This is a genomic window from Halopseudomonas sp. (genome assembly GCF_036961105.1).
In the GTDB taxonomy this organism is placed as follows: domain Bacteria; phylum Pseudomonadota; class Gammaproteobacteria; order Pseudomonadales; family Pseudomonadaceae; genus Halopseudomonas.
In genome coordinates this window covers 115,343-161,691 of the sequence record NZ_JBALWW010000007.1, presented here as the reverse complement: position 1 = coordinate 161,691, position 46,349 = coordinate 115,343, and the positions used below count along the sequence as shown (strand labels likewise).

The 46,349-nt window shown below is 58.0% G+C and carries 60 protein-coding genes and 1 tRNA gene (1 of these 61 cut by a window edge); 49 read left to right on the top strand and 12 right to left on the bottom strand.

Going from position 1 to position 46,349, the window contains the following annotated elements:
* Nucleotides 1-57: 57 nt before the first annotated feature.
* The 5 genes from V7756_RS09745 to V7756_RS09725 all read right to left on the bottom strand — a co-directional run bounded on the left by V7756_RS09745 (nt 58) and on the right by V7756_RS09725 (nt 2,993).
* On the bottom strand, nt 58-189 hold the full coding sequence (locus V7756_RS09745; RefSeq protein WP_335609965.1) for a hypothetical protein: 132 nt from the start codon (nt 187-189) through the stop codon (nt 58-60).
* A 19-nt stretch (nt 190-208) separates the two neighbouring features.
* Nucleotides 209-595 (bottom strand): helix-turn-helix transcriptional regulator, encoded by a 387-nt coding sequence (locus V7756_RS09740; RefSeq protein ID WP_335609964.1) that lies wholly within the window; start codon nt 593-595, stop codon nt 209-211.
* 53 nt (nt 596-648) lie between these two features.
* Entirely contained in the window at nt 649-837 is a 189-nt protein-coding gene (locus V7756_RS09735) for a hypothetical protein (protein ID WP_335609963.1), read from the bottom strand.
* Nucleotides 838-1,275: 438 nt separating this feature from the next.
* Nucleotides 1,276-2,100, bottom strand: a complete 825-nt coding sequence (locus V7756_RS09730) for a BRO family protein (protein ID WP_335609962.1) — start codon at nt 2,098-2,100, stop codon at nt 1,276-1,278.
* Between the two features lie 104 nt (nt 2,101-2,204).
* Nucleotides 2,205-2,993 carry a S24 family peptidase gene (locus tag V7756_RS09725; RefSeq protein WP_335609961.1) on the bottom strand — a complete coding sequence of 263 codons (789 nt, stop codon included), beginning with the start codon at nt 2,991-2,993 and terminating at the stop codon, nt 2,205-2,207.
* Between the two features lie 105 nt (nt 2,994-3,098).
* Here V7756_RS09725 and V7756_RS09720 point away from each other — a divergent pair, with 105 nt between their 5' ends.
* The 30 genes from V7756_RS09720 (at nt 3,099) to V7756_RS09575 (ending at nt 22,015) form a co-directional block, all read left to right on the top strand.
* Nucleotides 3,099-3,296, top strand: coding sequence for a Cro/CI family transcriptional regulator (locus V7756_RS09720; RefSeq protein ID WP_335609960.1), 198 nt, complete (start codon nt 3,099-3,101; stop codon nt 3,294-3,296).
* A gap of 208 nt (nt 3,297-3,504) precedes the next feature.
* Nucleotides 3,505-4,314 (top strand): phage replication protein, encoded by an 810-nt coding sequence (locus V7756_RS09715; RefSeq protein WP_335609959.1) that lies wholly within the window; start codon nt 3,505-3,507, stop codon nt 4,312-4,314.
* 1 nt (nt 4,315) lies between these two features.
* A complete protein-coding gene (locus V7756_RS09710) occupies nt 4,316-5,086 on the top strand; it encodes an ATP-binding protein (RefSeq protein WP_335609958.1) in 771 nt (256 codons plus the stop codon).
* Complete coding sequence (locus tag V7756_RS09705; protein WP_335609957.1) at nt 5,083-5,241, top strand: hypothetical protein; 159 nt, start codon at nt 5,083-5,085, stop codon at nt 5,239-5,241. The genes V7756_RS09710 and V7756_RS09705 overlap by 4 nt, the downstream gene beginning before the upstream one ends.
* Before the next feature lie 14 nt (nt 5,242-5,255).
* Nucleotides 5,256-5,681, top strand: a complete 426-nt coding sequence (locus V7756_RS09700; protein ID WP_335609956.1) for a hypothetical protein — start codon at nt 5,256-5,258, stop codon at nt 5,679-5,681.
* Nucleotides 5,678-5,995: a hypothetical protein gene (locus tag V7756_RS09695; RefSeq protein WP_335609955.1), complete on the top strand. Its 318-nt coding sequence runs from the start codon at nt 5,678-5,680 to the stop codon at nt 5,993-5,995. Before V7756_RS09700 ends, V7756_RS09695 begins: the two co-directional genes overlap by 4 nt.
* Nucleotides 5,996-6,481: 486 nt before the next feature.
* Complete coding sequence (locus tag V7756_RS09690) at nt 6,482-6,952, top strand: hypothetical protein (RefSeq protein ID WP_335609954.1); 471 nt, start codon at nt 6,482-6,484, stop codon at nt 6,950-6,952.
* On the top strand, nt 6,949-7,545 hold the full coding sequence (locus V7756_RS09685; RefSeq protein ID WP_335609953.1) for a recombination protein NinG: 597 nt from the start codon (nt 6,949-6,951) through the stop codon (nt 7,543-7,545). Before V7756_RS09690 ends, V7756_RS09685 begins: the two co-directional genes overlap by 4 nt.
* Nucleotides 7,542-7,688, top strand: coding sequence for a hypothetical protein (locus tag V7756_RS09680; protein WP_335609952.1), 147 nt, complete (start codon nt 7,542-7,544; stop codon nt 7,686-7,688). Before V7756_RS09685 ends, V7756_RS09680 begins: the two co-directional genes overlap by 4 nt.
* A 1-nt stretch (nt 7,689) precedes the next feature.
* Nucleotides 7,690-8,217 carry a hypothetical protein gene (locus V7756_RS09675; RefSeq protein ID WP_335609951.1) on the top strand — a complete coding sequence of 176 codons (528 nt, stop codon included), beginning with the start codon at nt 7,690-7,692 and terminating at the stop codon, nt 8,215-8,217.
* Entirely contained in the window at nt 8,214-8,735 is a 522-nt protein-coding gene (locus V7756_RS09670; protein WP_335609950.1) for an HNH endonuclease, read from the top strand. Before V7756_RS09675 ends, V7756_RS09670 begins: the two co-directional genes overlap by 4 nt.
* 228 nt (nt 8,736-8,963) lie before the next feature.
* Nucleotides 8,964-9,326, top strand: coding sequence for a putative holin (locus tag V7756_RS09665; RefSeq protein WP_335609949.1), 363 nt, complete (start codon nt 8,964-8,966; stop codon nt 9,324-9,326).
* Entirely contained in the window at nt 9,323-9,613 is a 291-nt protein-coding gene (locus V7756_RS09660; protein ID WP_335609948.1) for a phage holin family protein, read from the top strand. The genes V7756_RS09665 and V7756_RS09660 overlap by 4 nt, the downstream gene beginning before the upstream one ends.
* A gap of 581 nt (nt 9,614-10,194) precedes the next feature.
* On the top strand, nt 10,195-10,416 hold the full coding sequence (locus V7756_RS09655; protein WP_335609947.1) for a hypothetical protein: 222 nt from the start codon (nt 10,195-10,197) through the stop codon (nt 10,414-10,416).
* A gap of 42 nt (nt 10,417-10,458) precedes the next feature.
* Nucleotides 10,459-10,998, top strand: a complete 540-nt coding sequence (locus V7756_RS09650; protein ID WP_335609946.1) for an HGGxSTG domain-containing protein — start codon at nt 10,459-10,461, stop codon at nt 10,996-10,998.
* Between the two features lie 89 nt (nt 10,999-11,087).
* Nucleotides 11,088-12,317 (top strand): terminase large subunit domain-containing protein, encoded by a 1,230-nt coding sequence (locus V7756_RS09645; protein ID WP_335609945.1) that lies wholly within the window; start codon nt 11,088-11,090, stop codon nt 12,315-12,317.
* Nucleotides 12,318-12,320: 3 nt separating this feature from the next.
* Nucleotides 12,321-13,724: a DUF4055 domain-containing protein gene (locus tag V7756_RS09640; protein ID WP_335609944.1), complete on the top strand. Its 1,404-nt coding sequence runs from the start codon at nt 12,321-12,323 to the stop codon at nt 13,722-13,724.
* On the top strand, nt 13,724-14,842 hold the full coding sequence (locus tag V7756_RS09635) for a hypothetical protein (protein ID WP_335609943.1): 1,119 nt from the start codon (nt 13,724-13,726) through the stop codon (nt 14,840-14,842). The genes V7756_RS09640 and V7756_RS09635 overlap by 1 nt, the downstream gene beginning before the upstream one ends.
* A 9-nt stretch (nt 14,843-14,851) precedes the next feature.
* Nucleotides 14,852-15,103, top strand: coding sequence for a hypothetical protein (locus tag V7756_RS09630; RefSeq protein ID WP_335609942.1), 252 nt, complete (start codon nt 14,852-14,854; stop codon nt 15,101-15,103).
* A 54-nt stretch (nt 15,104-15,157) separates the two neighbouring features.
* The gene (locus V7756_RS09625; RefSeq protein WP_335609941.1) at nt 15,158-15,631 is read left to right on the top strand and encodes a hypothetical protein; all 474 of its coding nucleotides are present in this window, start codon (nt 15,158-15,160) and stop codon (nt 15,629-15,631) included.
* 155 nt (nt 15,632-15,786) lie between these two features.
* The gene (locus V7756_RS09620; protein WP_335609940.1) at nt 15,787-16,530 is read left to right on the top strand and encodes a DUF6651 domain-containing protein; all 744 of its coding nucleotides are present in this window, start codon (nt 15,787-15,789) and stop codon (nt 16,528-16,530) included.
* A gap of 9 nt (nt 16,531-16,539) precedes the next feature.
* Nucleotides 16,540-17,523, top strand: a complete 984-nt coding sequence (locus tag V7756_RS09615; protein ID WP_335609939.1) for a major capsid protein — start codon at nt 16,540-16,542, stop codon at nt 17,521-17,523.
* 44 nt (nt 17,524-17,567) lie between these two features.
* Nucleotides 17,568-17,819: a HeH/LEM domain-containing protein gene (locus tag V7756_RS09610; RefSeq protein WP_335609938.1), complete on the top strand. Its 252-nt coding sequence runs from the start codon at nt 17,568-17,570 to the stop codon at nt 17,817-17,819.
* 3 nt (nt 17,820-17,822) lie between these two features.
* The gene (locus V7756_RS09605) at nt 17,823-18,317 is read left to right on the top strand and encodes a DnaT-like ssDNA-binding protein (protein ID WP_335609937.1); all 495 of its coding nucleotides are present in this window, start codon (nt 17,823-17,825) and stop codon (nt 18,315-18,317) included.
* Nucleotides 18,317-18,694: a hypothetical protein gene (locus V7756_RS09600; RefSeq protein WP_335609936.1), complete on the top strand. Its 378-nt coding sequence runs from the start codon at nt 18,317-18,319 to the stop codon at nt 18,692-18,694. Before V7756_RS09605 ends, V7756_RS09600 begins: the two co-directional genes overlap by 1 nt.
* Nucleotides 18,694-19,089, top strand: coding sequence for an HK97 gp10 family phage protein (locus V7756_RS09595; protein ID WP_335609935.1), 396 nt, complete (start codon nt 18,694-18,696; stop codon nt 19,087-19,089). Before V7756_RS09600 ends, V7756_RS09595 begins: the two co-directional genes overlap by 1 nt.
* 3 nt (nt 19,090-19,092) lie before the next feature.
* Nucleotides 19,093-19,515, top strand: coding sequence for a phage tail terminator-like protein (locus V7756_RS09590; RefSeq protein WP_335609934.1), 423 nt, complete (start codon nt 19,093-19,095; stop codon nt 19,513-19,515).
* 1 nt (nt 19,516) lies between these two features.
* The gene (locus V7756_RS09585; RefSeq protein ID WP_335609933.1) at nt 19,517-20,665 is read left to right on the top strand and encodes a phage tail tube protein; all 1,149 of its coding nucleotides are present in this window, start codon (nt 19,517-19,519) and stop codon (nt 20,663-20,665) included.
* Nucleotides 20,666-21,047: 382 nt separating this feature from the next.
* Nucleotides 21,048-21,587 (top strand): hypothetical protein, encoded by a 540-nt coding sequence (locus V7756_RS09580; protein ID WP_335609932.1) that lies wholly within the window; start codon nt 21,048-21,050, stop codon nt 21,585-21,587.
* Nucleotides 21,587-22,015 carry a type II toxin-antitoxin system YafO family toxin gene (locus V7756_RS09575; RefSeq protein ID WP_335609931.1) on the top strand — a complete coding sequence of 143 codons (429 nt, stop codon included), beginning with the start codon at nt 21,587-21,589 and terminating at the stop codon, nt 22,013-22,015. The genes V7756_RS09580 and V7756_RS09575 overlap by 1 nt, the downstream gene beginning before the upstream one ends.
* Before the next feature lie 96 nt (nt 22,016-22,111).
* Here the strand turns inward: V7756_RS09575 and V7756_RS09570 are convergent, their stop codons facing one another.
* Both V7756_RS09570 and V7756_RS09565 read right to left on the bottom strand, forming a co-directional pair.
* Nucleotides 22,112-22,696, bottom strand: coding sequence for a hypothetical protein (locus V7756_RS09570; RefSeq protein WP_335609930.1), 585 nt, complete (start codon nt 22,694-22,696; stop codon nt 22,112-22,114).
* Between the two features lie 27 nt (nt 22,697-22,723).
* Nucleotides 22,724-22,984, bottom strand: a complete 261-nt coding sequence (locus V7756_RS09565) for an Arc family DNA-binding protein (RefSeq protein WP_335609929.1) — start codon at nt 22,982-22,984, stop codon at nt 22,724-22,726.
* A gap of 99 nt (nt 22,985-23,083) precedes the next feature.
* Between V7756_RS09565 and V7756_RS09560 the strand changes: the two genes are divergently transcribed.
* The 15 genes from V7756_RS09560 (at nt 23,084) to V7756_RS09490 (ending at nt 37,584) form a co-directional block, all read left to right on the top strand.
* Entirely contained in the window at nt 23,084-23,236 is a 153-nt protein-coding gene (locus V7756_RS09560) for an Arc family DNA-binding protein (RefSeq protein ID WP_335609928.1), read from the top strand.
* 64 nt (nt 23,237-23,300) lie between these two features.
* The gene (locus tag V7756_RS09555; protein ID WP_335609927.1) at nt 23,301-24,260 is read left to right on the top strand and encodes an antA/AntB antirepressor family protein; all 960 of its coding nucleotides are present in this window, start codon (nt 23,301-23,303) and stop codon (nt 24,258-24,260) included.
* Nucleotides 24,261-24,350: 90 nt separating this feature from the next.
* Nucleotides 24,351-24,710, top strand: a complete 360-nt coding sequence (locus V7756_RS09550) for a hypothetical protein (protein WP_335609926.1) — start codon at nt 24,351-24,353, stop codon at nt 24,708-24,710.
* Nucleotides 24,711-24,766: 56 nt separating this feature from the next.
* Nucleotides 24,767-25,171, top strand: coding sequence for a hypothetical protein (locus V7756_RS09545; RefSeq protein ID WP_335609925.1), 405 nt, complete (start codon nt 24,767-24,769; stop codon nt 25,169-25,171).
* 5 nt (nt 25,172-25,176) lie between these two features.
* Nucleotides 25,177-25,455 carry a phage tail assembly chaperone gene (locus tag V7756_RS09540; RefSeq protein ID WP_335609924.1) on the top strand — a complete coding sequence of 93 codons (279 nt, stop codon included), beginning with the start codon at nt 25,177-25,179 and terminating at the stop codon, nt 25,453-25,455.
* Complete coding sequence (locus V7756_RS09535; protein ID WP_335609923.1) at nt 25,448-28,630, top strand: hypothetical protein; 3,183 nt, start codon at nt 25,448-25,450, stop codon at nt 28,628-28,630. The genes V7756_RS09540 and V7756_RS09535 overlap by 8 nt, the downstream gene beginning before the upstream one ends.
* Nucleotides 28,630-29,502 (top strand): DUF2460 domain-containing protein, encoded by an 873-nt coding sequence (locus V7756_RS09530; protein ID WP_335609922.1) that lies wholly within the window; start codon nt 28,630-28,632, stop codon nt 29,500-29,502. The genes V7756_RS09535 and V7756_RS09530 overlap by 1 nt, the downstream gene beginning before the upstream one ends.
* 13 nt (nt 29,503-29,515) lie before the next feature.
* Nucleotides 29,516-30,403, top strand: a complete 888-nt coding sequence (locus V7756_RS09525; RefSeq protein ID WP_335609921.1) for a DUF2163 domain-containing protein — start codon at nt 29,516-29,518, stop codon at nt 30,401-30,403.
* Nucleotides 30,400-30,825, top strand: coding sequence for an NlpC/P60 family protein (locus tag V7756_RS09520; protein ID WP_335609920.1), 426 nt, complete (start codon nt 30,400-30,402; stop codon nt 30,823-30,825). The genes V7756_RS09525 and V7756_RS09520 overlap by 4 nt, the downstream gene beginning before the upstream one ends.
* The gene (locus V7756_RS09515) at nt 30,822-33,908 is read left to right on the top strand and encodes a phage tail protein (protein WP_335609919.1); all 3,087 of its coding nucleotides are present in this window, start codon (nt 30,822-30,824) and stop codon (nt 33,906-33,908) included. The genes V7756_RS09520 and V7756_RS09515 overlap by 4 nt, the downstream gene beginning before the upstream one ends.
* Entirely contained in the window at nt 33,905-35,251 is a 1,347-nt protein-coding gene (locus tag V7756_RS09510) for a DUF2793 domain-containing protein (RefSeq protein WP_335609918.1), read from the top strand. The genes V7756_RS09515 and V7756_RS09510 overlap by 4 nt, the downstream gene beginning before the upstream one ends.
* An 11-nt stretch (nt 35,252-35,262) precedes the next feature.
* Nucleotides 35,263-35,547 (top strand): hypothetical protein, encoded by a 285-nt coding sequence (locus tag V7756_RS09505; protein ID WP_335609917.1) that lies wholly within the window; start codon nt 35,263-35,265, stop codon nt 35,545-35,547.
* Nucleotides 35,548-35,710: 163 nt separating this feature from the next.
* Nucleotides 35,711-36,313 carry a hypothetical protein gene (locus tag V7756_RS09500; protein ID WP_335609916.1) on the top strand — a complete coding sequence of 201 codons (603 nt, stop codon included), beginning with the start codon at nt 35,711-35,713 and terminating at the stop codon, nt 36,311-36,313.
* A 265-nt stretch (nt 36,314-36,578) separates the two neighbouring features.
* The gene (locus tag V7756_RS09495; protein ID WP_335609915.1) at nt 36,579-37,061 is read left to right on the top strand and encodes a hypothetical protein; all 483 of its coding nucleotides are present in this window, start codon (nt 36,579-36,581) and stop codon (nt 37,059-37,061) included.
* Complete coding sequence (locus tag V7756_RS09490) at nt 37,051-37,584, top strand: lysis system i-spanin subunit Rz (protein ID WP_335609914.1); 534 nt, start codon at nt 37,051-37,053, stop codon at nt 37,582-37,584. Before V7756_RS09495 ends, V7756_RS09490 begins: the two co-directional genes overlap by 11 nt.
* Here V7756_RS09490 and V7756_RS09485 read toward each other — a convergent pair.
* The 4 genes from V7756_RS09485 to V7756_RS09470 form a co-directional block, all read right to left on the bottom strand.
* Complete coding sequence (locus tag V7756_RS09485; protein WP_335609913.1) at nt 37,566-37,919, bottom strand: DUF2493 domain-containing protein; 354 nt, start codon at nt 37,917-37,919, stop codon at nt 37,566-37,568. The genes V7756_RS09490 and V7756_RS09485 overlap by 19 nt on opposite strands.
* A gap of 2 nt (nt 37,920-37,921) precedes the next feature.
* A complete protein-coding gene (locus V7756_RS09480) occupies nt 37,922-39,166 on the bottom strand; it encodes a tyrosine-type recombinase/integrase (protein ID WP_335609912.1) in 1,245 nt (414 codons plus the stop codon).
* 169 nt (nt 39,167-39,335) lie between these two features.
* A tRNA-Gly gene (locus V7756_RS09475) sits at nt 39,336-39,409 on the bottom strand.
* A 79-nt stretch (nt 39,410-39,488) separates the two neighbouring features.
* Nucleotides 39,489-40,487: an LLM class flavin-dependent oxidoreductase gene (locus V7756_RS09470; RefSeq protein WP_335609911.1), complete on the bottom strand. Its 999-nt coding sequence runs from the start codon at nt 40,485-40,487 to the stop codon at nt 39,489-39,491.
* Nucleotides 40,488-40,664: 177 nt separating this feature from the next.
* Between V7756_RS09470 and V7756_RS09465 the strand changes: the two genes are divergently transcribed.
* Genes V7756_RS09465 through V7756_RS09450 form a run of 4 tightly spaced genes read left to right on the top strand, consistent with a single transcriptional unit; the run spans nt 40,665 to nt 44,949 of the window.
* On the top strand, nt 40,665-41,339 hold the full coding sequence (locus V7756_RS09465; protein WP_335609910.1) for a methylamine utilization protein: 675 nt from the start codon (nt 40,665-40,667) through the stop codon (nt 41,337-41,339).
* Between the two features lie 19 nt (nt 41,340-41,358).
* Complete coding sequence (locus V7756_RS09460) at nt 41,359-43,647, top strand: putative bifunctional diguanylate cyclase/phosphodiesterase (protein ID WP_335609909.1); 2,289 nt, start codon at nt 41,359-41,361, stop codon at nt 43,645-43,647.
* Nucleotides 43,644-44,501: a DUF3034 family protein gene (locus V7756_RS09455; RefSeq protein ID WP_442908985.1), complete on the top strand. Its 858-nt coding sequence runs from the start codon at nt 43,644-43,646 to the stop codon at nt 44,499-44,501. The genes V7756_RS09460 and V7756_RS09455 overlap by 4 nt, the downstream gene beginning before the upstream one ends.
* Before the next feature lie 25 nt (nt 44,502-44,526).
* The gene (locus tag V7756_RS09450) at nt 44,527-44,949 is read left to right on the top strand and encodes a group I truncated hemoglobin (RefSeq protein ID WP_442908987.1); all 423 of its coding nucleotides are present in this window, start codon (nt 44,527-44,529) and stop codon (nt 44,947-44,949) included.
* Here the strand turns inward: V7756_RS09450 and V7756_RS09445 are convergent.
* Nucleotides 44,936-46,349, bottom strand: the 3' portion of a protein-coding gene (locus tag V7756_RS09445; RefSeq protein ID WP_335609907.1) for an EAL domain-containing protein. 956 nt of this gene lie beyond the right edge of the window; the window shows 1,414 of its 2,370 coding nt (coding positions 957-2,370); its start codon lies off the right edge, out of view; its stop codon occupies nt 44,936-44,938. The two genes, V7756_RS09450 and V7756_RS09445, sit on opposite strands and share 14 nt — an antisense overlap.

Below are 46,349 nucleotides of genomic sequence, written 5' to 3'. Positions count from 1 at the left end.
CCCCAGGGTCAGAATCTGGTTGTCGTCCATACCTCACCTCCTGTTATTGTGGAGGGCTTATGGTGACCCAAGGCCAAGGATGAATTCCACACCAAGCGTCGAAGAACCAATATTCATCGCCTCTTCCTCGCTCTGCGCCTCGACTACGGCAACGCATCTAGCGCGCAGCATTACTTGGTAATGAGCCATTTCCCTTCTCCTTCCGTTATCAACAAATCCGAAACACACTCACATCAGCATCACGGCGCGCACCACCCTTAACTCGGACAATGCGCGTTCTGTTGATGGGCTTGTGGTCGGGGGTGGCTTGTACTGCCATCATGCATATGGCGAGCATGAGCAGCAGCGGGGTTATGATTGATTTCGTCATGCACTCTTTGACGAGCTGGGCTCGGCGAGTGACTTCTAGCTTTCCCATGGCGCGGTAGATAGCTTTGCCGACGCTATCCGGCTGCAAGCCAACCTCCTTGGCGATCTGCTTGTCAGTCATCCCGCAGGCCACCATCAGAGAAAACTGCACCTCCCTGAAGCTAAGCCGCCCTGCGCCTATGAAGCCTTTCAAGCCTCCGTACTCAATCGTTTCCATTTGGTCCATTTGGTAGTCCTCAGTTGTTTCCGATACGCCCTGCGGGCAAGGCGTATGAGAAATCAGGCTGCTTTTGGCTTGTAGTGCATCAGCTCGTTGGCGCGAATCTCGATGATCCGCAGCAGCTTCTCTGCCAGCGCCGGCGATGCGCCGTTGTTCATTAAGCGCTTGGCGATAGTCTTGATTTGCACGCCTTCAACGACTTCCATCACCCATTCATTGATCACTTCATTCAGCGTCGATTCGTCCATTTCGTTCTCCTGTTCGATTTTCCGGATGCGCCTCGCTAGAAGCGCATCGAGGAAATCTTTACCCCTACAAAACCGCCAGGGTGGGGCGGGGCGCAGTGCTTGCCGGGTCATTCGCACGGTTCAGTCGTCCAACTTCGTCCGCTGCTGGGTTGTCCCAACATGGGCAGGCTTTCGGGCCTGTCGGATCGCCGGTCGCCGGTAGAGGCACTGCGGTCTGTTTGGTAATACGCTGAGTTGTAAAAGATCGCGGGTCGAGCCCTGGGCCGTTTGTTGCTGGCTTGAGGTAAGTATTGCCAAGGGAAATACTTATGTCAATGCCATTGGAAATAAAAAATGGAAATACTTTTGGGAAGGCAATAAAAAACCCGCACAAGGCGGGCTGGAGGAGGGCACAAAAAAGCCCGCGTCAGCGGGCTGGGCAGCGTTTCTAATTAACTGTTATTTGTCGAGCTTCTTGAAATCTCGGCTGGACGACTTGATGTCGCCTTGCACCTGCTTGATATCCCGCTCTAGAGCCAAGCTTTCTGGTGTGTCTCCGCTGATTGATATCATTGTTTCGCGGACTTTACGGCCTACGGATTCAGCTGCATGTTCAGCCGCTTTCTGCCCCTTTATATTCTCATTTACCAGTTTTGCCTCGGTCTGCGTAACTCGGAACAGGTTAGCAGCCAGCTCCTGTTTACCCATGAAATCGAGCAGAGTGCGCTTCGTGTCTTTTCCCTCGAGGCCTTTGTACTCCTTGAGCTCATTGATATTCATGTTGTACATGCCGCGATAACCGGCATTCTGGAAGTAGTAATATTTCGTGACGCCAGCCGAGTGAGCGGCATCGCTGAGTGATTTCTCGTGCTGCGAGATCTCGTCACGAATCAATACCCGCTCTACCTCGTCGGCTTGGTCAATGTAGCGCTTGAACGATTCAGCAATCGCCGCGAAGTAGGCTTGCGCTCTTGCTACTTCTGGCTTTTTGGTATCGCCATTCATAGCCGAGAGGTAGCAGGCGAATCGAGACAACTTATAGTCTCGCTCCATTTTTCCGTCAATTTCGCGCTCGACCTGCTGGAAGTTTTCCAGAACGTCGATACCTAAGGTCGTGCAGGCGCCTATAGCCTTTTGCACGGCCTTATTGAAAGACGAAAACGACTGGTACCCGATCATCTTCATGAAGTCGCGCGCATACCAAAAAGTCATGCCGTTTTTTCGACAAAGGCTGTCGAAGTGGGGCCGACTATCATCGAAATGGAATACGTCTGTATCTGTCATTGGGAATGCCAGGTCCATTTGAGGCTTAGAGGTTCCGTCCATTGTAGTCCCTTTGAGTTAGAGTCAAAACGCATATTTGTTGCTGAGCAACACGGCGACAGTGCCTACAGCTTCTTGGCGTTCCACACCAGCAACACCCTGGCGTGAATGGTCACGTCAGCAATGCTGATCGTCTGATCTTTGTGGCGAGGGTTATCGCTGATCATGTCGAAATGGGTAGGGGAGTGCTTCTGCAGGCGCTTCACGTACAACAGGCCGTCCCAGGTTAGGACATAGATGCCGTCGCCGATGAACTGGTTGATGCCGCGATCGACAATCAGCGGGTCGCCATCGTTGATGGTGCCTTCCATGCTCTGGCCAAAACCCGTGATGATGGCCAGGTTCTCGGCCTTGCTGAAGGAAATCCCTCGGCCGGACAGCAGCGATTCGTGCACCGTGACGTGGCGAATGGTCTCGATATAGTCGGCCGGCACCTGGCCATGCCCGAGCGCGCCGCGCACGTTGTACTGGGGGATCGATAGTTCTCCGTCTTTCAGCTTTCCTTTGCTTGAGAAATCAGCACTTATCACGTTGCTCTCCTGTCCTTGGTTGTCTTCCTTGAGTGAGCCAGTCTTTCCAAGCCTGGCTATTTCTGCAGCGAGTCGCGGGCTGTATCGGTCAACGGGTATGCCCATCAACTCATAAACCCCAACTGCAATTCCAATATGCACAGGGCGATGCCCATTCAGGTAATTACTGAATGAGCCCTGATTCATTTTTAGGTGCGCGGCCATCTTCTCTTGCGAGATGCGATCTTTGCGCGGGAGCGGGGCATTCCAAGCAAGAAACTCCCGCTTTAGAGCTGCGCACTCTTCCTTTTCTTCCGCCGTTAGCGGCCGTCTTTCTTCACTCATAGGGCGAGCATATTTCCGGGAGCAATAACTAGCTATCGCCACAGGCATTGATTTATTCATTTCCACAGGCAATACTTATGTGCATGCGCAATTGGAGAGACCAACATGCATCGCACATCCCTGACAGATTTTGCAGAAAAGCACGGCCAAACCGAGGCGGCGCGATTGCTGGGCATGACCCAGGGCGCACTGAACAAAGCCCTTCGAGTAGGCCGTGAGGTTTATGTAACCAAAACTTCCGCCGGTTACGAGGCAGAAGAAGTGCGGCCATTTCCGACTACTCGCCGGGAAACCGCCGCATGACTCCCACACCCCAAAGTATCCGCGAATCGTCAACCGCTCAAAAGTCGGTTGAGGGTGCTGGGTGGCTGTCCAGTAGTGGGCGGTAGTGGGCGGGGCTGAATTTCGGGCAAAGAAAAGCCCGCTGGATCAGAGCGGGCTCGGGTACATCAAGGCAATGAGGTGATTATGCACACATTCAATGGCACCGGCAAATACGAGGTGCAAGCAAATGGCTAGAGCACGCAATATCAAACCAGGTCTGTTCAAGAACGAGGTTCTTGGCGTTGCTGACCCGCTGGCCACTCTTCTGTTTGAGGGGCTGTGGCTGCTAGCGGATCGTGACGGCCGCCTCGAAGATCGTCCGCTGCGGATCCGTGCGGAGATATTCCCCTACCGGGACGGGCTCGATATTGAGTCACTTCTGAACTGGCTGTCCGATAACGAGTTCATCGTTCGCTATACCTGCGAGGGTAAGCGCTACATCCAAGTGAATAACTTCGAGAAACACCAGAACCCGCACAAGAATGAAGCGCCTTCGGAAATACCAGCATTTTCAGAAGGTTGTACCACTTCCGAGAAAATCGGTACTCGTTCCGAAAATATCGGAAGCGCTCCGGCTGATTCTCTGATTCCTGATTCTCTGATTCCTGATTCCCTTCAACCCCCTTGCGCACCTCCGGTCCGCGACGAGGCGCCAAGCTCTGACGACCTGTTCGCAAAGTTCTATCGCCTGTACCCGAACAAGAAGGGCAAAGCCAATGCGGTGAAGGCGTGGAACAAACTCAAGCTGACCGACGACCTGATTAACCAGATTTTTGATGGCTTGGCCCGGTACTGCGTATCGGCGGACTGGCTCAAGGATGGCGGACAATTCGTGCCGCACCCTGCAACCTGGCTGAACGGCAAGCGCTGGGAAGACGAGGTGAAGCCAGCGAGCAACGTGCATGCATTCCCGCACAAGTCTCGGCATACCGGGTTTGAGGAGCGCGACTACACCGACGGGCTGAAACTCAAGGAGGACGGTAGCTATGGACTCTGAAATGAATACCGCTGTAGGCGAAATAGAGCGCCGTCTGGGCGTGACAGGCAAGGCTGCTGCCAACTGCGACACGCACGGCGATTACATCGCAATTCTGCGCGACGGGCGCCCGCCCAGCGGCTGCCCTGTGTGTGCCCGGCTGGCACATGAGGCCGAAGAGGAAGAGTGCCGCCGCTATGACTTCCTGCGCCGCAACCTGCCGATCGCTCAGATACCCAAGCGATTCAGCGACCGATCGCTGGTCAACTACCGCGCCAAATTACCCGGGCAACGCAAGGCGCTCGAAATATGCACCGAGTACGCCGACAACTTCGAGGCGCACAAGGAATCTGGCCGATGCCTGTTGCTGCTGGGCAAGGTTGGCACCGGCAAGACGCATCTGGCCTGCGCGATCGCCAACCGACTGCTGCACAAGATGACCCGTCGCGTGGTGTACCGGACCGTTGGAGACATCCTGATGAGTATCCGTGCCAGCTACAGCAGCCGCGAGGAAGACAGTGAGGCGGATCTGCTACGCCCCATCATGAGTGCCGATTTGCTGGTGCTGGATGAGGTGGGCGCGACCAAGCCCAGCGAGTTCGAGTTGGCGACCCTGTACCGGATCATCAATGGCCGGTATGAGAAGTGCCTGCCAATCGTGATCGTGTCCAACCTGGCTGCCAGCGAGCTTGGCGAAGCTATCGGCGAGCGCTGCTTTGACCGGATCAAGGAAGGCGGTGCTGTCGTTGTTCCTTTCGACTGGGCATCCGCCCGGGGCGAGGTGATGCCATGAAACCCGCAAACGAACGCCGCACCCAGCTAGACCTACGCCGCACGATTGATGAATTCGTAGCCCGCGGCTGGACGGTAATCGACCGTAACCCGGTGACATTCGAGCGCGGCCGCATGCGCCGCAAAGTGCAGCACGGCTGCGTGGTGGAGGGTTGATCGTGGATAAGTACATGGAAGCCATTGTTCGGCACGAGAGGGCAAGACAAGCAGTAGATGCGATATCTCGAGATATCGGGCTGGCAATCAACCGTTGCCCGGTAGCAGTCAAGGCTCAGAGCTGGCAAACGCCCGCTGCGGAAATGGATGAGCTATGGGATGAGGCCAGCGGAAAGCACAAAACCCACCTTTGGCAAGCGCTCAAGCACAGGGAGCCATCCGACTGCGGTTATGGCGAAACGGGCCTTGGCTATGACGGCATTGACGACGCACTTTCCAAGCACGGCGAGTACGCATGCGAGCACTGCCTTGCAGCTTACCGGCTAATCGTTGAGCGGCGTCATTTGCGCAGAGAGTTGGGAGGGGCGCGTATGTCGATCCGCGCGCTTGGACGTGCCGCACTTAACTCAGCCGGCATCACGGTCAAGGAGGGGGTATGAAGACCGAGCAGACGTGCCGAGGGTTTGATATTGCCACCTTCAAAGATCGGTATGGAGCTTCCTGCTCTCTTCAGAAAAGCAGCCTTGGCTCGGAAGACGCAATTTGGTTTGGCGTTGACGACCCTGAGCCAAAGATTATGGCATCCCAAGCCGCCGCTTTCGGGGTGGATGCTATTGAAACCACGGGCTGGGTGCCTTATCCGCTACCCAAGGAAGTACTGCTGAACACGCGCATGCATCTTACCCGCGACCAAGTTTCCGAGCTACTGCCAGCTCTTCAGCGCTTTGCTGCAACGGGGGAGCTAACCAAATGACCCCCAAATACCCACTAGACGAAGAGAAGGACGGCCCCGGTAACGCCCTGAGCACAGCAGCCTGGATAGCGTTCTTCCTGTTCATTCTGATTATGGGGATGAAGGGATGAAGCACACCAAATTCCACTTCCGCCTACACGACGGAAAGGGCGGCACAGTGATTTACCCGGAGCCGGTGACATTGGAGACCGTCACGGCGGACTGTCACGGGCGGTTCGGTAGCGGGCGGTTGGCGGAGGTGAAGTGTGACTAACTGGACACCAGAAGAGGCTGCGCGGGTGCTTGCCGGCCGCATCAATCAACCGCAATACGTGGAATGGGTCATCAAGCAGGTGCTGAAGAACACCTATGGCGCAAAGCTGGAGAATACGCAGCCGCATCCTGCATACGTTGGCCATAAGCGCTGCCTTGCCTGCGGAGAGTATCACCACGGCATAGCGGGCCTACCGTGCCCTACGATGACGCCAGTAGCGCGGGGTGGTGAGCATGGCTGATCGCCTGGTAGTCAATGGCCCAGCAAAGCTGGCTGAGTGCATTGCACGCCTGACAGCACTCTATCGTCAGCACAAGTACGTGAAGCTGACTGTCAGCACCGGCAAGGATCGCACGCTGGATCAGAACGCGCTTTGGTTCGGGATGTACAAGCGCGGCGCAGACATGATCGAGGCCGGCGATGCGGAAGAGGTGCGCAAGCTCTGCAAGCTTGAGATTGGTGTGCGCATTCTGCTGCGCGATAGCGAAGCTTTCCACACCACATGGTTCCGGATGTTCGCCCACCTGAGTTACGAGGAAAAGCTCGAGCTGATGGGTGGCCATCCGGTGGCCGGGCCGGAGGGGCTCCCGGTGACGCGCTTGTTCGACCGCAAACAGGGCATTGAATACACCGAGCGCGTGGCGGCAAAGCTGCGAGGCCAGGGTGTTTATCTGGACGACCTACTTGGCGAGGTGGCTGCGTGATCAAATTCCGCCCCCGCAAACGCAAGTGCAAGGTCTGCAAGACCGAGTACATGGCCCAGCGCCCAATGCAGAACGTGTGCAACGGGTATTGCGCGAACAAGCACGCGATACAGAATCGGGAAAAGGCAGAGAAGGATGCCGCCAAGCGCGAGCGCGCGCAGATCAAAGCGGCCAAGGAAGCGATAAAGCCGCGCGGTAGGCACATGGCCGAGGCGCAGGCGGCATTCAACGCATGGATCCGGGCAAGGGACGCCGGCCGGGTCTGTATCAGCTGTGATGCGACCATGAGCGATGACGGGTTGATGACTGGTAGCCGGATAGACGCCGGGCACTATCGATCTACCGGTGCCTGCCCTGAATTGCGCTTCGAGCCCCTGAACTGCCATGCCCAATGCGTTAAGTGCAACCGCAACCTATCGGGCAACGCAGTCGAGTACCGCATAAGGCTGGTTAAGCGGATCGGCGCGGACAAGGTTGAATGGCTGGAAGGTAATCACCCGGCCAAGAAGTACACCATCGAGCAGCTTCAGGACATCAAAAAACATTACCGGCAAAAGACACGAGAACTGAAGCGGAAAGGGGAAGCGGCATGAAAAAGTCACAGCAAGGTTTCATTAGCAAAGATGACTGGCAATGGTTTTTGCTTTCCTTGGCGGTTGTTGCCGGGGTAGTCGGTTGGGTTGTTATCGAGGGCCTGGTGTGGGTGCTGGGCCACTTCACAATAGGGTGGGCGTGATATGACCATCTACAGAGACGCAGGCCATTGCATAGCGCGAGTAATGAGCATCGAGACCAATGATGGCACGGCCAAATCGGGCTGGCAGATGCGGTACCAGGCCGGCTTTCCTGAAACGCGCGGTGAAGGCTCTGGCCTGAGTGCAGAGGAACGGTTCACGCAGGACGCCATGACGCGGGGAATGCTGCATAGGGAGCTGACCGACCTGCAGTGGAACGTGCTAGTGGCCAAGTACTCAATCAATGACCTTGAGGTAGCTGAGGCGGTGCGGTGGCTGATACCGCGCGTGGAGTCGCCAGCGCATCGGTTATTCGTTACCAAGGCCGTGACAGCGTGGGCGGTGCCCAAGCGATTGCCCGAGGCTTTCTATGTGCTGCATAGCTGGGATGCCGATGGTACGCCGGAGAGTACGTTGCGTCGCTGGCGTGGGGGCGTCGGTAAATGGCTTGGGGCCAGTGTCGATTCAGCATTCAAGGAAGTAGAGCAGCTACTGAAAGAGACGGGCCTGTGTATCGAGGTGGCGGCATGAGGATCACACAGGAAAGGCTCAAAGAGTGTTTGTTCTACAGTCCAATTGTCGGTGTCTTCGAGTGGCGGCGTTCTGGCCCAAAGGTTCGCCGCGGTCTACTGGCGGGTGCAGTGGTTGGTAACGGCTACGTGCGGGTTTGCGTGGATAGAAAGCTGTACCCTGCACACAAGCTGGCCTGGCTTTACATGACGGGAGAGTACCCAGAAGGGCCGATTGATCATATTGACGGCGATCGGTCCAATAACGCGTTCAAGAACCTTCGTTTGGCCACGTGCTCGCAGAATAGCCACAATATGCGTCTGCATAGAACCTCTACCACCGGAGTGAAAGGCGTAACAATGGTGCGCGGGAAGTATGAGGCATCTATACGAAAAAACGGCGTATACGCCTTTCGCAAGGTGTATGAAACGCTCGAAGAGGCTGAAGAAGCCATCAGGGCGAAAAGAGAAGAGCTGCACGGCGAGTTCGCTAACCACGGCTTGCACAGGTATGAGCAAGAAGAGCTTGCAAATCTCTAATCGAATGATCACTATGGATACCAATCTGCGGTTTTACCGCCCTGAAAGCCCTGGCCTAAAACGCCGGGGCTTTTTTATGCCCGAATCCCTAGCCACCCTGGCTCTTGCCTGCTACCCGCAGGCCTTTTTATTCAGTTTTCCAGCCACCGCACCACGCCTTCGTTCCCCGACGGGCTGTGACAGTGCGTGTGGCTGGGGATTTAACATCCGAGACGTAACGGAGACCTTATGACCGACATTAGCAGTGGGACCATCGCAGTTGGTGGCCTCATCGGAGTGTCTGCCGCATCACTGGTCCCCGGTGTAGACCTTGAGGCAGTGATAGGCGCCTTTGCAGGGGCCTTGTTCTTCATGGTCATGTCAAAGGATCTGAGCTGGAAGGCTCGTGCCGGTAACTTCATTCTGAGCTGGGTTGGCGGCTACTTCTTCGCTGCTGAGGTGGTAGCCCGGCAATGGGCAACTACATCCGCGCTGCCGGCCATGATCGGCGGCCTCTTTATCGTCGCAGTCTGCATCAGCATTCTGGAGTTCGTACAGACAGGGAAGGCGCCAGGCTGGATGTCCATCATTCCGGGAATCGGTAAAAGATGATGATCGACCTTTCCACGCTTGCCGCCTCAACGCTCTGCGGCTTCATCTGCTGGCGTGTGGCTACCTTCCGCCGTGATGGTGCCCGGTACCGCCTGGGCATGAGCCTATGCGCGTACCTGCTCGCCGTGGGTACGGGTGGCTACTGGCTGAGCGTGACGCTGTGCTTGCTGACCAAGGCACCCATAGCGCCAATAAGCCCGTTCCTCGTGATCGTGTTCATCATCCTGGCTGTGCTGGTATGGCAGGCACGCGGGAATGTGGCGGCTGTGCTGAGGAAGGCGCGGTAGTGGTTATCGTATCGCCGACTATCGCCGAGCTTCGCGAAATGGCTGGCCGATCAACTCCTAATCCCCGCCTGATGATGGAATCAGGGTGCCAGCCCGGCCCGGCACCGGCATGGATGAGGCGCGCCCACGCGCTTTGCGCAGTAGCACACGCCGAGCGAATCATTAGTTCCCATGCTGCAAGGCTTCGCATTGAGCTGGCGTTCTCAGGGTTGGCTCGGTAATGGACAAGGTTGTCCACCTTACCCGCAAGGAGCCGCATTCAACCGGCGAGGCCATCTGTGCCAACTGCCGCCATGAGTGGGTAGCAACAGCCCCAGCAGGCGTTACCCAGCTGGAATGTAGCGAGTGCGGAACAATGCGGGGCGCGTTCAAGCATCCGTTCGGCCCAAGCGTAGGAGACTTCAGCTTCATGTGCTCGTGCGGTAGCGAAGACTTCTTTCTGATGCGTAAGGCCGGCCAAGCATGCGGCGCTGTGTATTGCAGAGGCTGCGGCAATGAGGCTACGGCGTGGTTTGAGTAGGGTATGGCGTATGTCTTTTGTGGCATCCTGACATTTCACACATTGAATGCAGGTTAGAGCCATGACACGTCGAGAAGAGAAGGTTGTTGAGCGGTTCGCTGTGGTGGATGAAGGCGGCATAGAGCACCAAATAGTCAAGGTGCAGGAGTACATAATCTCTGAAGGTGATCGCATTCCAAGCCTTGGCAGATACCGGTTGCTAAGCGGTGGCGCGGTGAACCGAGTCGATGACAATACATTTGAGCTGGTTTCTCTCGGCGACGTTACAGCAAAGAGAAAGTAGCCGCATCGGGGAAACACCCCATGCAATCCCTGTGAGGTAACTATGGCCACATGCGGAGCCAAAACCCGCAGTGGCCAGCCCTGCAGGGCACAGGCAATGCCGAATGGCCGCTGCAGAATGCACGGCGGGAAGGCAGCCGAGACGCACAAGGGCAATCAGAACGCCAGAAAGCACGGCATCTACTCCGACGCCATCCAGGCGGAAGAGTCAGAGCTATGGGACCAGATCGACGTTGGCTCGCTTGATGACGACATCAGGATTGCCAAGCTCCAGCTACGCCGCGCACTTATAGCGCAAAACAAGGCAGAGGCTGGGGATGGTCTCGATCTGGATATGGACAGCATTAACACTGTGCTGCCCGCTGTGTCCGAAGAAGACGAGGACGGATCAGGCGAGCAGCCACGGCAGACACAAACAGTCCAGCGCCGGCGCCGTCAGTACGAGGACATTATCAACCGTCTGCTTGGTCGCATAGGCGACCTTGAGTCGAAGCGCGCAGAGATTATCGTCAAGACCAGGGACGGCGGCGGTGATAACACGGCCAACCTGCTGCGCGACCTGATTGCCGGCCTTCCTTCATGATGCCCACCGGCAACCTGCTGCTGGATCGCCAGTTATCGCGCTGGTATGAGCTGAAGCCGCACCCGGTTCAGCTGGCCCTGGTTGCAGCGGTGCCCAGCGGCCTGCGCTTCCCTCTGGTGCCAGCCGGTCGCCGTAGCGGCAAGACTGAGCGGTTCAAGCGTTTTGTGGTAAAGCAGGCCAATGCAGTGATTGGGCAGTATTTTGCTGCAGCCCCAACGCATGCTCAGGCCAAGAAAATCTTTTGGGATGACCTGAAGGCCTTCACGCTGTCTTGCCTTCACCCGAGGCGGCCCAGCGAGTCCGACCTGATCATCTACCTGCCCAACGGCAGCGAGATACATGTGATCGGCCTGGACAAGCCGCAGCGCATCGAGGGTATTCCCTGGAAGGGCGGCGGCATCGACGAGTTCGCCGACATCAAGCCGGATGCGTGGGAGGCGAACATACTCCCGGCACTAAACACGGTTGATCCAACAGACCCTGATTACCGGGCCTGGTGCTGGCTTCTCGGCGTTCCTGATGGCCTGAACCACTATTACGACCTGTGCAACAAGGCAGAGACCGGCGGCGACCCGAGCTTTCAGGTGTTCCACTGGACCTCTGCCGAGATCCTGCCTGATGACGTGATTGCCGCGATGAAGCGGTCAATGTCGGCCAAGCAGTTCCGGCAGGAGTTTGAAGCCTCGTTCGAGACTGCCGGCGGCAGGATTTACGAGGACTACAGCAAGGCCAATCACACCGCGGCCAGCATCGAGTCGCACGAGCAGCTCATGTGGATGCATGACCAGAACTACACACCGCTTTCCTCAGCAATCGGCGTGCGCCGCGGTAATGACCTGTACCTGCTTGATGAAATCGTGCTCACCAGCGCGGTATCAAAACAGTCAGCCATGGAGTTCGTGGAGAAGTACAAAGACCACAAGAACAAGCATGTGCTGATCTACGGTGACCCGGCAGGCAGGGCAGGCGAGAAGCACGGCCACGCATCGGATTACACCGACATTGAAGACGTGTTGAAGGCGGCAGGCTGGCGGTACACCCGCAAGGTCAAGCCAGCGGCACCGGCTATCAAGGATCGACAGAACGCAGTCAGGGCCAAGGTGCTCACTGCTGACGGCACGATCAGTCTATACGTCAACCCGCTGACCGCGCCCTGGTGTCACAAGGGCCTGGCCACGGTACAGCTGCAGAAAGGCTCGACGTTCCAGGAAGACCAGAAGAACAAGTACCAGCACATCACCACGGCCATCGGCTACTGCATCGACGTGGAATGGCCGGTAATCAAGCGCATCACGACCTCAACAGCTATCAGGATGTAAACCATGAGCGATCCCAGCAAGACAACGCCAGCAGTTGACGCCATGCGCGAAGACTGGGCGGTTGTCGATCCGCTCATGGGCGGTACAAAAGCGATGCGCGCTGCTGGTACCGCGCTGCTGCCCAAGTGGCCCAAGGAAGAGGACGACGCCTACAAGGCCCGATTGAAGCTATCGACCCTGTACCCGGCGTACAGCGAGACCGTAGTCAACATGACCGGCCGCGTGTTCGCTGAGCCTATCGACATCGGGGAAGAGGTGCCGGATAGCATCAAAGAGCTGGCCGAGAACATCGACCGCCAGGGTAACAACCTGCAGGTGTGGGCGCAGGACGTGTTCAGCAAGGGCTTGTCGCACGGCCTTTGTTATGTACTGGCCGAATACCCGCGCGCTGAGGGCATCAAGACCAGGGCTGACGAAAAAGCCGCAGGCGTGCGCCCCTACGCGGTCATCATCCGCCCTGAGCAAGTTCTGGGCTGGAAGTCCGAGGGCGGCGACGGTGAGCAGATGCTGACCATGTTTCGCTACATCGAGTCGGTTGAAGAGGCTGACCCTGACAACATCTTCATGACCAAGGCGGTTGATCAGATTCGCGTGCTGGAGCCGGGCAAGTGGTCGGTTTACCGGCAAAAAGATGGTGCCAACGGCAAAAAGGTCTGGACGCTGCACCAAGAGGGCGTAACCAGCCTGGCCATAATTCCGCTGGCGACGTTCTACACCAAGCGCACCGGCTTCATGACCGCTACGCCGGCCCTGATGGAGCTGGCACATCTCAACGTCAAGCACTGGCAGAGCCAGAGCGATCAGGACAACATTCTGCACATCGCCCGCGTGCCGCTACTGGTGGCCATCAATGCTGGGGAAGTGCAGAGCGAAGACGGACAAACAAAGCCGTGGTCAATGACTATCGGCACCTCACAAGCCACCAGCATGGGGCCTGACGGTGACCTGAAGTACGTCGAACACACCGGCAAGGCTATTGAGGCCGGCCGCCAGTCACTGCTTGATCTGCAAGATCAAATGCGGGTTGCCGGCGCCAAGCTGCTGGAGCGTGATAGCGCAGGCACCAAGACGGCCACCCAGGCCGACGAAGAGGCAGCACAGGACAACAGCCCCCTGGAAACCATGGCCGGGCGCCTCGAAGACTGCATTGATCAGGTGTTCCAGCTGTTTGCGCTGTGGCTTGGCGAAAAGTCCGGCGGCAACGTGAAGGTCAACGGCAACTTTGATGCGGATTTCTACCCGGAAGTTACCCTGCCGTTCCTGACCAGCATGGCCAATGGTGGCCGGCTGTCGAATGAGACGCTGTTCAACGAGGCCAAGCGCCGCCGCGTGCTGTCGGATGATCTGACGTGGGAAGAAGAGCGCGACCGGATTGAAAGCCAGGGGCCGGCGCTGGGTAGTCTGTAATGGCGACCGTAAACGAGAAGCTGCAGTCAGCTGAGATAAGCCACCAGGTCGATCTGCAGCAGCTCAGCAACGCCGAAGTCCGCAAGGTGATTGCCTTGTTGAATCGCACCGACGCAGAGCTGGCAAGCCGCCTCAGCGCCGCAATAGACCGCATGGATGGCCAGACCTACACCGTGGCCTACATGGAGCGCCTGCTGGCCTCTGTGCGCGAGCTGAGCGCCCAGGCATTCGCCGCAGTATCGCAAGCACTGACTGCTGACCTGTTGGCGCTGGGCGAGTATGAGCAGGCCTATCAGCTGCAGTTGTTCGAGAACACGGTTCCCGCCCCAGCGCTGGCCGTAGCGCCGCTGACCGGCGTCACGCTGCTGCAGGTGCGCCAGATCGCCTATAGCCGGCCATTTCAGGGCAAGCTGTTGTCGGAGTGGCTGGACGGTATCGAGGAAAGCCGCGCAGCCCGCATTCGTGACGCTATCCGAGTGGGCATGAACAGCGGCCAGACGACCGATCAGATTGTTCGCGGCATTATGGGTATTCGGTCCGAGGGCTACGCCGACGGGCTGCTGAACCGCACGCGCAATGACATTGAGTCGATGGTGCGCACTGCCATCAGCCACGTAGCCCAGGGCACGAGAGACCAGTTCTACGCGGCCAATGATGACCTGATGGCTGGCTTGAAATGGCTCAGCACCCTGGATACGCGCACCTCGGAAGAGTGCCGGATACGCGACACGCTGAGCTACACCAGCGATTACAAGCCCGTCGGCCATAGCGTCCCGTGGCTTGCAGGTCCTGGCCGGTTGCACTACGGCTGCCGCTCGACGTCCACGCCGATCATCACCACCTGGCAAGAGCTGGGCCTGACACCTGAAGAGATCGGAGAGGCTGACCGGGCGAGCATGGACGGCCAGGTTCCGGAGTCGATGAGTTACGGCGATTGGCTCAAGAATCAGAGTGCGGCGCGGCAGGATGAGGTGCTTGGGCCAACGCGCGGGAAGCTGTTCAGGGAAGGCGGCTTGAGCATGGACAAGTTCTACAACGACAAGGGCCGCTATCTCGATCTGGATGAGCTGAAAGATCGCGACGCGCGGGCCTTTGAGAAGGCGGGTATTGCGGCGTAGAATCGGGCAATGACCGACAAGCACCCATTCCACGTCATCGAAGGCACAAAGCCGCCAGACACGCCAAAGCAGCGTTCGCTGGACAAGGTCAAGAGGACGGCCAAGCCTGCCTCCATGATCCAGTGCCATCGGTGCGGGGGTCGGGAATTGATCGAGACCAAGACTGGCGTCATGCTCAAGAACGGCAAGCCGACTGGCGGGACCAAGCAGCTGCTGTGCGCCTGCTGCTTCATGAAGGGCGAGAGGGTGGTGCTGAGGTAGCAAAATCTCCTGGTATGTGGCAATTTCATGGGCCACATGAAAAGGAGATTCCCAGTGTCGAGATTTGAAGATCTTCGCAAGCTTGAAAGGGCAAGAGCAAAGCGCCAAGAAGAGCATTGGTCCCCCCTATACAAAGCTGTAACCGAAACACACGGTGCGCTAGTTGATTACCTTCAACTGCCTAAACGGCACTTCGAGATCAACGGGAAAACCGAGCCTTACGTCAAGCTTGGCACCAATAGTGAAAACGGTTTTGAAGAGAAGCGCAGCTTTGAATTAGACGGTATTGATGGCCAGGTTCCGTTCGATCTGGGAGTAACGATTGATCCATCGGAAGGCGCCTCTCCGGTAAAGAGAGTCCTAGTCCGATGCGCGGCGCGGTATGACAATGGCGATCTTGCGGTGGAGATTGAGCCGGGGACAGAGGATTCTGCCGTAGTCGTCATTAGCGGCCCCGGGTCATACGAGACCGTGGCATCAATAATCTACAGAACGATTGAAAAGATTCTGAACGGGCAATACGCCTGACATAGATACAAAACCTGAAGCCCGCCTCGCGCGGGCTTTTTTGTACCCCGAACCTCGGCATCCGCCGGGGTTTTTTTATGCCTGCGTTTCGGATGAGACAGGGCGCAACGGGCCGGATGGTCCAGCAGATGGGCGGATGCCCGGAGATAAACCCGATGAAACTGAAACTTGACGAGAACGGCAATGCGGTACTGCAGGACGGCAAACCGGTGTATGTGCACGACGACGGCAAAGAGGTGGCATTTGATGCGCCTGGTACCGTCGCCACCATCACCCGCCTGAATGCTGAGGCCAAGGCTCACCGCGAAGGCAAAGAGGCGGCAGAGAAGTCGCTGAAGGCGTTCGAGGGGATCGCTGACCCAGCCGCAGCCATGAAGGCGCTCGAAACCGTTACCAATCTGGATCAGAAAAAGCTGGTGGATGCTGGCGAGATCGAGAAGGTGAAAGGGGAGATCAGCAAGGCCTTTCAGGCCCAGCTGGACGAAGCCAATACCAAGGTATCGACATTCGAGAAGCAGCTGTACGAAGAGAAGATTGGCGGGGCTTTCAGCCGCTCCAAGATGATCGCGGACAAGCTGGCCATTCCCGCAGACATGGTGCAAGCCCGTTTCGGCCAGAACTTCAAAATCGAGGACGGCAAGGCCGTCGCCTATGACCAGCACGGCAACAAGATTTACAGCCGTGAGCGTCCGGGCGAGGTGGCCGACTTCGATGAAGCGCTGGGCGCACTCGTTGAGCAATACCCCTATCGCGACACCATCCTGAAGAGTTCCGGCGCCAATGGTGGCGGTGCTCCGAATGGCGGTGGCGGTGGGCAGCAACCCTCATCCAAGGGCGACATTGGCGGCTCCAAGGAAGAACGCTTGGAGGCCATCAAGGCCCGTACGCAAAACGCATAAGGAGGCCACATGGCCCTTTCAAACATGAAGGTGTTCAACGAATACCTCAAAAGCACCACCATCGAAACTCTGGCGCAGGACGTTGAGAAGTTCAACGGTGCCTCTGCCGGCGCAATCCGTCTGACCACCCAAGGCATTGATGGCGATTTCCTGCAGGAGTCGTTTTGGGCTGGCCTGCACTCTGCGCAGCGCCGCGTAGATCGCTACGACACCAACGACGCACAGGCTGCAACCGCTCTGGCTCAGAAGCAGTACGACGCTGTGAAGGTGGCTGGCGGGTTCGGTCCAATCCTGTGGGAGCCATCCCAGCTGGCATGGATTCAGAAGAGTCCCGAGGAAGCGCTGGAAGTCATCAGCCGCAACCTGTCTGAAGCCATCGTTGCCGACCAGCTGAACACCGTTATCGCCGCACTGGTCGCCGCTATCAGCAACCAGGCCGCTGCAACCAACGATGTGTCGGCAACTGCCGGCGTGACCTACTCGGCAATCAACGCGGCTCACGCCAAGTTTGGTGATGCCTCGGGTCGCCTGGTGGCACAGGTGATGAACGGCGCGACCTTCCACGCCCTGATCGGCCAGAACCTCACCAACACGCAGCAGCTGTTCCGCGCTGGTGACGTGACCATTGTCGACATCCTCGGTAAGGCAGTAATCGTGACCGACTCCCCTGCGCTGTACTCGGCAGAGGTTGTTGATCCGGCTGCGCCTGCCAAGCAGCGCGTGCTTTCCCTGGCTGACGGTGCAGGCATGGTGATGGATGGCTCTGAGCTGATCACCAACATCGATACCGCCAACGGCAAGGAGCGCATCGAGACCACCTTCCAGGCTGACTATGCCTTTGGTCTGGCCCTGAAGGGCTACACCTGGGACGTTACCAACGGCGGCAAGTCGCCAACTGATGCAGAGCTGGCCACCGGTACCAACTGGGATCTGGTTGCCAACAGCATCAAGGCTTCCGCAGGTGTGATCACCATCGGTGACGCTGACGCGTAACCAGTTGGGCGGCCTCCGGGCCGCCTTTCTTTTCGGAGAACGCCATGAAAATTCACTACGAGCCGCACCCTGTATCTCCAGAGCGCAAAGCCGAGCTGCGCGCCCAGGGATTCAAGATCATTGACGCCCGCTTTAAGCCTGCGCAAAGCAAGCAAGAGCAGGAGTCGAAGCAGGACGACAAGCCATCCAAAGGCCTCACTGTCGAGCAGCTGACAGCCGCGCTCACTGAAAAAGGCATCGAATCGCCTGCGGGCGCCAAGAAAGCCGACCTGGCCAAGCTGCTGGACGAGGCATAACCCATGCTGATCATCGAGAATGGCTCAATCGTGGCCGGTGCCGACAGCTACGCCACCGCTGCTGAGCTGGTGACCTATGCCGCTAACTACGGCTTGACCATTCCCGGTACCGAGGCAGAGCAGGAAGCCCTGCTGCGCCGCGCCTATCTGCAAATGAACGTCATGCCCTGGAAAGGTTATGCCGTGAGCGTGGATCAAACAGGCGCATGGCCGCGCTACGGCGCCTGCCGCAATGGCCATACGCTGCCGTCTGACTCCATCCCGCTGCAGGTCAAACAGGGCCAGATGGCGCTGTCTGCCGAGATTCATGCGGACGACATTGACCCGCCAGAGCAGCGCAAAGGTGCTGTCATCAAGAATCGGGTTGAAGGCGCAGTTGAGCAGCAGTATGCCTCGGCCAAAGGCTACAAGTCGGTAGCGGTGTCTGGCCGGCAGTCCTCAGCGCAGTTCGCTGGCCTGCTGGAATCGACCAGCCAGATCAAGCTGAGTCGCAGCTGATGGCGTTTTATGACGACATGGCCACGGTCGCGCTTGACCTCATCAGCGAGTTTGGCCAGGCGGCAACCATCAAGGACGTGGCGCCGGGCACTTACGACGCGATTACCGGCATCACCTCGGATGACGTGCCGATCAGCCAGCCAGCCCAGCTCATACTTCTGGATTACACCCTGCAGGAGTCCGGCGCCAAATATTCCGAGGGCACGCAGGTTAAGGCCGGCGACAAGAAAATCCTGATCGCAGCCAAAGACCTGTCGTGGGCGCCAATGCTGACCAGCATCATTACGGCAGACGGCGCCGATTGGCGGATCGTGAACCTGAAGGTCTCCAATCCTGCCGGCACGCCGCTGGTATACGAAGTCCACGGGCGCAACTGATGAGCTTCTCAGGCGACATCGGCAAATTTGCCCGCGATACCCAGGAAGCGCATGACAAGATCACGCGCGCGGCGACTTTGGAGCTGTTCAGCAGCGTAGTGAAGGCCACGCCGGTCGATAGCGGCAGGGCTCGCGGCAACTGGCAAACGTCTGTCGGTACGCCAATAGAAGGCGAGATTGAAAGGCTCGATCAGGGCGGTACTGCTGCTATCGCTGAGGTTCAGGCGAAAACGCCACCGGGCGCCGGGCAAGAAACCTTCATGACCAACAACCTGCCCTATATCGATTCGCTCGAGAACGGCAGCAGCCAGCAAGCGCCTGCGGGCATGGTCCGGCGCAACGTCGCCCGCGTCCAACGCATCGTCAACGCAGCCATAGCCAAGGTCAAGGTCTAGCCAATGAGTGAAATCAACATCAACGCTGCCCTCGTCCAGGGGCTGGCGGCGGCAGCGCTCGGCATTCCGACCGGCAACGAGGGCAAGGACTTTGCCGGCAAACCCGGCCCGGATGCGCCGTGGGCTGCCTGGTTCAACCTGCCGGCTGATACCGACGTGGCAAGCCTTGGCGTGGGCGGTACCGACGAAACGATCGGTCTGCTGCAGGTCGATCTGAACTACCCCCTCAACAGCGGTACAGGTCCGATCCTGGCCGCAGTACAGAAGCTACGCGATTACTTTGTGGCCGGGCGCTCGCTGACCTACTCAGGCCAGTGCGTGCACATCCGCAAGGTGACCCGTAACAACCTCCGGCCGGTAGACGGCTGGCAACAAATCAACGTGTCCATTTACTACAGCGCACAAACCACAAGACCGGAGGTCTGACATGTCCTGTTTCGCAAACGGCTCTGCCGTCCAGCTCTTCTACGTCCGCGAGCTCTCCACTCTGGCGGCCACCACCATCAGCGCCGATGAGACCGGGTCGACCTTTGCCGATTCGGCCAACAGCTTTATCACCTCCGGCAAGTTCGCTGTCGGCCATATCATCGAGGTGTCGGGCTTTGCCGAGGAAGAGAACAACGGCAAGTTCAAGATCGCCACAGTGGCGGCCGGCGCCATCACGGTCACCGACGTCAACGGCAATGCCGTGACTCTGGTGGATGAGGTGGCCGGCGACCCGATCACCATCACCCAGGAGGGCGGCATTCCGGCCAACCCCCTGTTCAAGCCGATCCGCTTTGTCTCCGAGGGCCTGACCCCGAACGTGACGCAGATCGAATCGCAGGAAATCAACCCATCACGCCAGCGCCCGCCCAGCCGTGGCGGTAACTACAGCGTGGCCGGTGAGATTGCCGGCGAAATGTCCTTCGCCAGTCATGATGACCTGATCGAAGCCGCGCTGCAGGGCACATGGACTACTGACGTGCTGGTTGTCGGCTCCATTGACCGCACCTTTGCCGTGCTGGAGCGCCACACTGACATTGGCGTGGATTACATCTACCGCGGCTGCAAGGTCGGCTCCATGGCCCTGGCCGCGCCGCTTGGCGAGAAAGCCGGCATTACCTTCAACATGCTGGGCAAGTCTGCTGCTGAGTACACCGTGCCCGTCGGCGCCACCTTCGGCACCGCCACCACCAGCGACATGATGGTTACCACCAATGGCTCTTTCACCGAGGGCGGCGACCCCATTGCCTACGCCACCGAGTGGAACGCCACTATCGACAACGGCATGGAAGCATCATTCGCCCTGTTCAATCGTGAGGCCTACTGCATCAGCAATGGCGTAGCGGTGGTGAACGGCACCATGAACGCCTACCTCAAGGATGGCGCCCTGTGGGCAAAGGTGCTCAACGAGGCAGAGACCAGCCACATCATCGTGCTGGAAGAGGGCGCAGACAGCTACACCATCGAGATTCCGAAAGTGCGCTACACCCAGGGGCAGAAGCAGGTCGCCGGCCCTGGTGCCGTTATCCCGCAGTACACATGGAGCGGCGGGTACGACGGCACCACTTCGATGCGGATTACGCGGAGCTAACCCTTAATCCAGAAATGCAAAAACCCCGAAGCTGGCAGGCTGTCGGGGTTTTTTGTTTCCATCCCTATCACCAGTAGGAACAGAACATTGATCAATTATAGACCTAAACACAGGGTCAAGGTAGGTGGTCAGATGAACGAACAAGATGCTGGCGTTGTAGGTAAGCGCCTGGCGACTTCAGCGCTCATTGCTTCGGTGGGTATCAGCATTGCGGCTGTTATAGCGGCGGTGGGCGTGTTGATCGGGTGACCAGCGGTATAGGCTGGCCTGTAACCAATGGTTGTTATTAGCGCAGGTAATACCCATAATTGCGCAAGGAATTTACCAAACAGTAAAGAACACCTCGGATTCTCGGCTATAACACATGTAGCGCGGAGTCGTCATGGGCAAGTCATCTGGAGGTCAAACTATGGGCAACGCAACGCCAGCAGTCATCACGGCTGCGCTGGGGCTTTTGGTTGGCTACGATTCCGCGATGGCAGTTACTGCCCCGTCCGCACCTGCAACTCAGTATGAACGCAGCCAGAACATACAGCGGCTGGCTGATGAGATACATGAGGTGGTTGCGGATGCAAAGGCTATGGAAGAGACTTTCTCAAGGCTTATCCGGGATTCGGCCAAGTCGGATGTGAGAGAGCAGTTTACGCCTGAAGGTATTCAGCCGCTTACTGACCTGCTGATAAATTTGCGTGGCGTAGAGGTCGGCCTGAAGGGTGCGACGGTGCCTGAAGGGCTGGATGAGCTGCATTTGAATATGCGCCGCGCTATCGCCAAGGGCCGAGCACGCGTAGCTACATTTCATAGCATGGTAAGCCAGGCCTTTAGTCTTCCAGACGTGGTTGATGGGAAAGCTGGCGGGGCTGGCCTCCAAGTATTGGCCGAGCACTCTACAAAGCGATTGATCGAGATGGCGAGTGCTTAATGCCGGCGGTTATCGTCGAGTACCACCCCGATACGTTTGAAGATTTCTTTTCTGAACCACTGAAGGATTTCCCCACACTGGCGGAAGACCTGATGGCCGATTTTGTGACCTACGTGGGCACAGAGCAGCTTCCTTCTACATTTGGCCGGGACGCACCATATACCCAGCCTTATGCTGCTTTCCGCGCCCACTTGATGCATATACATCTGAAGCTGCCGCCTGAAAAATTCTCAGAAGGTATCCCGCAAATCGACAGAACATGCAGTCGCAAGCACGATGCGGCACTGGTTTACGTTCGTGGCGAGCTAGAGGAAAACAGATACTGCATTCTCGGAGTTCTCTATCCGCACGCCCATGCAAAGGCTCGCGAAGAAAAGATAATGCGCTACCTAGCGCGATTGGCGCAGGCGTTTAGAGACGCACACTAAGCAAGCAACGAAACACCGAACCCAGCCCAGGCTGGGTTTTTTTATGGCCGCGAGCAACTTCAGATGACGCTGGGGCTGCATGCGGCTTGATTGGCGCTACCCAAGATCGATCCATTTTTTGACCTGTTTTCTGATGAGCGCAAAGCTTGTGACTCTGGTTCTTGATTCAATGAAAGCAAGAACATCATCCAGGCTAGTGTTCTTCAGCTTGCACCGGTTGAAGTAAGCACGAACCTTGGCTTCGCAGCGTTCAACCGGTATCTGTGAGCCGATAACCCAGTAGAGGGCATGAGCCAGCGCGTCTTTGTGGCGACCCTCAAGGCGTAGCATGTTCGCCATGCCCTTGTGGACTCCTGAATCCAAAGCGATAGTTTGGCGGCCGGTAAACTCGGACTGTTCGGCGTGCTTCATGTACAGCTGCTTCTGATCTTGGTAGGCGGCCCAGGCTTTATCGTATTCGCCAGCCTTTACTGCACGAGCCGCTTCAGCTCCTGCCTCTGCGGCGGGGTATAGGTAGTCTTGCATGGCATTCTCCGCAAAGACTTCTTTTATCGCTAATGCGACATCCTCAAGTGATTCGGCAGGTATCACTATTTCAGTGGTAGATGTTGAGCTGCGGGGCGCCTCGGGCGCTGCTGGCCTGGGCGAGAAGAGTGATTTAATTCGGGAGAGTAGGGACATTGCCTTTCCTTGGCTTGGGGTTTGTAGTTATTCCTTTGATTTCTCCGCCAACTTTTGGGCGATGAAGTCCTGGGCGACCTTTTCAATAAAGCCTTTTATCTCTTCAGCCGTATACATCTCGTCTTCGGGTTTGTTTCTCGGCTCTGAGCGCGCAAAGCTTTGCTCCAGGCGTCCGATTATCTCGGCGTTCATGGATTTGCTGGTCTGCTCCGCATAGCTCGAAAGTTGCTCATGTAAATCTTTCGGAATGCGCAGCGTTATGCGGGTGTAGCGGTCGTCTTTGTACATGCCTAGGAATATACACCGTAATAGTGTCACGGAATAGTTGACACAGGCGCAGTGTCACTCTATCGTTATGACACAGTCACAGTGTCAAAGGAGCTATTTATGGATCAGCATGTGAGGGCGACGACCCGCTTACCGGTCGATGTAGCGGATTGGTTGAAAGCAAAAGCCAAGGAGCAAAGCCGCTCCATGAACGGGCAGCTGGTAGAGGCAGTACGCACGCTTATGCGAAAAGAGAAAAATGAGCGCGCATAAAAAAGCCCCAAGCGCTGGAACGCTTAGGGCTTCTGATAACGAAACGTTCGCGGAGAACAATTTCATGAGCAATATTACCGTAGCACCCGTAGAAAGCAACAACGGCATGTCTTTTGCCACTCTGATTCCGGTAAAAATGGGCGAGCTGAATGGAGATGTCGCGCAGCTTTGCAATGCACGCGATCTTCATATTTGCCTGAAGGTTGGCCGCCGCTTCGCTTCCTGGATCAGCGATCGGATCAACGAATACCGGTTTGTTGAGGGCGTAGATTTTGCTACCCAAAACGGGGAAGCAAAAAAAGTTGGCCGTGGCGGGCACAATCGGAAGGAGTACAGCTTAAGCGTCGATATGGCCAAAGAGCTGGCGATGGTTGAGCGAACCGACCAGGGCCGCGCAATTCGCCGCTACTTCATTGAGTGCGAAAAGAAGCTGCGCCAAATCGATCCAGACAGCGCCGCATTGATCATGCGTCGAGTTCTGAACCCTGCTCAGCAGCATGAGCTGTCCGGCAAGGTGCACGAGAAGGTTGCTTTGCTTCCCAAGGGAGTGCAGCGCTCCGGTTACTGCGAGCTGTGGTCTCACCTGAAGAGCAAGCATCAGGTTGCGCGCTATCAAGACATTTGTCAGGGAGAGTTTGAAGAGGCCTGCCAGTTTGTTGATGCTTATGTGTGGGAAGGCGAATGGCTCGGCAAGGAAAAGCCAGCGGCACCGAAACCGCCGCTGAATATTCACTATCCGCTGGATGCGCTGACTTGCCGCCGGCCTGGAATGTTGTCGCCGTACAACGACAATCACGAGACGCTGCAAGTCACGCTGGAAGATTTGAGCAGCCCGCGAACATCATTCTGCGAAATGATACTTTCAGAGCTGAGCCGCAACGGCTACGCAGTAGAGGCCGCGTGGTGGGAGTTCCGCACCTATCGCAACAAGTTTGAGGCGTTCCGGGGCTTGGTGCATAACCTCGGCAATACCATCGAAGAACCGCAGAACTACGTTGTGAATCGAAACGCTCTGCCAGCCTAGGCTATTGCAGTAAAACCCGAACCCGGCCTTGCGCTGGGTTTTGGTGCTGGTCTGCGCTACATTCTCCCTGTCTATCAGGGAGGGATGTTTATGGCGAAACAGTACACAAAAGAGCAGTGGATAGCGTGTGCGGTAATTTTGATTATCGGCATACCGCTAATTATGTGGGCAAAGTCCAGTGGTAGCGACAAAGCAGCCGACAAGCTGTCGGATGCCGAGAGCTCAGCTATCAGGGCTTGCTCAGACATGGTTTTGGATCAGGCCGCATTTCCGTCTTCTGTCGACCTTCATCTAGTGACAGGGGCAACGGTAGACAGGCTTGGAGCGAGAGATACCCTGAGGGTTTTTCTGAAGTTTGACGCGAAGAATGCGCTTGGCGCCGAACTGCCCTACAGGGCGATATGTTTCTTTGATACGGAACCACCAACGATAAATATCGCAGGTCGCTAGCCCTGCAAAACCAGACAAACCCGCTTCGGCGGGTTTTTTATTGCCCGGAGAAAAGTATGAAAAAAGAAGACTTCTACACCGCGCCGCGCGCAAACGCAGGCGTGAAAATGCCCCTGAAGACCGATACCGGCGAGGATACGGGCGAGTGGCTGCTGGTGCGCGGCGTTGATTCGGACGCCTTCCGCAAAGCGAGATTTGAGGCCGCGCGCACCATCCGCGACCTGCCGGAAGACATGGGCGAATGGGAGCGCAGCCAGGCTGTAGAGGACGCCATTCGGGAAAATATCGTCGCCCTGGTTGCTGACTGGTCATTTGACGAGTCCTGCACGCCGGACGCTGTGCGGGAGTTCGTGACACAGGCCCCGCAAGTTGCCGCCGGCATTGACCAGATTGCTGCGGACAAAAGCCTTTTTTTCGGCAACGCCTCACCCGCCTCGAAGAGCACGCGGAAGCGGAAGTAAGGCTGATGAGGCGCCCGAACGGCTCAAAACTGACTGTTCGTGAACAGCTCCAGAATATCGAGAAGAGCGGCTTTCGGCCTCCTGAGCTCGACACGCCGCCAATCCCCGCCGGTATGGAATACATCTGGCAGCTCTACTTCCAGATCAAGCGCGGCCTAGACCCACTGAGTTATCAGGAGCTGCAGAGCTGGTGCCAGCTCACACGGCAGCAGCTGGACCCGGCAGAGGTCGAGGCGATCATGAAGCTAGACACCATTGTTACAAGGGTGATGAACAATGACTGAATATGCGCGGCTGGTCATATCTGTCGACTCCACGTCGGCCAAGCGAGCCACGGATGACCTGCGGGATCTTGATCGTCAATCGAGCAAGACTGAGCGCGCTGCCGGCGGCCTTGTTGCTGCTTTTAAGCCGCTCGCAGGAATCTTTGCGACACTTAAAATCGGGCAAGTGATCAAGGACACTGTTCTGCTGAGTTCGCGATATAACGAGCTCGGCATAGTAATGGAGGTTGTCGGAAAGAACGCAGGCTACAGTCGAAATCAGCTCGATAGCTTGGAGACAAAGTTACGGGAGACGGGAATCGCCGCGGTCGAGTCGCGCTCAACCATCGCCAAGATGGTCACCGCGAATATTGACCTGGCAAAGGCTACAGATTTAGCTCGACTTGCGCAGGACGCGGCGGTAATCGGCGGCCTTAACTCGTCTGATGCGTTCGAGCGCTTAATCAGGGGTATTCAGACCGCTGAAGTCGAGACGCTGAGAAATATCGGACTTAACGTCAATTTTGAGCAGTCTTATCAAGCTCTGGCTACGCAGCTTGGCAAGACCACCAACAATCTAACCGAGCTAGAGAAGACGCAGGCGCGCACAAATGCCGTGCTTGGTGCGGCGCCCAATGTGGCGGGCGCGTATGAAGCTGCAATGGAGAATGCCGGGAAGCAGATACGATCAGCCTCGAGGTTGGTGCAAGACTTGGCTACAGAGCTTGGCCAGATAGGTCAGCCCGCGTTCGAAGCTGGCGTTAGCGCATACAATTCCGCGCTCAAGGGCATGGAAAAGAATATTGATGGCGTTGTTCAGACCCTGGAGACCGGGCTTTACGTCGTTCTTGCGCGCGGCGGCTCTGTCATTGCTACCAACACAGCTGCGCTTGTAGCTCAGGCGGCACAGCAAGCCAAGAACAATGCGCTCGCCGCCGAGTCTGCTGGTTTTGAGCTGCGCAAGGCGGAAGCCACGAAACTGGCAGCGCTGGCCGATCTGGACAAGGCGCGCACCGCTGAAGCCTCAGCCATCGCCACCTTGGCCCAGGTTAGAGCCAATCAACAACTTTTCTCGCTGCAAGTCGCTCTATCAAAAGGCACTGCTGAATACGCCGCGCTGAGCAAGTCTCTTGTCGTTGTTAATCGGGAGCTTGCACTGTCAGAGCAGGCTGTCGCCACGGCCACGGCAAGCAGGGCGGCAGCGGCCACTACAGCAGCGGTTGCGTCAGGAAACCTGGCAAAGGCGACAGCTGTTTCAACGGCGGCAAACACTGCATCGGCCGCGTCAAGCAGTCTGGCAGCGGGAGCGTTGCGCGGGGTTCTTGGTGTGGGTGGGCGCTTGCTCGGCCTACTGGGCGGCCCGGTTGGGCTGGCCTTCACCATTGGCGCGGTTGCGCTCTCGTTCGTGGACTTCTCAAGCGGCGCTGAAACAGCCAAGAAGTCGTCTGACCAGCTCGAAGGAAGCGTGAGCCGGCTGGGAACCGCCGCAGAGCGCGCACAGAAGCAGTTCGCCGGTCTAACCGCAGACCTGCAGAGCATGAACAAGGGTGAGATTGAGGCGCGGGCAGAGCGTATTCAGAAGCTCCTGACTAGGCAGCAGCAGGACTTGGCGCGCAATCAGCGCCTATTTGACGCCGGCAACAAAGGGATCACCAGCGGCTTGCTGGACAAGATCAAAGCAAACATCGATGTGCTGGAGTCGCAGCTGGCTGCCGTTGGCGGCGCCACGGCTGCGCAATACGCCGACAGCACCGAGGAGGGGCAGAAGTACCTGGCCCGTCTTGGCGAGCAGAAAGCTCTGCTGGGCGCCATCACAGAGGAAGAGCGCGCACGTGCGCAGATACGAGAAGGCCTTATCAAGGTATCTGCCGAGGAAGAAAAGGCGATTCTGGCCAGGGCGCGAGAAATTGACCTTTACAAAGCTGCTGAAGATGCAGCCATGGAGAGCGCGAGGGCTGCAGAGCAGGCTGCCGACACCAGACGGCGCTCGAGCGAAGAGCTGCTTTCGCTGTTCGCCAATACGGCTGCGTCCATGGAGAAAGAGCTGGCCCTTTACGGCACAACCAGTGAAGCCGCCCGACTGCGCTACGAGCTGGAGAAAGGATCTCTTCGAGACCTGGCCCCAGCGCAGAAGCTTCACTTGCAGAACCTGCAAGATGAGCTTGATGCGCGTCAGTCAATCAATGAAATCCAGAACATCAATCTTGAGCTCCTGCGCGCCACCGGGCAGGAGAGGGCGGCGCGCGACCTGCAATTCGAGCTGGACTATGCAGAGCGCATTGCTGAATACGAGCGCCAGGGCAACGTTGAAGCCATCCAGCGCCTCGAAACGCTAAAGCTGATCCGCGAAATCAACGGCCAGCCAGAACCCGGCACCGTCGAAGGCGTCACCCGCGCTCCAGGCTCAGACCTGGGCGGCTTGAACACAACCGGCTTTGGCACTGACCTTGAGCGGCTGGATCAGCAAGCTCAGGAGCTGGAGAATTGGCGTCAGCAGGAGCTGGAGCGCCAGAAAGCCTATCTCGATGCCAAGGAAATCTCCGAGGAAGCGCACGCCGAGCGAGTGGCCAACATCTACGAGCAGAACCGCGAGCGCCTGCAGGGGATCGAGCAGGCCCGTCAGGACGTGATGTTTTCGGCGGGCGAGTCATTCTTTGGCGACATGGCGGAGATTGCCAAGGCCTACGCGGGCGAGCAGTCCGGCATCTACCGGGCCCTGTTCGCCACCTCCAAGGCGTTCGCCATCGCTGACGGCCTGGTGCAAATCGGCGGCGGTATCGCCAAAGCGGCCAACAACCCTTGGCCGGTCAACCTGGCAGCCATGGCCACCGTGGCCGCTGCTGGCGTGGGGGTTATCGCCAACATCCAGTCAGTCAGCGCAGGCTTCCAACAAGGCGGCTACACCGGCAATGGCGGCGTAAGCGACGTGGCGGGCGTGGTGCATGGCAAGGAGTTCGTATTTGATGCCGACGCCACAGCGCGTATCGGCGTTCAGAACCTTGAGGCTATGCGCAAGGGTCAGCCTGCTGCTAATGCGCCATCTATGGGCTCGGCTGGCAATACCTACAACAGCTACAACATGACGTCCCGGCCAGTATTTACGCCAGGCATGACAGATAGCGAAATGCGCAGGTCCAGTGCAGCGGCTGCCCGATCTGCTGCCAACCAGCTGCGCGCAATGCAGAGGTACAACTGATGCCGCAATTTATGGAAGAGCGCCTGAATCCAAACGTGGACTACGGCAGCGGCTTTGGCTCTGCCTACCGCAACTGGATCACGCGCACGATTGGTGGTGATGAATACCGCTCCCAGCAGCACCCGTTCATCATTGCGACCATGAATGTCGACTTTGAGCGGCAGACGAACGAGATAGTGGAGCAGGTGATTGACCTGAACAACCGCGCCGGGGGCACTCTACGGGGGTTCCGGGTGATGCACCCGGTGGACTACAGCACCAACAGCTACCGCGACGCGCCGACGGCGTTTGATCAGCATTTGCCCGCGGCTGTGGGGCAGGCTGCTGGCGTATATCAGTTGACGCGGTGGTATGGCGACCATACCGACCTGGAATGCCAGCGCCGCCGGATACGCAAGCCGGTCGCCGGAACGGTAAAGGTGGGCGTGGCCGGTGTGGCATACCCTGCTGGCCAGTGGTCAGTTGATATCACCACCGGGCTGGTCACCATGGCTGCCAACAAGTCGCGATCGATCACGGCTATCACCAAGGCGGCCAGCGCGGTGCTGACCGTGGGCACTAACACCTTTGCCATCGGCGATTCAGTCGCCATCAGTGGCGTGGTCGGCATGACCCAGATTAACGGTCTGCGCGCCCTGGTCACGGCCAAGCCAAGCGGCACCACGATCACCGTCGCCATCAACTCCACCGCTTTCACGACCTACGCCAGCGGCGGAACCGTGCAGACCCAGCCGATCACAGGCGAAGCGGTAACCGCCGGATGCGAATACGACATCCCCATGCGCTTTACCGAAGACCTGAGCGGCTCGTTCAGCAACTGGGACACCATCGACGCTTCCGGCATCGGCCTGGTCGAAGTACTTAACCCGTAAGGCTCCCTCAAACATGAAATCACACGTTGCCGACTGGCGGACGCGGGTTTACTGCGCCCGCATTGAGCCTGTGGGCGATCAGCCCATTTTGCGGCTGACCAACTACCCGACCGACCTTGCGATGAGCAATGGCGAGATATACCGCGCCGAGAACGGGTATGAGTTCAGCGGGCTGACCGCCACCAGCGACATGAGCGCGACCGGCGTAGACCTCGACGGCATTCTGCAAGAGGGCGGCGTGACCCTGGATGCCATCGCGTCCGGCGTTTACGACAACGCCCGGGTGTATGTGTTTGCCACGAGCTGGGCCGCGCCGATCGAGGATGAGGAAGAGCTGGGCCTGTTCTTTTGGGGCAAGACCGATCCCACGGATCAGAAGTACCGCACGCAGCTGATGGGCGCGAAAGACGTGCTGTCGCAGAACGTGGGGCGCACCTGCTCGCCGACGTGCCCGAACACGCTTTTTGACCAGCACATCAATGGCGATCTGATTGCCAGTACGCGTAGCAGTTGCACCGGTCCGCGCAGCAACCCGGACGGCCCGCAGATGGCGGACTATCTCGTCACCGGCACGCTGACCAGCGTCACCGATCAATACACCTTCACCGATTCCGCGCGCGCCGAGCCTGACGACTGGTTCGGCTATGGCGAAATCCAGTTCGTCACGGGCCCCAACGCCGGGCTGCGGCCATCGCAGATCAAGATATTCGCCAGCGGCCAGTTCACGCTGCATGAAGCGCTGTTCTATCCGCCGTCCTCGGGTGATGAGTACAAAGCCATTCCTGGGTGCCGCAAGCGCCTGCAGGACTGCCGAGACAAGTTCCAGAACGCGGTAAACCGTGGCGCGCAGGATCACGTGCCCAGCCAGACCCAATACACCCAGCGGGGGCGCGGAGCATGACGCCAGACGACATCATTGCCGCTGCCAGCGAGTGCATGGGTACCGCATTCCGGCATCAAGGCCGCGTGCCCGGTCTCGGCATGGATTGCGCTGGGCTGCTGGTGCATTGCTTCAAGGCTCTGGACTTGCCGCATCAGGACGAGCTCGGCTACCCGCGCACGCCCTATGACGGCCAGCTGAAACGCATCCTCGATGCCCAGCCATCGTTGCAGCAGATCCCGGTTGCCGAGGCCCAAGCCGGTGACTGGCTGGTGATGCGCCTTGTGCGCGATCCGCAGCACATCGCCCTGCACGCCGGGGAGGTGCGCGGCCACACGTACATCATTCACGCCACCTCGGAATCAGGAAAGGTTGTGCGCCACCGACTTGACGACCTGAACCGTGCCCGCGTTATGCATGCCTATCGGATGATTAGCCCATGAGCTTCAGCGCAAACCTGTTTGGCCGCGACAGCGCGATTTTCAAGGTCGGCAACGTGCTGGGCCTGGGCATCCCTGGTTGGCTGGACAAAAAGTTTGGCCCGCCCGAAACCGAAGGCCCGCGCCTTTCTGATCTGTCTATCCAGACCAGTACCTACGGCGCCGACATAGCGCGCGTCTACGGCACTATCGCCATCGCTGGGAATATCACCTGGCTGGAAGGCGGCAAGCTGAAAGAGGTAGTCAAGAAGAACAAGCAGGGCGGCAAGGGCGGTGCATCGTCCGAGCCGGACAAGACCTATACCTATTACGCCACGTTCCACCTGATGCTGTGCCTGGGTGAGATTCAGGGCATCCGCCGCATCTGGTGCTCAGACAAGCTGATCTACGATGCCGGCAGCGATGATCTGGAAACCATCATCGCCAGCAACGACGCGGCACGGGGCTGGACGCTGTACCGTGGTACCGACGACCAGATGCCCGACCCGCGCTATGAAGCAGATGTGGGTGTTGAGAGCGCTAGCGCTAACCGGGGTATTGCTTACCTGGCGTTCCGCGACTGGAATCTGACCGACTACGGCAACAGCCTGCAGGGGTCGCAGTTTAAGGTTGAGGTGGTTGAAGCGCAGCATCAGTCCTCCGCAACGGTGCTGACATCAATCGGTTCCAGCGTAGTTAGCGCCGTAGCGCCTTGGGTTCAGGTTTCTTTCCCCACTGTGTTCGGGTACCGCTTGGTTGATATCTTCCCGCCCTACGAGGCATATATCGGGAATTACTGGGAACGATTTACTACGTCTGGAAGGATTGATCGGTACGGCGTCACCCCTATCCCGTCCGGGCTTCCTGGAGTGCGCAGAATGGTAGGTGATGCTGACGCAACTAGAGTGTTGTCAACGACCTCAGCATGGGTGGACGGCCGATACTACACGGGAAGCTTTTCGGGGCAATTATGGCTGGTGGTTAAGGGCTCCGAGCTGTATGTATGCAGCACTGCAGGAGGTTTGCAAAAAATAGATTCAGTCCACGGCGTTGAGGCGGTACGGAATGACCATCCATATCGATGCATCGCGCCCACACATGAGGGTATTGTAGCTTACGTTAATCCGGGCGAGCTTCACTTTCTGGATTCAGAGCTGAGCACTCTTTATGTTCTAGATTTTGAGTACAGTTCCACTAACGCGCTAGCGGTTTATATAAGCTATGAGGATGGTGTCGTTTATGTGGCCCCGGAGGAAAAGGAAGGGCCTGTTCTTGGATACGATGCGGAATCAGGCGGTCTTGTGTTCGATTCCGGTCCCACGCCATCCACCGGATACTCTTCATATTCGGGCTACCCGGCGCATATACAAGGAGGTGTTTTAACCCAAGCGTTGATTCAGCTCAGCGGTGAGCGAAGCGTTAGGGCGGTTAGTATAGGCAGGGCACAGACGACATCAAAGTCTTTGGCGGAGGTGATTCAGCGCGAGGTCGAGCTATCCAACCTGCTCACCGTTGATGATATTGATGTCTCGATGATCGACAGGGACGTGCGCGGCTACATGGTAACCGGCGGCACGATTCGTTCATCGCTTGAGCCGCTGGCTACCGCGTATCAATTCGACGTCATCCAATCGGGTTACAAGCTAAAGTTCGTGCCGCGCGGCGGTGCCAGTGTATTGACCGTGCCTTATGCAGACCTCGGCGCAAACAGCGGCGACAGTCCGGACGAGATATTTAGTCAGTCACGGGAAATGGACCCGCAGCTACCGGCCAAAACTACCGTCAGCTATCTCGACCCTAACCGGGAATATGAAATATCTGAGCAATATGCGGCGCGCATCAATACCGAGGCTGTCAACGAGGTCGATGTAGAGCTGGCCCTGGTCATGGAGGCCGACGAGGGCGCGGGCATTGCCGAGATACTGCAGAACCTGGCTTGGCTATGGCGAACCGATGGCGCTACGTCACTGCCTCCGCCCTATCAAGGGCTTGAGCCAACAGACGTAATCACTCTTAACTCGAAATCGGCAGTGCATGAGGTATTCGTATCCGAGGTTGACTACACCCAAGACGGGCGAGTGGAGATTAAATTTAAGCCGAACGCTGCCGCCGTGTTCATTCCCAACGCATCGGGCGGAGAGGGTAATGTACCGCCCGGCACTATCGGCCTGCCCGGCCCATCGCTGTTCCTGCCGCTGGACATTCCGCTTGTTGACGAAATAAGCCAGAACACGCCCGGCTTTGTGGGCGCCATGACTGGTTATACCGAAGGCTGGCCCGGCGCGACTGCATTCCGATCCGCCGACAGCGGGCAAACGTGGACGGATATTCAGGGCTACTCGGGCAAGGCGAGCATCGGCAGTGCCACGAACACCCTGGGCGTGAGCGAGGGCTATCTGATCGACAGTCGCACGCTCAATGTGCTGATGATCTCGGGCGAGCTGGAAAGCATCACATACGACCAGCTGCTGACCGGCTACAACTACGCCGCCTACGGGGTCGATGGTCGCTGGGAGATCGTGCGCTTCCAGAATGCGGCATTGCAAGCAGACGGCAGCTATACGCTCTCCGGTTTCGTGCGCGGCGACAAAGGCACCGAGTGGGCGACAGGGTTGCACCAATCTGGCGACTGGTTTGTGCTGCTCGATGACCCGGACAACGCATTCATCAGCATGGCTACGGCCAACATCGGCATCGAACAGCTTTATCGCGGAATCACCCAGCGGGCCAGCATCGATACCGGTACAGACGTCGAGTTCGGTTATGACGGCGTGAACCTTGAGCCGCTGAGCCCTGTTTACGCAAGGGCAACGCGGGACGGCTCCGGCAATCTTTCGGCAACCTTTGTACGCCGTTCGCGGCTGGGCAGTACATGGTGGGGCAATGGAGTTGAAGCGCCTATCGGTGAAGCAACCCAATCCTACCAGATCGACGTAATCAAGATGGGCGCCGTGATACGCACTATCGAATCATCAACCCCGGCATTCAGTTATTCAGCAGCCGATCAGGTGACTGATTTTGGCTCTGCACAATCATCAATCCTGTTCCGCATCTACCAGGTCAGTGACTTAGTAGGCCGCGGTTTCGTGCGCGAGGTAACACTGTGACAACACCCAATACCGGCCTGCCAGAACTAGCGAACGGCCAGCAAAACTACCTGAATGCCAACGCTGCCTTTGCGATTATCGACGCATTGATGCAGACGGCGGTTATCAGCAAGACGCTGACCGCCGCGCCCGGAAGCCCGGCCAATGGGGTGCTGTACATCATGGCCTCGGCGTGGGCTGGCATAACCGGTGCCGCTGCTGGCCGGCTCGCGCTGTACCGCACTGGGTCTGGCTGGATTGTTATCACGCCGAGGACTGGCTGGAAAAAAGAGGTTTTGGCGGACGGTCTTACCTATCGCTACAACGGCACCACTTGGCTTGAATGGATTGCCAGTTCGTCAACCAGCTTTGCGGGCATTACCGGGACACCTTCCGACAATACTGCCCTTGCTGCTGCCCTCGACGCCAAAGAAGACGCAGTGCAGGACAACCTCTCTGCCAGCGTGCCGCCGACCGTCGATAATGACGAGACCGAAGATTACGCACCCCGCAGCCGCTGGTTCGACATCGTGGCCGGGGAGTCCTATCTGTGCCTGAGCGCTGACGATGGTGCCGCTGTGTGGGTGCAAACCTCGTTGACGCTAGATGAATTGGGATCGGCGGCGCTGGCTGACGTGGGCACAGCAGACGCTGAGCTGCCCACAAACCTGACTGTGATGGGCAAGATCACTGCATGGTGGAACGGCGCCACATCACTATTCGGCCGCTCATTTGTCGCCAGCGCTGATGCTGCTGCGGCGCGGACTGCGCTGGAGCTTGGAACATTAGCTCTGCAAAACGCCAACAGCGTTTCGATTGGAGGCGGCGAGGCGGTTCTCAGCTCTGCAGGACAGCCGCTAACAGCAATAAAGACTTCTGGCGGCGGAAAGGTATTAGAGCTTAAAAAAGCTACAGACGCTGCAAGCTACTTCTCTATTGAATCTGGCACTGACGGGTCGAGTTTTCTGCCGCTTTTTCGCTCCTACTCAAACGTAGCAAGTCAGCCGGCTTTGTTTCTAGTTGGCGATACGCCAGATTCATCAAACACAGGGACGGTGGCCCTGGTACGAATATCTGGTCGCCGCAATGGAATTAGCCAATCTGTGCGACCCCTTTTGGATGTATCCAGAGTGAACGACCCGGTTTTCACAATAAACGTGGACGGATCTGTCGTCTGTGTTGGCCCTATCAAGCCTGGCTCTTTCACAGTAGCGACTTTACCAACGGCTCCGCTTACCGGGGCGCAGGCATACGCTACAAACGGTCGAAAAGCAGGGGAAGGAGCAGGCGCAGGAACTGGCGTGCCGGTCTACTTCCAAGGCAGCTGGAAAACCTACTACGACAACACAATAGTGCAAGCATAAGGAGCAAGGTTATGAGCATAACAGAACAAAGAGTTCCAAACGAAATACTCATTCGCTATGCGGAAGACGGCACTATTGCGGGAGCGCATGTCGCCTTCTTGAATTTACTAAAGCGAGACGGTGTAGAGGTCAGCAGAAGCATTGACGGCCCGCACCCTATGGGTACTGTTGCATTCCCGGCAGAAGTCATACTGGCTCAAGCGCTGATCGACGCACTTGAAACCATCGAACAGCTCAATGTGCAAAAGGCAGTGCTGGAAAGCCAGTTGACTGCTCAGGATAGCGCAGAAGGATAGGGTTGCCGGTACTGCAAACATCACCGGTTTAGGGTGGAAAAGTGGTATTGCCCGGCGGCGTTGATGGCGCTATGTGGATGGTTAGTAGTGCACACGGCGGCGTGGCGTTAGGGCAAGGCTGCTGCTAGTCTTGCTGATTAAAGCGCGACTGCGGAAGTACCCTTTGAAAAAATACTTATACCTGACACGTCCAGATTGGACAACGGCATGGGTTCTCGGTGGTGATGTGCCGATCTCTTTGGCTAGTAATTATCTGTCGCCAGAAAGAAAAGGGATTTACACGCCTGACGAGAACCTTACCCACAATTCTCCCGTTGACTTGCTCAGCCTGAAGCCATTTATAGGTTTTGGACCCAACCCAGACGTTAGGGGGCTAACTATAAAAGGCTGCAGTTTTAACGGCGTGGCGATACCTGACATTGTTAATGCCAGTATTTACTTAGAAGACGGTTTGATACTTTCTTTTTGCGATGCTTTTGATATAGATATTGCGAAAAGGCTCGACAAGAAAGCGTGCGTAGAAATTAAAAATATTGACCGCCTAAGGTCGTTTTTAAATTGGAAGCTGGGAAAGACGGCGAAATTCGGGTCCTGTCTTTACACAACAGACCACCAGCGTAATCATTTTCTAAAATCACAGCATGATTCTTGGCAGCAAGAGTATCGTTTTTTCTGGCGCATTAACCAATCACGAAGCGTCACACTACCCCCTGGAATGGCGAAGGTGGTGTGGGTAGAGGACCCCAAAGTTATGGGCGCTGTTTAAGTACTGCAAAGCAGGATCATGATATTAGGGCGGTGATATCTCAACATGCGGTAGCTGCGAGCTTTGTTGTAGGAGCGAGAGCGGAATGCCGGTACTGCAAACATCACCGGCGATATAACTAGGAACTTCAGGACGACTCACAATCCCTGTGAGAACTGGTGTTGATACTGCCGCCACCGTCCTGAGCTGTCATCCCTGCACGATCAAAAATGCTGACCAATTCACACACCGCCCTTGAGGCGGTTTTTTAATGCCTGGAGTTTATATGCCCCTTGATGAAGTAAGGCGCGGCCCTATAGCGGCTGCGCTCTCGCTGCTGCCTGATCGTATGACGTCGCCGGAAGCTGAGGTGATGATGATGGCTATCGGGTTGCAGGAAAGCCGATTTGAGCACCGGCACCAGATCGGAGGGCCAGCTCATGGCTTCTGGCAATTTGAGCTTGGTGGCGGTGTTCGTGGCGTGCTGACTCATTCGTCCAGCCGAGATTATGCGCGGGGCTTGTGTGCTGCACGCGGCGTTGCGCCCAGTGCTTCGGCGGCGTTTGCTGCGCTGGAGCATGACGACATCCTTGCCGCTGGCTTTGCTCGGTTACTGCTCTGGACGGACTCACGCCCGCTGCCGGCCATCGGTGAGGTGCAGACCGCTTGGCAGTACTACATTCGCAACTGGAGACCGGGTAAGCCACACGAAAAGACCTGGGCACCGCTGTATGCCGAAGCGATGGAAGAGGTGGGCCATGATCGCTAAATACAAGATCTGGCTGAAGGGCGGCGCCCTGATCGTGCTGGTGCTGCTGGGGTTCGGGATTGGGTGGATCTGGCAGGGCGCGAACGGTGAGGCCGCGCTGGAACGGGCCAACACTGCGCACGCGAATACGCTGGGGGAGATTGCAAGGGCAGGGCAGCGTCAGCTGCAGAAACAGCAGGAGCTGCTGGTGGCCGAGCGCGAGCGGCTGCAGGCGCTGGATCAGGAACACTACGGGGAGATGGAAGATGCGAAACAAGAAAACAAGAGGCTTGAGCGCCTGTATTCTGGCGCTGATGATGAGCGTAAGCGGCTGCGCATCGCAGTCAAAGTTGCCCGCGCCGATGCCATCGTGTCCGAAACCACAGGCGGCAGCAGCTTGGGCGATGTCGCCGCCCTCGAACTCAGTCCAGAAGCTGGACGCGCTGTTTGGGATATCCGCGCCGGAGTGATCGAGGATCGGGCCAAGCTGTTGTATTTTCAGGAGTTGGAGCGTGAGCGGCAGAGTCAACCAAACGGGCAGTAAACCGGCACGCCGGCTTCGCGGGCTGCGTTGCGCATATCCGCAGTGCCGCGGCCACCAGGGAATGCCACCACGCCGTCCGGCTTGAGCTCCAACATCTTGCGGTTACGGATCGGGCCCGCGCGCCTGCCGTGCTTCTCCCATTCAGCCCTGAACCGCTCCAGCGGTATGCCGTAGCCCACCGCCCATTCTCGCGCCCACTTATCCGCACCGGTCGGGCACTCGCCCTGTATCACCTCGGCAATGCCGCGGTAGGTGTGGATGTGATCGAGCACGCGGAACACTGCCTGCCGGTCGCTGAAGTGCCGGCCGCCGCAGACGATTATTCGGACGGGCACGGTTATTCCCTCATAACCCGAGCTGCAAACGCTGCTCGCTGCTCTTCATTGATTCCCTTCTCCAGCGCATCCAGATAGTCCGCATACCACTGCATCATGATGATGCGCTTCTCAAGGTAGGCGGCCTTGTCGTACACCCCGCGCAATCCGATCTTCTTGTGTGCCAGCTGCATTTCCGACCAGGCGTCAGGCCAGCCATGCTCGGAAAGGATAGTCTTGCAGGTATGCCGCGAGCCGTGGCCGGTCATGCGCCGCTTGTATCCTGCCTGGGCGAACACCTTGTTGATCGTGGCGTCAGACATGATTTGCGATTTCACGCCCTCGGACGGGAATAGGAATCGTGACCTGCCGGTGTGACGCTGCAGCTCCAGTAGACCGGCTACCACCTGGTCGGGCAGCGGCACCAGGTGATCGCGGCTCATCTTCATCTTGAACGCCGGCACCGCCCATAGCTGGGAATCAAAGTCGAACTCTGACCACTCAGCAGCGCGCACCATGCCAGGCCTTGATGCCGTGCGCAGCACCATCCAGGCGGCGACCTTTGCCATGATTTTGCTGGGAGACTCGCGCAGCGCCTGCATGAACTCAGGCAGCTCTGATTCCATCAGGTGCGGGTACTGCTCGACGGCCGGCGCTTTCTCCGCAATGTCGACCAGGTTGCTTGCCGGGTTGTTCTCGCATAAGCCGCGGGCAATGGCCATGCCGAATATCTGATTCAGCCACGACCGAGCCTTCTCCGATGTGTTGTGCGCGCCGCGATCCTCAATCGATCGCTGCAGGTCAGCGCATTGTCGGCGGCTTACTTCGTCGATAGGGGTGGCGCCAAGCGCCGGAAGGATGTCGTTATCCAGTGCATAGCGCATGCTCTTCATCGTTTTGATGGCGCGCCCGTCTCGTGCCTTCTTCTCATACCAGGCTTCAGCTACCTCTCGAAATGAAGGTGCGGCCGGCGCGACTTGCTTCGGGGTGGCTGGGTCGATGCCGTTATCAAGCATATCCGAGAAGGTGAGGGCTTTTGCACGGGCGCCCTTGGCGCTTACGTCCGGATAGGTTCCAAGGCCGAGCCACGACCACTTGCCGCTGGCAGGTTTCTTGTAACGCCACTCCCACCGCTTGCGGCCGGACTGGTTCACCACAAAATAAATTCGGTCAACGCCGTAGCCTTCCCGGTATTCCCTTACCTCCGGCTCCAGAGAAGCCAGCACCGTGTCAGCCAGCGGACGGCGCTTGATATCCTGTCTTTTCATGATTTTCTTGTATGGTGGAAGCCCTGAGAATCGAACCATACACGAGGCCATACAGGGCGGGCAATTGTGACAGGGGGCAACAGGGCATAACAGGGGGTAACGAAAGCCGCGTCATTCGGTCGTTTGAGGGTATGCAGGGAGCAATAGGGGCGATGCAGAAATAATGCGTTGGAGCGGGTGAAGGGAATCGAACCCTCGTCGTAAGCTTGGGAAGCTTCTGCTCTACCATTGAGCTACACCCGCACAGGCGCTCTTTGTACCAGAGTCGCTGACGCTGGGGAAGGGGGCAGCGGTATTTGTTTTGCCGCCCACCGGGCCGCTCTCAGCGTTGCTGGTTGAGCTGCATCAGCAATTGATAACTGTGCTGCCTGGCGGCCTGATCGTACATGGGGCTGTTGATTATCAGCTCGTTCACCCCGGTACGTTCCAACAGTTGCTCAAGCTGCTCGCCTGCGGCTTGCGCGTCGCCAATCAGGCTGCCGGACAGGGTAGACATGACCTGGTGGCGTTCATGCGGTTGCCAGAGGCTTTCCATGTCGTGGGTGGGTGCAGGCAATTTGCCGGGGCGGCCGCGAATCATGTTGAGAAAGGCTTGCTGGTGCGAACTGGCCAGATAGTGCGCCTGCTCGCGGTCATCAGCCAGATAGGCGTTGATGCCCAGCATGGCGTAGGGCTCGGCGAGCCGCTCTGAGGGTACAAAGTGTTCACGGTAGAGACGTAGCGCGCTGAACAGGTAATCGGGCGAGAACTGGCCGGCAAAGGCGAAGGGCAGGCCCAGGCGTCCGGCCAATTGGGCGCTGAAGGTACTGGAGCCGAGCAGCCAGATGGGCACATCGAGACCGGCGCCAGGTACCGCGCGCAAGCGCTGGCCGGGGCTGGGAGCGGCAAACAGCATGCGCAATTCCTCCAGCATCAGCGGAAAATCTTCGCCGTCGGTGCGGCCACGGCGCAGTGCCTGGGCGGTGGACTGGTCTGTGCCGGGCGCGCGCCCCAGGCCGAGATCGATGCGGCCGGGGTAGAGCGATTCCAGGGTTCCAAACTGCTCGGCAATCTGCAGCGGCGCGTGATTGGGCAGCATGATGCCGCCTGAACCTATGCGAATGCTATGGGTGCCTGCGGCCAGGTAGCCCATGACCACGGAAGTCGCGGCGCTGGCGATGCCGGTCATGTTGTGATGCTCGGCCACCCAGAAGCGATTGTAACCCAGTATTTCGGCCAGCTTGGCGAGGGCCAGGGCGTTGTGCAGCGCGTCTGCTGGCGTTGCGTCTTCGGTAACCGAGCATAAATCCAGTATGGACAGCTTAATGGCCGAGGTTGTCATCGTTGCTCCTGCACATCAGTTTGCAATCACGCTATGCTAACGTCGATTGAGGACCGGCGACACAGCAAAACATTTCCAGGCAAGAAATGCGTGGAAGTAGCTGCGGGTAGCGTCTGGGCGTTGGAGGACCGGGATAGTTCCTGAGTAGCCGAGTAATCACCAGGAGAGTGAGAGCCTATGCTGCCTTACCTAGGTAAAAGCGGTGCACTGCGTTGTACCCTGCTGGCCGGCTTGTTCGCAGCCGGGCCATTGTTGTTGGCTGGCCCCAGCGTGGGGGCAGAAGTTATACTGACTGACGCCGCGGGTGCGCCATTGGCCAACGCCGTGCTGCTGGTGGATGCAGTGCCTGCCGCACCGCAGCAGATGTATGTGATGGATCAGGTTGAGCGTCAGTTTCTGCCCCAGGTGCTGACGGTGCCTGTCGGTGCTCTGGTGGATTTCCCCAATAGCGACGATGTGCGTCATCACGTCTACTCGTTCTCCGACGCCAAACCCTTTGAATTGCGCCTGTTCAAGGGCTCGGAGGCGCCGCCAGTCACCTTTGATCGCGCCGGCGCGGTAGTGCTTGGCTGCAATATTCATGACGCTATGGTGGGTTACATACTGGTCACCGAGAGCCCGCAGTTTGCCGTGAGCGACGCTAGCGGCCGGGTTTCGCTGCCCGATTTGCCTGATGGCAACTGGCCTGTTTCCTGGTGGCATCCCAGTCAGTTCCAGCAGGCCCCGGTATCGCTGGGTGAGCTGGACCTGAGCACGCCCGGACAAACGCTGAGTCTGCCGGTGACGGCTGCCCCGGCAGAACCCGCGCCGGCGCTTTCACCCTTGCAACAACGTTTCAAAACGGGTTACTGACAAGGTGCGGATCCGAAATTTGCGTACCCGCCTGATTGTCACTTCCGTCGGCTTGCTGGCGCTGGTGCTGGGTGCGGTATTTCTGGCGGTTTATACCTCCACCGACGTTTCCGCCAACCGCCAGGCGCAACGGCAGTTGCAGGTGGGTAGCAACGTTTTCAGCAATTTGCTGGAGGCACGTGCGCGGGAGTTGACCAGCGCAACCCAGATACTGGTAGCTGATTTCGGTTTTCGTCAGGCGGTGGCTACCGGTGACTTGCCGACCATTCGCTCCGCTCTCTTGAATCAGGTCCAGCGCATCGGCGCCGATCAGGCGATGTTTTTTGATGCCCAGGGCGTGCTGCGTATTTCTTCGGTTAACCGCCCTACGGCGAAGGCGGTCGAGGTGCAGGCGCTGCAGCCGTTCTCCGACCAAGCCATGATGGCGATGATCGACCAGCGCCCTTATCTGTTGGTGCAAGCGGTGGTGCGTGCGCCGGTGCCGGTTGGGCAGGTGGCAATGGCCTTCAGCCTGGACGAGGCGCTGGCACGCGAGATGCAAAAGCTGACTGGGCTGGAAATTCGCTTTGTCAGTAGCCGCGATGACAATGTGATGAGCAGCTTTTCAACCTCGCCCTACGCGCAGAACGATATGGATCTGCACGAAGGAACCCAGACGCTGGAAGGCGAGGGGTACCTCACCACGGTTATCAGCTTGCTGGACCAGCAGCCATATAAAGTGGCGGCTCAGTTGGCCAGTCCGTTGAGCGAGACCCTGGCGAGTTTCGACGTGCTCAAGCGTGAGCTGTTGATCATCACGCTGGTGGCGCTGGTGGCCTCATCACTGCTGGCTGTGCGCTTTTCCAGCAGTCTGGCGCGCCCGGTCGCGCTGCTCGCAGAAGCGGCAATGCGCATTGGTCGCGGTGACTATACCGGCCAGGTAAGGTTAGCGCGCAGCGATGAGCTGGGGCTGCTGGCCGAGCGCATTGACGCGATGCGCAGTGGTATCGCCGAGCGCGAAGAGCTGATTGCGCACAACGCATTGCATGATCCGCTGACCGGCTTGCCAAACGTCAGTGTGCTGCGCGAGCAGCTCAGGGCATCGCTGGTCAGCGGTCAGCGCGGTGTGCTGGCGCAGTGCAATCTGGTCACTGCCGATCTGATGCTCAAGGCGCGCGGGCAGGACTTCATGGATACCCTGATACGTCAGTCGGTGGCGTCACTGGAAGGTCAACTGCCCGCTGACTCGCTGCTGGCCTGGCAGCCCGGCGTAGGCTTTCTGCTGCTGTTGGACCGGCGTGAACTGGATGAAGCGGTAGTGGTCATTGACGCCATGTTGGCCCGGCTGGGCGAAAAGCTGCAAGTGGACGACATCAAGCTCAGCTCCCAGTGGCTCGCCGGCGTGGTGGCCTGGCCGCTGCACGGCGGCGATCCGCACGAGTTGCTGCGCCAGGCCAGTATCGCCCTGGCCGATGCTGCGCCGGGGCCGGAACGCATCGCGGTCTATCAGGCGCAGCGCGATCAGGCATACCAGCGGCGTATTCGTCTGGCGCGTGATCTACGCTACGCCCCTCAGCACAAGGAATTGACCGCCGTCTTTCAACCCAAGCTGGATCTGGCTTCTGGCGAGGTACGCCAGGTTGAGGCGCTGATGCGCTGGAATCACAGCGAGCTGGGCGCCATCAGCCCCGACGAATTCATCACCCTGGCGGAGCAGACCGGCAGCATTGGCATGCTGACGCAGTGGATGATGGCGGCGGTGCTATCGCAACTGCGAAGCTGGATTGATCGCGGCATTCACTTGCAGGTGGCGATGAATATATCCGCGCGCGATCTGGACGATCCCGAGTTCCCGCAGCGCATCGAACGGATGCTGCATGCGCAGCAGATCAGCCCTGACTACCTCTCATTGGAGGTGACCGAGAGCGCGGTCATGCGTGACCCTGAGCGCAGCCTTCAGAGCCTGCGCATATTGCGCGACCTGGGTATCGCCCTGGCAGTCGATGACTATGGCACTGGCTACTCCTCGCTGGCGATGCTGAAGAGTCTGCCGGTGCAGGACCTGAAAATCGACAAGTCCTTCGTCCTGCAGCTGACCGAAGGCAGTGATGATGCGGTGATCGTCAAATCGACCATCGAACTGGCCCACAACATGGGCCTGAAGGTGATCGCCGAAGGGATCGAGAATGTGCAGAGCCTGAACTGGCTCAAGGAGCGTCACTGTGATGTGGCGCAGGGTTACTTCATCAGCCGGCCGCTGGCGGTGCCTGATCTAGAGCGCTGGATAGAACAGACCCGGGGCACCTTCGGGGTGGGAGAGCGCGTTTGAACAGGTTTTTGGCCGGCGCTGTTTTACTGCTGGGCGCAAGCGCCGTGCTGGCTGAGCCCGGTGGTCGCCTGTTGGCCACGGGAGGCGCGACCAGTATTGAGGGTGCTGCGGGTGGCGGCATAGTGCCCTGGGCGGTTCTGGCTGGTTACGGTACCCGTGACGAGTGGGGCGGCGATGTATTCGCTACGCGCGTCGATAGCGGCGACTACCGCCTGGATGCCTACGGCGTATCGCTGGGGCTGTCTAACCGGCTGGAGCTGTCGGTGGCGCGTCAGCGCCTCGACATGGATGCGCTCAGCAAGGCCGCAGGGCTGCCCGATAAGACTCTGAATCAGGATATCTACGGTCTCAAGCTGCGCTTGTTCGGTGACCTGATCTACGAGCAGTTGCCGCAGGTTTCGCTGGGCGTGCAATACAAGCGCCAACGCAGTTTTCTGATTCCCGCGCTGGTGGGCGCCGAGCGCGATTCGGATACCGATTACTATCTGGCCGCCTCGCGCCTGTTCCTGGGGGCGGTGGGCGGTTACAACCTGTTGCTGAACGGCACACTGCGCTACTCGCGGGCCAATGAAACCGGTTTGCTTGGTTTTGGCGGCGACCGCCGCGACAGTCGCAGCCTGCTCAAGGAAGGTAGCGTGGCACTGTTGCTCAATCCGCAATGGGTGGTCGGGATGGAGTATCGGGAGAAACCGGACAATCTGTCATTCGCTGGTGAAAGCGACTGGCACGACCTCTTTGTAGGTTATTTTCCGAGCAAACGTCTCGCTCTGGTCGCTGCCTGGGCTGATATGGGCGAGGTCGCCACCTTGGATGGGCAGCAGGGTCTCTATCTTTCCATGCAGCTGAGTTACTGAGGCGCCAGCCATGCGAACTCCACTTCTGACAGCACTCTCCACTGCGCTCATGATTTATGGTCTTTCCGGCTGTGCCAGCAAGGCGCCCGCCGACGACAGCCTGTACCAGGCCATGGGCGGGCAGGCTGGCATCAACCGTGTGGTGGAGGGCCTGCTGTACCGCATTGCCGATGATCAGCGCATAGTGCGTCACTTTGCCGAGACGGATATCGCGCGCTTGCAGGAAAAGCTGCAGGAACAGATTTGTGTCGAAGCAGGAGGGCCTTGCGTGTACTCCGGCGACAGGATGGCCCAAGTGCATGCCGGCTTTGATCTCACCGAGGCAGACTTCAACGCGCTGGTGGAAGATCTGATTGCCGCGATGGAGAACGAAGGTCTGCCGGTGCCGGTGCAGAACCGCCTGTTGCAGCGCCTGGCGCCAATGCGCGGCGAGATTATCTATCGCTAGGCTCTTCGCCGATGTCGTCCAGAGAATCGCTGCCGGTCAGAGTCACTTCGGTAATCAGACTGGCCGAGGGCATGCCGATAGCGGCACCCTGAGCAAAGGTTACACCGAGCTCGCGTACCTTCTCGAGAATTGCCGGGCTATGGACAAATTCGGCCACGGTCTTCATGCCCAGTTCTTCGGCAAATTGCACAATGCCGTGGCAGATCGTCATGGCCGTGGGATTGGTATCGAGCTGTTTTATCAGGCTGCCATCAATCTTGATCAGGTCGACATCCAGGCGCAACAAGTGCTCGAAATTGGAATAGCCGGTACCGAAGTCGTCAATGGCGATGCGGCAGCCGAGTGCCTTGGCCTTGTCAATGAACTGGCGCACCGCCGCATAGTTTTCGATACCCTCGGATTCGAGAATCTCGAAGATCACTCGCTCGCCGATCTTGTTGCTCCGTACGGTGTCGAGAATATGCTCTGCCAGCGCCTGATCCAGCACATCCTCGCAGGACAGATTCAGCGAGAAGGTGTAGGGCAAGTCGGCAAATTGGCGCATGCTGCTTTCCACCATGCAACGGGTGATGGAGCGATACAGGCGAACCTTTTTGGCCAGATCCAGAAATTGCGCCGGGCTGATCGGTTCACCTTGTTCATCCAGCAGCCGGACCAGGCACTCGAATTTCTCGATCCGGCCGGTCTTGATGTCCATGATGGGTTGAAAGAAGGGCACGATACGGCCCGACTCAAGTGCACCTTTCAGTCGGTTGGCCCAGATCAAATTCTGCTCATAGCTTTCGCGCACTCGGTGGCGCTCGTCATAAATGACGTAATTGTTCTTGTGCAGACGCGCCAGTTCAAGGGCGATATTGGCGCCGGGTAACAGTGATTCGCCGCTGATGTCGTTGTTGTCGCGCTGCGCATTGCGCGCGGCGCCGAGGCTGGCATTGAGCGGGATATCCTGGCTGTGCCAGGTGATGCGCAGGGCGCTGATGAACTCCAATAGCTGATCAAGCTGCGGCATCAAGGATTCTTCGGTGTGTTTGCCAGGCAACCAGATGGCCAGTTCATCGGCGGGCATTCGATAGAGTCGGCTTTGCTGCCAGCCCGCTTGCCGGCCCAGATAATCGTGTAATTCGTCGGCCAGTTCGGCAATGACATGGTCACCGCATTCATGGCCATAAAAATCGTTGATCTCCTTGAAAGAATCGATGTTGAGCAATATGAGTGAAGCGGTTCGGCGCTTCTTCAGATCAACCAGCAAACGCTCGCGGTTGGGTAGCTCGGTCAGGCTATCGGTGTAGAGATTGTGCAGTTGGCGCAAGATACCGGCCACCAAGTAAAGAATCAGCGCCGAAATCAACAGCAGAATTAATGCCGTGGTGCTGACAATCTTGAGGTTGCTGCGGCGCATC

Coding starts and splice junctions, on each gene's coding strand:
- V7756_RS09680 (WP_335609952.1), top strand. CDS start 7,542: ATGAAAAAGTCACAGCAAGGTTTCATTAGCAAAGATGACTGGCAATGG.
- V7756_RS09465 (WP_335609910.1), top strand. CDS start 40,665: ATGCTGCCTTACCTAGGTAAAAGCGGTGCACTGCGTTGTACCCTGCTG.
- V7756_RS09545 (WP_335609925.1), top strand. CDS start 24,767: ATGAAAAAAGAAGACTTCTACACCGCGCCGCGCGCAAACGCAGGCGTG.
- V7756_RS09745 (WP_335609965.1), bottom strand. CDS start 189: ATGGCTCATTACCAAGTAATGCTGCGCGCTAGATGCGTTGCCGTAGTC.
- V7756_RS09560 (WP_335609928.1), top strand. CDS start 23,084: ATGGATCAGCATGTGAGGGCGACGACCCGCTTACCGGTCGATGTAGCG.
- V7756_RS09635 (WP_335609943.1), top strand. CDS start 13,724: ATGGCGACCGTAAACGAGAAGCTGCAGTCAGCTGAGATAAGCCACCAG.
- V7756_RS09565 (WP_335609929.1), bottom strand. CDS start 22,984: ATGTACAAAGACGACCGCTACACCCGCATAACGCTGCGCATTCCGAAA.
- V7756_RS09705 (WP_335609957.1), top strand. CDS start 5,083: ATGAAACCCGCAAACGAACGCCGCACCCAGCTAGACCTACGCCGCACG.
- V7756_RS09595 (WP_335609935.1), top strand. CDS start 18,694: ATGAGCTTCTCAGGCGACATCGGCAAATTTGCCCGCGATACCCAGGAA.
- V7756_RS09570 (WP_335609930.1), bottom strand. CDS start 22,696: ATGTCCCTACTCTCCCGAATTAAATCACTCTTCTCGCCCAGGCCAGCA.
- V7756_RS09505 (WP_335609917.1), top strand. CDS start 35,263: ATGAGCATAACAGAACAAAGAGTTCCAAACGAAATACTCATTCGCTAT.
- V7756_RS09575 (WP_335609931.1), top strand. CDS start 21,587: ATGCCGGCGGTTATCGTCGAGTACCACCCCGATACGTTTGAAGATTTC.
- V7756_RS09535 (WP_335609923.1), top strand. CDS start 25,448: ATGACTGAATATGCGCGGCTGGTCATATCTGTCGACTCCACGTCGGCC.
- V7756_RS09470 (WP_335609911.1), bottom strand. CDS start 40,487: ATGACAACCTCGGCCATTAAGCTGTCCATACTGGATTTATGCTCGGTT.
- V7756_RS09525 (WP_335609921.1), top strand. CDS start 29,516: ATGAAATCACACGTTGCCGACTGGCGGACGCGGGTTTACTGCGCCCGC.
- V7756_RS09670 (WP_335609950.1), top strand. CDS start 8,214: ATGAGGATCACACAGGAAAGGCTCAAAGAGTGTTTGTTCTACAGTCCA.
- V7756_RS09730 (WP_335609962.1), bottom strand. CDS start 2,100: ATGACAGATACAGACGTATTCCATTTCGATGATAGTCGGCCCCACTTC.
- V7756_RS09580 (WP_335609932.1), top strand. CDS start 21,048: ATGGGCAAGTCATCTGGAGGTCAAACTATGGGCAACGCAACGCCAGCA.
- V7756_RS09495 (WP_335609915.1), top strand. CDS start 36,579: ATGCCCCTTGATGAAGTAAGGCGCGGCCCTATAGCGGCTGCGCTCTCG.
- V7756_RS09600 (WP_335609936.1), top strand. CDS start 18,317: ATGGCGTTTTATGACGACATGGCCACGGTCGCGCTTGACCTCATCAGC.
- V7756_RS09630 (WP_335609942.1), top strand. CDS start 14,852: ATGACCGACAAGCACCCATTCCACGTCATCGAAGGCACAAAGCCGCCA.
- V7756_RS09700 (WP_335609956.1), top strand. CDS start 5,256: ATGGAAGCCATTGTTCGGCACGAGAGGGCAAGACAAGCAGTAGATGCG.
- V7756_RS09650 (WP_335609946.1), top strand. CDS start 10,459: ATGGCCACATGCGGAGCCAAAACCCGCAGTGGCCAGCCCTGCAGGGCA.
- V7756_RS09665 (WP_335609949.1), top strand. CDS start 8,964: ATGACCGACATTAGCAGTGGGACCATCGCAGTTGGTGGCCTCATCGGA.
- V7756_RS09695 (WP_335609955.1), top strand. CDS start 5,678: ATGAAGACCGAGCAGACGTGCCGAGGGTTTGATATTGCCACCTTCAAA.
- V7756_RS09610 (WP_335609938.1), top strand. CDS start 17,568: ATGAAAATTCACTACGAGCCGCACCCTGTATCTCCAGAGCGCAAAGCC.
- V7756_RS09515 (WP_335609919.1), top strand. CDS start 30,822: ATGAGCTTCAGCGCAAACCTGTTTGGCCGCGACAGCGCGATTTTCAAG.
- V7756_RS09735 (WP_335609963.1), bottom strand. CDS start 837: ATGGACGAATCGACGCTGAATGAAGTGATCAATGAATGGGTGATGGAA.
- V7756_RS09480 (WP_335609912.1), bottom strand. CDS start 39,166: ATGAAAAGACAGGATATCAAGCGCCGTCCGCTGGCTGACACGGTGCTG.
- V7756_RS09605 (WP_335609937.1), top strand. CDS start 17,823: ATGCTGATCATCGAGAATGGCTCAATCGTGGCCGGTGCCGACAGCTAC.
- V7756_RS09585 (WP_335609933.1), top strand. CDS start 19,517: ATGTCCTGTTTCGCAAACGGCTCTGCCGTCCAGCTCTTCTACGTCCGC.
- V7756_RS09555 (WP_335609927.1), top strand. CDS start 23,301: ATGAGCAATATTACCGTAGCACCCGTAGAAAGCAACAACGGCATGTCT.
- V7756_RS09540 (WP_335609924.1), top strand. CDS start 25,177: ATGAGGCGCCCGAACGGCTCAAAACTGACTGTTCGTGAACAGCTCCAG.
- V7756_RS09520 (WP_335609920.1), top strand. CDS start 30,400: ATGACGCCAGACGACATCATTGCCGCTGCCAGCGAGTGCATGGGTACC.
- V7756_RS09690 (WP_335609954.1), top strand. CDS start 6,482: ATGGCTGATCGCCTGGTAGTCAATGGCCCAGCAAAGCTGGCTGAGTGC.
- V7756_RS09490 (WP_335609914.1), top strand. CDS start 37,051: ATGATCGCTAAATACAAGATCTGGCTGAAGGGCGGCGCCCTGATCGTG.
- V7756_RS09660 (WP_335609948.1), top strand. CDS start 9,323: ATGATGATCGACCTTTCCACGCTTGCCGCCTCAACGCTCTGCGGCTTC.
- V7756_RS09615 (WP_335609939.1), top strand. CDS start 16,540: ATGGCCCTTTCAAACATGAAGGTGTTCAACGAATACCTCAAAAGCACC.
- V7756_RS09550 (WP_335609926.1), top strand. CDS start 24,351: ATGGCGAAACAGTACACAAAAGAGCAGTGGATAGCGTGTGCGGTAATT.
- V7756_RS09740 (WP_335609964.1), bottom strand. CDS start 595: ATGGACCAAATGGAAACGATTGAGTACGGAGGCTTGAAAGGCTTCATA.
- V7756_RS09720 (WP_335609960.1), top strand. CDS start 3,099: ATGCATCGCACATCCCTGACAGATTTTGCAGAAAAGCACGGCCAAACC.
- V7756_RS09725 (WP_335609961.1), bottom strand. CDS start 2,993: ATGAGTGAAGAAAGACGGCCGCTAACGGCGGAAGAAAAGGAAGAGTGC.
- V7756_RS09655 (WP_335609947.1), top strand. CDS start 10,195: ATGACACGTCGAGAAGAGAAGGTTGTTGAGCGGTTCGCTGTGGTGGAT.
- V7756_RS09530 (WP_335609922.1), top strand. CDS start 28,630: ATGCCGCAATTTATGGAAGAGCGCCTGAATCCAAACGTGGACTACGGC.
- V7756_RS09620 (WP_335609940.1), top strand. CDS start 15,787: ATGAAACTGAAACTTGACGAGAACGGCAATGCGGTACTGCAGGACGGC.
- V7756_RS09710 (WP_335609958.1), top strand. CDS start 4,316: ATGAATACCGCTGTAGGCGAAATAGAGCGCCGTCTGGGCGTGACAGGC.
- V7756_RS09715 (WP_335609959.1), top strand. CDS start 3,505: ATGGCTAGAGCACGCAATATCAAACCAGGTCTGTTCAAGAACGAGGTT.
- V7756_RS09640 (WP_335609944.1), top strand. CDS start 12,321: ATGAGCGATCCCAGCAAGACAACGCCAGCAGTTGACGCCATGCGCGAA.
- V7756_RS09675 (WP_335609951.1), top strand. CDS start 7,690: ATGACCATCTACAGAGACGCAGGCCATTGCATAGCGCGAGTAATGAGC.
- V7756_RS09590 (WP_335609934.1), top strand. CDS start 19,093: ATGAGTGAAATCAACATCAACGCTGCCCTCGTCCAGGGGCTGGCGGCG.